The sequence below is a fragment of the Rhodococcus zopfii NBRC 100606 = JCM 9919 genome, assembly GCF_001895025.1.
GTDB classification, from domain to species: Bacteria; Actinomycetota; Actinomycetes; order Mycobacteriales; family Mycobacteriaceae; genus Rhodococcus; species Rhodococcus zopfii.
Map to the genome: position 1 here is coordinate 1 of NZ_BCXI01000043.1, position 57,671 is coordinate 57,671.

General features: G+C 69.5%; 19 protein-coding genes (1 of these 19 running past the window's edge). 4 read left to right on the plus strand and 15 right to left on the minus strand.

Annotated features, from left to right (window positions below; all coding sequences use genetic code 11):
* The 4 genes from RZ1_RS23820 to RZ1_RS23835 all read right to left on the minus strand — a co-directional run.
* The coding region (locus RZ1_RS23820) for a non-ribosomal peptide synthetase (protein ID WP_072814990.1) at positions 1–17,769 on the minus strand (17,769 nt) is incomplete at its 3' end.
* A 445-nt stretch (positions 17,770–18,214) separates the two neighbouring features.
* On the minus strand, positions 18,215–19,279 hold the full coding sequence (locus RZ1_RS23825; RefSeq protein ID WP_371305917.1) for an alpha/beta hydrolase: 1,065 nt from the start codon (positions 19,277–19,279) through the stop codon (positions 18,215–18,217).
* Positions 19,280–19,338: 59 nt separating this feature from the next.
* Positions 19,339–20,484, minus strand: coding sequence for an alkane 1-monooxygenase (locus tag RZ1_RS23830; RefSeq protein WP_072815019.1), 1,146 nt, complete (start codon positions 20,482–20,484; stop codon positions 19,339–19,341).
* A 253-nt stretch (positions 20,485–20,737) separates the two neighbouring features.
* The gene (locus RZ1_RS23835; protein ID WP_072814991.1) at positions 20,738–20,941 is read right to left on the minus strand and encodes a cold-shock protein; all 204 of its coding nucleotides are present in this window, start codon (positions 20,939–20,941) and stop codon (positions 20,738–20,740) included.
* 149 nt (positions 20,942–21,090) lie between these two features.
* On the opposite strand from RZ1_RS23835, the gene RZ1_RS23840 reads away from it, so the two are divergent.
* A complete protein-coding gene (locus RZ1_RS23840; protein ID WP_072814992.1) occupies positions 21,091–22,356 on the plus strand; it encodes a pyridoxal phosphate-dependent aminotransferase in 1,266 nt (421 codons plus the stop codon).
* A 548-nt stretch (positions 22,357–22,904) separates the two neighbouring features.
* Positions 22,905–24,185 (plus strand): YibE/F family protein, encoded by a 1,281-nt coding sequence (locus tag RZ1_RS23845; protein ID WP_072814993.1) that lies wholly within the window; start codon positions 22,905–22,907, stop codon positions 24,183–24,185.
* Between the two features lie 13 nt (positions 24,186–24,198).
* Here RZ1_RS23845 and RZ1_RS23850 read toward each other — a convergent pair whose 3' ends face one another.
* Entirely contained in the window at positions 24,199–25,641 is a 1,443-nt protein-coding gene (locus tag RZ1_RS23850; RefSeq protein WP_072814994.1) for a DUF7159 family protein, read from the minus strand.
* A gap of 160 nt (positions 25,642–25,801) precedes the next feature.
* On the opposite strand from RZ1_RS23850, the gene RZ1_RS23855 reads away from it, so the two are divergent.
* A complete protein-coding gene (locus RZ1_RS23855) occupies positions 25,802–26,317 on the plus strand; it encodes an arsenate reductase/protein-tyrosine-phosphatase family protein (protein WP_072814995.1) in 516 nt (171 codons plus the stop codon).
* Here the strand turns inward: RZ1_RS23855 and RZ1_RS23860 are convergent.
* Positions 26,300–27,865: a tyrosine-protein kinase domain-containing protein gene (locus RZ1_RS23860; protein ID WP_083583882.1), complete on the minus strand. Its 1,566-nt coding sequence runs from the start codon at positions 27,863–27,865 to the stop codon at positions 26,300–26,302. The genes RZ1_RS23855 and RZ1_RS23860 overlap by 18 nt on opposite strands.
* Positions 27,865–46,800, minus strand: a complete 18,936-nt coding sequence (locus tag RZ1_RS23865) for a non-ribosomal peptide synthetase (protein WP_244899382.1) — start codon at positions 46,798–46,800, stop codon at positions 27,865–27,867. Before RZ1_RS23865 ends, RZ1_RS23860 begins: the two co-directional genes overlap by 1 nt.
* 178 nt (positions 46,801–46,978) lie before the next feature.
* On the opposite strand from RZ1_RS23865, the gene RZ1_RS23870 reads away from it, so the two are divergent.
* A complete protein-coding gene (locus RZ1_RS23870; protein WP_083583883.1) occupies positions 46,979–48,850 on the plus strand; it encodes a DUF4012 domain-containing protein in 1,872 nt (623 codons plus the stop codon).
* Positions 48,851–48,968: 118 nt separating this feature from the next.
* Here the strand turns inward: RZ1_RS23870 and RZ1_RS23875 are convergent, their stop codons facing one another.
* The 8 genes in view from RZ1_RS23875 to RZ1_RS23910 are tightly spaced (at most 57 nt apart) and all read right to left on the minus strand, a layout consistent with a single transcriptional unit that may run on beyond the window.
* Positions 48,969–50,117 carry a polysaccharide pyruvyl transferase family protein gene (locus RZ1_RS23875; protein WP_072814997.1) on the minus strand — a complete coding sequence of 383 codons (1,149 nt, stop codon included), beginning with the start codon at positions 50,115–50,117 and terminating at the stop codon, positions 48,969–48,971.
* A complete protein-coding gene (locus RZ1_RS23880; RefSeq protein ID WP_218020485.1) occupies positions 50,114–51,154 on the minus strand; it encodes a nitroreductase family protein in 1,041 nt (346 codons plus the stop codon). Before RZ1_RS23880 ends, RZ1_RS23875 begins: the two co-directional genes overlap by 4 nt.
* A 16-nt stretch (positions 51,155–51,170) precedes the next feature.
* The gene (locus RZ1_RS23885; protein WP_139281959.1) at positions 51,171–52,553 is read right to left on the minus strand and encodes an oligosaccharide flippase family protein; all 1,383 of its coding nucleotides are present in this window, start codon (positions 52,551–52,553) and stop codon (positions 51,171–51,173) included.
* A 15-nt stretch (positions 52,554–52,568) separates the two neighbouring features.
* Positions 52,569–53,429 carry a glycosyltransferase family 2 protein gene (locus RZ1_RS23890; RefSeq protein ID WP_072815000.1) on the minus strand — a complete coding sequence of 287 codons (861 nt, stop codon included), beginning with the start codon at positions 53,427–53,429 and terminating at the stop codon, positions 52,569–52,571.
* 2 nt (positions 53,430–53,431) lie between these two features.
* A complete protein-coding gene (locus RZ1_RS23895) occupies positions 53,432–54,235 on the minus strand; it encodes a WecB/TagA/CpsF family glycosyltransferase (protein ID WP_072815001.1) in 804 nt (267 codons plus the stop codon).
* Entirely contained in the window at positions 54,232–55,809 is a 1,578-nt protein-coding gene (locus tag RZ1_RS23900; RefSeq protein WP_072815002.1) for a hypothetical protein, read from the minus strand. Before RZ1_RS23900 ends, RZ1_RS23895 begins: the two co-directional genes overlap by 4 nt.
* A gap of 57 nt (positions 55,810–55,866) precedes the next feature.
* The gene (locus RZ1_RS23905) at positions 55,867–57,369 is read right to left on the minus strand and encodes a right-handed parallel beta-helix repeat-containing protein (RefSeq protein ID WP_072815003.1); all 1,503 of its coding nucleotides are present in this window, start codon (positions 57,367–57,369) and stop codon (positions 55,867–55,869) included.
* Positions 57,370–57,406: 37 nt separating this feature from the next.
* Positions 57,407–57,671, minus strand: the 3' end of a protein-coding gene (locus tag RZ1_RS23910; protein WP_072815004.1) for a UDP-glucose dehydrogenase family protein. The gene runs 1,085 nt beyond the window's last position; only the last 265 of its 1,350 coding nucleotides appear in the window; the start codon falls outside the window, past its right edge; its stop codon occupies positions 57,407–57,409.

The window sequence follows — 57,671 nt, forward strand, 5'->3', positions numbered from 1 at the left end:
GAGCCGGGCGAGCAGCACCGCCAGCGCCGCATGAACGGTCATGAACAGTGAGGCATTGTGGGCGCGGGCCAGGCGGTCCAGTGCGGCGCGCAGGGACGGCTCGATCGGAAAGTCGTAGACCCCTCCGCGCTGCGACGCGATCGCAGGTCGCGGACGGTCCGCCGGCAGGTCGAGCTGATCGGGAATTCCGGCGAGCGTCTCCGACCAGTAGGCGATCTGCTGCGAGATCAGGCTCGACGGATCGTCCTCGGTTCCGAGCATCTGGCGCTGCCACAGCGTGTAGTCCACATACTGCACAGGCAGCGGCGACCACTGCGGCACCTCACCGTGCGCACGCGCCGCGTAGGCCGTCGTCACGTCTCGCGCCAGCGGTCCGGTGGAGACACCGTCACCTGCGATGTGATGCACGACGAAGACGGCCACGTACTCCGACGGATCCACCTTCAGCAACCGCACCCGAATCGGAACTTCCGTCGTGACGTCGAACCCGGTGGTGACAACGTCCGTTACCGCACCGACGATGTCGTCGGCGGCGACCGTGACGGGCGACAGACCGATGCGCACCTCGGACACGGGCTGCACCTGTTGTGTGCCGGCACCGTCCACCTCGGGATAGATGGTGCGCAGAATTTCGTGCCGGGCGATCACGTCCCCGACGGCCGCCTCCAGCGCCCCGACGTCCAGGTCACCGGACAGCCGGATCGCCATCGGAATGTTGTACGCCGCGGACTCGGGATCGAATCGATTGAGGAACCACATCCGCTGCTGCGCCAGCGACAACGGAACCGGATCCGGACGTCGCTGAGGAATCAGCGGCAACACTCCGCCGGCACCGGCCACGTCACCGACCGCCGCGGCGAATCCCTCCACCGTCGACGCCTCGAACAGCATCCGCACCGGAATCCGCGCGTCCACCGCGGCGCCGACCCGCGAGACCACCCTCGTCGCGATCAGGGAATTGCCGCCGAGCGCGAAGAAGTCGTCGCCCGCTCCGGCCCGTTCGACACCGAGCAGATCGGAATACACGGCGGCGACGATCTCCTCGACAGGTGTCGAGGGGGCCCGGAAATCGGTGGTGCCGACGGTCGGCGTCGGCAGCGCACGGCGGTCGAGTTTGCCGTTGACGTTGAGGGGAAGCGCATCGAGCGCGATGTACGTGACGGGCACCACGTAGCTGGGAAGCCGCTGCGCGAGTGCATCTCGCACCGAAGCCTCATCGAAATCGGATGCTCCGCCGTCGGGTACGACGTAGGCGACCAGTCGATCGCCGGTCAGCTCGTCGTAGTGTGCCACCACGGCGGCATTCGTGACGGGATCGAGTGCCCTCAAGGCTGATTCGATCTCGCCGAGCTCGATGCGGAACCCGCGGATCTTGACCTGGAAGTCGGTTCGTCCCCGGTAGCCGAGTGTCCCGTCGGAATTCCACACGACGAGGTCCCCGGTGCGGTACAGCCTCCCCGCGGTGCCGTCGGCGGCGTACGGGTCGGCGACGAACCGCTCCGCCGTGAGATCGGGCCGTCCGAAGTATCCGCGCGCGAGCTGCACTCCCGCGAGGTACAGCTCGCCGGGCACGCCCACCGGTACCGGACGCAGGCGCGCGTCGAGAACCAGGACCCGGGTGTTCCAGACCGGGCGCCCGATCGGCACGTCGACCGAATCGTCCTCGCTCGCTCGATGCCAGGTCGCCGAAACCGCAGCTTCGGTGGGCCCGTAGAGGTTGTAGAGCTCGGTGTCGGGATTCGCGGTGCGGAATCGGCGTGCCACATCGGGGGCGAGGGCCTCGCCGATCGCGAGGACTCGCCGCAGCGACGGGCTCAGCGGACCGTCCGCGGCGGTGGTCAGCGCATCGAGCATCGACGGCACGACATGCAGTGTCGTGACCGCGAACCGGCGGATGGTGTCCACCAGATAGGTGGGGTCGCGGTGACCGTCGGGTTCGGCAACGACGAGTCGTCCACCGGAGACGAGCGCGGACCAGAACTCCCACACCGACAGGTCGAAGGTCGATGCGGTCTTGAGCAGTGCCGCGTCGTCGCGCGTGAGGCCGAAACGATCTGTCTTCCAGATCATCTGATTGGCGACGGCACCGTGGGTGACGGCGACACCCTTCGGTTGCCCGGTGGAACCCGATGTGAAGATCACATACGCGGTGTGGGCGGCGGTCAGCGGGGCGAGTCGCTCGTCGTCGCCGACGGGACCCGTGGGCAGTGCGTCGGATTCCCCGTCGTCGATCACGATCGTGGTCCGGTCCGTGACCATCGCGTCGCTGCGGCTGGTGAGCACGCAGAGCGGATCCGACACGCTCAGGATGTAGTCGGTCCGCTCGGCAGGCTGGGCCGGGTCGACCGGAACGTAGGCGCCGCCGGCCTTGGCCACGGCATACATGCCGACGAGCAGCTCGACGGACCGCCGCATGCCGAGCGCGACACGCGTCTCCGGGCGGACCCCGGCCGCGATCAGGCGCCGGGCGAGGCGGTTGATCCGGGAATCGAACTCACGGTATGTGAGTTCGATGTCGCCGGAGTGCAGCGCGATCGCGTCCGGCGCGGCGGCCACCTGCGCATCGAACAACGACACGAGGGTGGTCGCCGGCAGAGCGCGCCCGGTGTCGTTCCACTCGGTGACGATCCGGTGTCGCTCCACGTCGTCGAGGATGTCGATGTCGCCGACGGGCGCCTCGGGAGAGGCGACCGCGGCGCGCAGGACGCGCACGAACCTGTCCACCAGGCCGAGCGCCGTGGACTCGTCGAACAGCGCCGTGGCATAGGTGAGGTGACCCGCGATGCCGTCGGGAGCGCCCGCGGCGTCGTACCGGTCCTGGACGATCCAGTGCAGGTCGAACTGGGACGTGCGGTGGGCGAGTTCGACGAGCGAGACGTCGAGGCCGGGGAGTTCGAGTGTGCCCTGCGCGAAGTTCTGGAACGAGAAACCAACCTGGAACAGCGGGTGCCGGGCGGTCGACCGCTGCGGGTTCAGCACCTCCACGAGCCGCTCGAACGGCACGTCGGCGTTTCCGAAGGCCCGAAGGTCGGCGTCGCGCACGGTCTGCAGAAGTTCGTCGAACGTCGCGCCGTCGGCGACCGGGACCCGCATCACCAGGGTGTTGACGAACATGCCGATCAGGTCGTCGAGCTGCTGTTCCCCGCGGCCCGCGATCGGTGTGCCGACCGCGATGTCGTTGCTGTTCGACAATCGTGCCAGCAGCACGGCGAGGGCCGCGTGCACGGTCATGAACAGGGTGGCGTGCCGTCGGCGGGTGAGATCGACCAGTTGTCCGTGCAACTCGGCGTCGATGTCGAAGTCGATGCGTGCGCCCGCGTACGACTGCACGGCCGGGCGCGGGCGGTCGGTCGGCAGATCGAGCTGGTCCGGCAGCCCCGCGAGCGCACCGCGCCAGTACCTGAGCTGGCGTGAGACCAGCGAATCGGGATCGTCCTCGGATCCGAGCAGATTCCGTTGCCACAACGCATAGTCCGCGTACTGCACGGGCAGCGGTGTCCACGACGGCACCTCGCCGCCGCGGTACGCCGCGTAGGCGACGAGCAGATCCCGCACCATGGGGGCGACGGAGAAACCGTCCGCCGAGATGTGATGCACGACCACGACGAGCACGAAGTTGCCGGGTGAGAGCCGGAAGAGCCGCATCCGCAACGGAACCGCGGTGGTGACGTCGAACGGGCGGGTCGTGAACGCTGCGACGAGCCCGGTGATTTCCTCGCTGTCGGCATCGACGACGTCGATTTCCGGTGTTCCGGTCGCGGTGGGCAGCACGACCTGAACCGGGCCGCCTGCCGTGTCGGGGTACACCGTGCGCAGCGTCTCGTGCCGATCGATCACGTCCACGATCGCGGCGCGCAGCACGTCGACGTCGACCGCCCCGGACAGCCGGATCACCATCGGCAGGTTGTACGCGGTCGATTCGGGGTCGAAGCGGTTGAGGAACCACATGCGTTGCTGCGCGGGCGAGAGCGGCACGCGGTCCGGCCGGGTACCGGCGGTCAGCGCCGGTCGCGCCCCGGTGCCCGCGGTGTGGGAGACCGCAGCGGCGAGTGCCCCGACGGCCGGTGTCTCGAACACCGCGCGGACCGGAACGGTGGTGTCGAGCGCGGCCCCGAGCCGGGCCACGAGCTGGGTGGCACTGAGCGAGTTCCCGCCCAGCGCGAAGAAGTCGTCGTCGAGGCCGACGCGGTCGACGCCGAGCAGGTCGGCGTAGACGTCGGCGACGGTCTGCTCGACGGGACCTTCCGGGGCGCGGAACGGCCGGGATTCGAACGCGGGGACCGGCAGTGCCCCGCGGTCGAGTTTGCCGTTCGCGGTGATCGGCAGGGCGTCGAGCACGAGGATCTGCGCGGGCACCATGTAGCCGGGCAGTTCGCTGCCGAGCCGGTCGCGCAGCGCCTGCGGGTCGGCGCCGCGGCCGTCCGCGGGGACGACGTAACCGATGAGCCGGTCTCCGGTGCGGGTGCCGGAATGGAGCACGACGACGGCCTGGGCGACGTCGCCGCCGCGGGTGAGGGCGGATTCGATCTCGCCGAGCTCGATCCGCAGCCCGCGGACCTGAACCTGCGCGTCGCCGCGTCCGACGAAGTCGAGGTCGCCGGAAGCGGTCCGCCGCACGAGATCTCCCGTGCGGTACATGATCCCGCCGGTGAACGGATTCGCGACGAACCGGGATGCGGTGAGCGCCGGCCGCCGGTGGTAGCCCCGGGCGATTCCGGCCCCCGACAGGTACAGCTCACCGATCACCCCGTCGGCGACGAGGTGCAGTCGGCGGTCGAGGACGACCGCACCGGCGCCGTCGATCGGTGCGCCGATGGTGATGGCGTCGCCCGGGGCCAGGGGTGCGGTCTCGGTGACGATGATGGTGGTTTCGGTCGGGCCGTAGCTGTTGACGAACCGGCAGGGGGCGCCGAACCGTTGGACCAGTTCGGGCGGGCACACGTCGCCGCCCACCACGACCGCCTCGAGGTCCGGGAAGTCGCCGCTCGTGACGGTGCCGAGCGCGGCGGGAGCGGTGATGATGTGCGTGATGCGTTCGCGGCGGATCAGCTCGCCCAGTTCGGCGCCGCCGACGATCTCCGCGGGCGCGACCACCATGGTGGCGCCGACCGAGAACGCGGCGATCTGCTCGAACACCGAGGCGTCGAAACTCGACGAGGAGAACCGCAGCATTCGCGATGCCGTCGTCAGCCCGAGTTCGGGTCGGTGCGCGGCGGTGAATGCGGCAAGGCCGCGATGCGTGACGACGACGCCCTTCGGGGTGCCGGTGGAGCCGGACGTGTAGATCATGTACGCGGCGGAGCCGGCCGTGATCGCCGGGGCGAGCGGCGCGTCGGAGTGATCGTCGGCGTCGACGGTCAGCCACGGCACGTCGGCCGGGCCGTCGCCGATGCCGAGGCGTGCCCCGGAATCGGCCAGCAGGTAGGCGATGCGGGCCGCGGGCAGCGCGGGGTCGATGGGCACGAACGCCGCCCCGGTCTTCACGACCGCCCACAGCGCGACGATCGCGTCGACCGATCGGGGGAACGACAGTGCCACCGTCGTCTCCGGGACAACCCCGTGCGCGATCAGCTTGTGGGCGAGACGATTCGACGCGAGATCGAGCTCGGCGTAGGTCAGGGTGCGGTCCCCGTCCGTGGCGGCCGGGCCGTCCGGGTTCGCGGCCACGCCCGCGGCGAGGATGTCGGGGAGCAGCCGCACGGGCACCTCGTCGGGCAGCGCGTGCGCGCGGGCACGTGCGGTATCGGAATCGTCGAGGACGGGCAGGTCGCCCACCGCGACCGCCGGTTCGGCGACGATCGCGTGCAGCAGCCGCACCCACCGCTCGGTGAGGGCCACGGCGGTCGCAGCGTCGTACAGGTCCGTCGCGTAGGTCAGCGAGGCCGCGAGCCCGCCGTCGTGTTCGCGCAGCGTGAATTCGAGATCGACCTTGGCGACATCGACACCGGGATCGACGGGTTCGACTGCGAGACCGGGTAGTTCGAGAACACCGGTGCCCTGGTTCTGCAGCGACAGGGTCACCTGGAACAACGGCGAGTGCGCCTGCGAGCGGACCGGGTCGACGGCGTCGACGACGTCCTCGAACGGCACGTCGGCGTGCTCGAACGCGGCGAGGTCGGTGTCCCGGACCCGGTCGAGCACGCGGCCGAACGGGGCGGCGGAGTCGATGTCGGTGCGCAGCACGAGGGTGCCGACGAACATCCCGACCAGGTCGTCGAGTGCCGCGTCGCCTCGACCCGCGATGGGTGTGCCGACGCTGACGTCGCCGGTGGGTGCGAGCCGGGTGAGCAGCACCGCGAGGGCGGCGTGCAGCACCATGAACCGGGTCGCGCCGTGGGCGCGGGCGAGTTCGTCGAGGGCGCGCACCGTGCCGGGATCGATGCGGAAGTCCGTGCGGGCGCCGCGTTGCGAGGCGACGGGCGGGCGCGGCCGGTCCGCCGGCAGCTCGAGGACGGCGGGTGCATCGGCGAGGGTCCGCGACCAGTACGCGAGCTGGCGGGCCGCGAGCGACGCCGCGTCGGCCGGATCGCCCAGGACGGCACGCTGCCACAGAGCGAAGTCCGCGTACTGCACGGCGAGCGGCTCCCACGCGGGCGCGGCGCCGGCCAGGCGCGCGGTGTAGGCGAGCAGGATGTCCCGGGCCAGCGGGACCGTCGAGGCACCGTCGGCGGCGATGTGGTGCACGACCACGACGAGAACGTGCTCGTCGTCGGAGATCCGGAGCAGCGCACCGCGTATCGGGGGTTCGACGGTGACGTCGAACCCCCTCGAGAGCACCGTGAGCATCTCGTCGCGCACGGCTCCGGCGACGACGGGGCGGGGGCCGAGGTCGAGCGGCGCGTCGTCCAGCACGACCTGATGCGGACCGGTGTCGGCCGCCGGGAACACCGTGCGCAGGCTCTCGTGCCGGGCCACGACGTCGGCGACCGCGGCGGCGAGGGCCGCGGAGTCGAGCCGGCCGGTCAGCCGCACGGCGACGGGAATGTTGTAGACCGGCGACTCCGGATCGAACCGGTTGATGAGCCACATCCGCTGCTGGGCGGGCGAGAGCGGAACCCGGGCGGGCCGGACCGTCGCGGTCAGGGGCGGACGTTGCGGCAGCGCCGACACACCGACCGCGGCGGCGAGCGCCGCCACCGTCGGGTGCTCGAAGACCGTCCGGACCCCGAGCGCCGGATCGAGCCGCGCGATGACCCTGGTGGCCGACAGCGAATTGCCGCCGAGCGCGAAGAAGTCGTCGTGTGCGCCGACGCGGTCGAGGTCGAGGACCTCCGCGAACGCGGCCGCCACCCGTTGTTCGGCGGCATCGCGCGGTGCCACGAATTCGCTTGCCGTGAAAACGGGTTCGGGCAGAGCACGGGTGTCGATCTTGCCCGCGCCGGTCAGCGGGAACTCGTCGACGACGGTGATCGCGGACGGCACCATGTACGCGGGCAACGACTGCGCGACGTGCCCCGACACCTCGGCGGGCTCGAGCGCGGCGCCGGCGACCGGGACGACGTAGGACACCACGGTCCCGGTCGCCGCGTGCGGGACGGTGACCGCCGCGGCGACGCCCCGGTGCCCGGTGAGGGCCGCGTCGACCTCCGAGAGTTCGATGCGATGGCCGCGCACCTTGACCTGGAAGTCGGTGCGGCCGAGGTAGTCCAGTTGATGATCGCCGGTCCAGCGCACGAGGTCGCCGGTCCGGTACAGCCGGCCGGGACCGAACGGATTCGCGACGAAGCGCGCCGCCGTCAGCGCCGGTCCCGCGTGGTAGCCGCGGGCGAGTCCCGCACCGTGGACATACAGCTCGCCCGGCACACCGATCGGGACCGGATGCAGCCGTGCATCGAGCACCACCACACCGGTGCCACGTATCTGCCGGCCGATTCGCACCGGGTTGCCCGCCACCATGGGACCGAATTGGGTTGCCATGATTGTCGATTCGGTGGGACCGTAGGCGTTGAACATTTCGCGGCCCGGCGCCCAGCGCTGCACGAGCGCGGGCTCGCACGCCTCCCCGCCGACCACGACGACCCGGATGCGGTCGAGCCGCGCCGGGTCCACGGTGGCCAGCGCCGCCGGTGTGAGGAACAGGTGGGTGACCGACGCGAGCCGCTCGGCGAGTTCAGCGCCCCCGTACACGTCGGTGGGGACGAGCACGAGCGTCGCTCCCCCGCCGAACGCCATGAACAGCTCGAGCAGCGACGCGTCGAAGCTCGGTGAGGCGAACGCCGCGACGCGGTCCCCCGGCCGCACCCGGTACCGCAGTTGCTGTTCGGCGACGAACGCACCGAGCCCGCGGTGGGTGACGACGACCCCCTTGGGAACACCCGTCGAACCCGACGTGTAGATCAGGTACGCGGCCTCGTCGAGGTGCGGAGCCGCCCGTCCGATCGCACCCGGCGCGCCGGTGCCGTGCGGCGGCACCCACGTCACGATGTCCGGCAGGGTGTGATCGGCTGCCGCGACACCGATCCGGACACCCGAATCGGTGAGCATGTGCTCGATCCGCGCGCGGGGGTAGCCGGGGTCGACGGGCAGGAACGCCGCCCCGGTCTTCGCGATCGCCCACAGCGCGACGATCGAGTCCACGGACCGCGCGACGGCTGCGGCCACCACCGAGCCGGGCCGCGCGCCCGCGTCGATCAGGTTGTGCGCGAGCATGTTCGAACGACGGTCCAGTTCGCCGTAGGTGACGGACCCCTCGCCCGAGATGAGCGCGACCGCGTCGGGGTCGCGGGCGGCGTCGGCGAGCAGCTCCGGCAGTGTCCGGTACGGCGCCGGTTCCGGGGACCGCAGCAGCAGCGCGCGTTCGGCGGCGGACAGCAGCTCCAGGTCGCCCACGGCCGCGGACGGATCGGTCGCCGCCGCGGCCAGCACCCGCAGATAGCGGTCGAGCAGGGCGGCGGCGGTGGTGTCGTCGAACAGGTCCCGCGCGTAGGTCAACGCGACGGTCGCATGCTGCTCGTGCTCGGTCACGGCGAATTCGAGATCGAACTTGGCGATCTCGAAGTCGACCGGCAGCACCTCGATCCCGAGACCGGGCAGCGACACGGCGGCCGGACGCGGGACCTCGAGGGCGAGGACCGTCTGGAACAGCGGATGGTGCGAGGTGGCCCGCGACGGCGCGAGCGCCTCGGCGAGCCGTTCGAACGGCAGGTCCGCGTGCGCGTACGCGGCGAGATCGGTGTCGCGGACCCGTCCGAGCACCTCGGCGAACGAGTCACCCGCGGCCACCCGCGTGCGCAGCGGCAACGTGTTGACGAACATGCCGACGACGTCGTCGAGGTTCGCCTCCCCGCGCCCGGCGACCGGGGTACCGACCGTGATGTCGTCGGCGCCGCTCACGCGGGCGAGCAACACCGCGAGCGCGGCGTGCAACACCATGAACCGGGACGCGTCCCGGGTGCGGGCGAGGTCGGCGAGCCGGCCGTACAGGGCGGCGTCGACGGTCGCCGTGACGGTCCCGCCGCGGAACGTCGGTACCGCGGGCCGGCGCCGATCGGCCGGCAGGTCCGCGACCGCGGGGGCGTCCGCCAGGGTTCCGCGCCAGAACGCGAGCTGACGACCGGCCACCGACTCCGGATCGGAGGGGTCGCCCAGCAGATCCTGTTGCCACAGCGCGAAGTCGGCGTACTGCACGGGCAGCGGCGTCCAGGCCGGGGCGTTGCGCTCCGTCCGCGCGGCGTACGCGGTGACGAGGTCGCGGGCCAGCGCCTGCATCGACCATCCGTCGATCGCGATGTGGTGCACGACCAGCACCAGCACGTGTGCGGTGTCCTGCTCGCGCAGCACCGTCAGCGCGACGGGGGGTGCGGCGGTGACATCGAATCCGCGGCCGATCACTTCCCGCAGCCGCTGCTCGAGCGGACCGTCGAGCGGGTCGACGGTGAGCACGCGCCCGATCTCCGACGTGGGCAGAACGTCCTGGTACGGACCGTCGCCGGAGTCCGGGTAGCGGGTGCGCAGCGTCTCGTGCCGCTCGACGATGTCGGTGGCGGCTGCCTCGAGCGCCGCGTGGTCCAGCGTGCCGGTCAGCCGCAGCGCGACCGCGACGTTGTAGGCCCCGGACGCGGGGTCGAAACGGTTGACGAACCACATGCGGGCCTGGGCCGGCGACAACGGCACCCGCGCCGGTCGCTGCCGCGCCGTCAACCGCGGGCGCCCGGCACCACCGCGCTGCCGGTCGACGACGAGCGCCAGCCCGGCCACGGTCGGGTTGTCGAACAGGTCACGGATCTGGAGTCGGGTGCCGAACTCGTCGTCGATCCGGGCGAGCAGCCGGGTGGCGGTGAGCGAGTTGCCGCCGAGGTCGAAGAAGTTCGCGGTCGCTCCGACACGGTCGCGGTCCAGGATATCGGCGACGACTCCGGCCACGACGTGCTCGGTGCCGGTGGCCGGTTCGATGTGCTCGGCTGATGCGAATTCCGGTGCCGGCAAAGACTTCCGGTCGATCTTGCCGTTCGCGGTGACCGGCAGGGCGTCGAGTCCGACGGCGAGGGTGGGCACCATGTGCCGGGGCAGACGTGTCCCGGCGTACGCGAGGGCGGCATCGGCGTCGCCGACGAGGTACGCGACGAGGTGCTCCCCGGTCGTGGGGTCGCGGTGCAACACGACCACGGCCTGAGTCACCGACGGATGTTCCAGGAACACCGTTTCGATCTCGCCGGGCTCGATGCGCTGGCCGCGCAGCTTGACCTGGAAGTCGCTCCGGCCGACGTATTCGAGCGCACCGTCGCCGCGCCACCGCACCAGATCGCCGGTGCGGTAGAGACGACCGGCACCGTCCGGGTCGGCCACGAACCGCCCGGCGGTCTGCGCGGGCGCCCGATGGTAGCCGCGCGCGAGCTGCACGCCCCCGAGATACAGCTCGCCTTCGATACCGACGGGGACGGGCCGCAACCGGTCGTCGAGCACGCGGACCGAGGTGTTCCACACGGGTGTGCCGATCGGGACCGGTGTCTCGCCGGGGATCGTCCGGCAGGCGGTGACGTCGACCGCCGCCTCGGTGGGTCCGTACAGGTTGTGCAGCGGGGCGTCGAGCACCGCGGCGAACCGGGCCACGGTCGACGCGGTGAGCGCCTCCCCGCTGGTGAAGACCTGCCGCACGCTCGCGCAGCGCGACGGGTCCCCGTCGGTGAGGAACACGTCGAGCATGGACGGAACGAAATGCAATGTGCTGACCCGGTGTTCGTCGATCACCCGGGACAGGTACCGCGGATCACGGTGCCCGTCGGGGGTGGCGAGCACGACGGTCGCTCCGGTGAGCAACGGCCAGAACAGTTCCCACACCGACACGTCGAACGTCGCGGGTGTCTTCTGCAGGACCACATCGTCGCCGTCGAGCGGGTACTCTCCCTGCATCCACAGCAGCCGGTTCACGATCGCGCGGTGGGAGATCGCCACACCCTTCGGCCGCCCGGTGGAACCGGACGTGAACAGCACGTACGCGAGGTCGTCGGGCCGCAGCGGGGCACAGCGATCCGCGTCGCGGACCTGCGCGCCCGAGTACCCGTCGGCGGCGGGCAACGCGTCGAGCACCCGCGCGGGGCGGGCGGTGTCGAGAATGTGCGCGGTGCGGCCGTCCGGCTGATCGGGATCGATCGGCACGTACGCGGCCCCCGCGGTGACGACGGCGTGGATCGCGACGAGTTGCGGCAGCGACCGCGGCATCGCGACGGCCACGAGATCCCCGGGGCCGATCCCGTCGGCGATCAGCGACCGCGCCACCCGGTTCACGCGCTCGGTGAACTGTCCGTAGGTCAGGGTGCCGCCGCCGTCGACGACGACGGCCGTCGCGGCGGCGGTCCTCCCGCTCTGCTCCGCGAGAAGATCGACGAGGGTGACCTCCGGGAGCGATACCACCCGGCCGCGCTCGAATTCCGCGATCCGCTCCCGTTCCCCGTCGACGAACACGTCGAGGTCGCCGACGTGCATGTCGGGATGCGCCACGAACGTCTCGAGCAAGCCGACCAGGCGCGCCGCGATCCGTTCGACGGCGGAGCGGGTGAACAGGTCGGTGCGGTAGCGCACGCTCAGCCGCAGCCGCGGTTCGAGGATCGCCATCACGGTGAGCGGATAGTGCGTCGCGTCGCGGGCGTCGATCCCGGTCACCCGCATGCCGGCGAGGTCGGTGGTCTCGTCGAATCCGGCGCGGTCGACCGGGTACGACTCGAACACCGTCAGCGTGTCGAAGAGGGTGCCGACGCCGACGCGGTCCTGGATCTCGCCGAGCGCGACGTGGTGGTGGTCGAGCAGTCGCACCTGCTCGTCCTGGACGCGCCGCAGCAGGTCGGCCACGGTGTCGGCGGCGTCCCACCGGACGCGCACCGGCACCGTGTTGATGAACAGGCCCAGCATGTTCTCGACGCCGGGCAGGTCGGCGGGGCGGCCCGACACGGTCGCGCCGAACACCACGTCGTGGCGGTCGAGCAGCCGCGAGAGCAGCACCGCCCAGGCCGTCTGGACGAGGGTGTTGACGGTGACGTCGGCGTCGCGGCGGTCGGTGAGCGCGCCGAGCAGCGCGGCCGGCAGCGCGACGTCCACCGGCTCCGGGTTCTCGTCGAGCGCGGTGGCGGCGTGCGGCGCGATGAGCGTGGGTTCGGTGATCCCGGACAGCACCTCGTGCCATGCCGCGAGCGAGCGGTCCCGGTCCTGCTCGCACCACCACCGCAGGTAGTCCCGGTACCGCGCGGGTTCGGGCAGGGCGTCGCGGGAGACGTAGTGTGTCAGCACCTCCCGCACGAGCAGCGGCATCGACCAGCCGTCGAGGACGAGATGGTGGTTGGTCAGCACCAGCACCGCACGGTCGGGTGCGGTCCACGCCAGGACCGCCCGCAGCAGGGGCGGGTGCGCCGGGTCGAACGGGAGGACGCGTTCGGAATCCAGCAGGGCCGCGAGCCCGTCTGCGTCCGTGTGGACCTCGCGCCACGGCACATCCGCGTGCTCGAGGACGAGCTGGGCGGGGGTTCCGTCGTCGTCGTGGACGAAGGCGGTGCGCAGGCCCGCGTGCCGGGCGACGACCGCCTCGATCGCGGCGCGCAACCGCGCCGCGTCGACGGTACCTTCGAGGTCGAGGGTCAGCTGCGCGACATAGACGTCGAGCGAACCGGCCGCCAGCCGGGAGTGGAACAGCAGTCCGGTCTGCAGCGGCGGCAGCGGCCAGATGTCGCGCACCCCGGCATATTCGGATTCCCAGCGTTCGATCTGCTGCTGGTCGACGCGCACGAGCGGTACGTCGGACGGTGTGAGGCCCCCGGCATCGGGACGCTCGGCGTGCACCGCGAGGGCGCCGAGCGCACGGATCCACCGCTCGGCCAGGTCGGTGACGAGTTCGGCGGGGACGGCTCGCGGCGGGTACGCGAACGTCGCCGTCAGGTGCGGTCCGTCCGGTCCGTCGACGACCATCGCGTTGATGTCGACGGCCGCGGCGACGGCGAGCGCCGACCCGCGACCGGGATCGAGATCGACGGTGTCGGGGACCCAGCCGATCTCGCGGACCTCCGCGGGGATGTGCCCGGACGTCAACCGGCCGAGATAGTTGAACGAGATCTGCGGGGCGGCCGCTGTCGCCAGGACCGGTCCCGCCTTCGCATCCAGGTATCGCAGAATGCCGTATCCGGCACCATGATTCGGGACGGCAGCGAGGTGCTCCTTGACCGCCTTGACGGCACTGCCGGCATTCGCACCTCCGGCCAGTGCGTCGTCGACGTCGAGGTGGCCGGGCAGCGTCGGCCGCACCGGGTACACGCTGGTGAACCAGCCGACGGTACGCGCGAGGTCGGCGCCGGCAAGTTCCCGGCCGTGTCCTTCGAGCATGATCGGCACCGACCGGCCGTAGGGCGACACCGCCAGCGCGAGGGCGGTGAGCAGGCCGTCGGCGGTGCCGGCACCGTACCGGTCGGGCAGGCGCGTGAGGACCGCCTCGGTGGTGGCGGGGTCGAGATCGACCCGGACGCGTTCGACGGTGGCGAGGGTGTCGACCGCTGGATCGAGCGGGGCGATGCCCGGCAGCGACGCCCCGTCCGCGAGGGTGCGCCGCCAGAAATCCGTCTCGTCGGCGTAGGTGCCCTCGCGCGCGGCATCGTGCAGCGCGTGCGCCCACCGCCGGTAGGACGTCCCGGCCTCGGCGAGCTCCGGCTCGGCCACGGCGACACCGCTGTTCGCGGCCGCGACGATCTGCATCCACGCCTGCGCCAGGTCCGGAAGCAGGACCCGCCAGGACACCCCGTCGACGACCAGGTGGTGCGCGACGATCAGCAGGCGACCGTGGCCGTCGGCGACGTCGAACCAGACGCACCGCAGCATCGCGCCGGTGGCCGGGTCCAGACGCTGCGCGGCGTCACCGCACGCCGCCCCGACCCGGGCCCGGATCGAATCGGCATCGCCGGTGACGCTGCGGGAGAAGGGGATTCGGGTGATTGATACGGCATCGTCCGGCGCCTCGGCGAAGACCTCCCACGTTTCGCCGTCGAACCTCGAGCGGAGGATGTCGTGCCGCGCGACGACCGCGTCGAGCGCGGCGGTCAGGTGCCCGAGGGTCAGGTCGACCGGGGTGGTCACGAGGACAGCCTGCGCGAATCCGGAATAGTCCCCGCGGCGCATCATCTCGTGGGCGATCGGGGGCAGCGGAACGGTACCGACGCCGCCACCGTCGAGCTCGGCGAGAGCGGTCTCGCGGGGCACCGCGGTCGCGACCCGCGCGAGCGCCGCGATCGTCTTGTGCTCGAAGATCTGCCGTGCGGTCAGGTGCAGGCCCCCCTCCTTTGCGCGGGCCGCGAACTGCATCGCGATGATGCTGTCGGCGCCGAGGGCGAAGAGCGAATCGTCCGCGCCGATGCGGTCGACGTCGAGCAGGCCGGACGCGATCTCGACGAGAATCCGTTCGGATGTGCTGGCAGGGGAACGGAATTCCGCTGCGGCGAATCGCGGTGCCGGGAGCGCCGCGCGATCGAGTTTGCCGGCCGGGGTGACCGGAACCCGGTCCAGTTCGACGATGGCGCCCGGCACCATGTGCGACGGGAGCATCGTCGCGACACCGGCAAGCAGTGTTTCGGCGTCGAATGTGCCGCCGGGCTTCATCAGCACATAGGACACGGGGACGACCGAGTGGCCGGTGTCGTGGACGATCGTCGCGGCATAGTCGACACCGTCCAGTTCGCTCAGGGCGGCATCGATCTCGCCGAGTTCGATGCGGAAGCCGCGGATCTTGACCTGGAAGTCGGACCGGCCGACGAAATCCAGTTGGTGGTCGTCCGTCCAGCGCACCTCGTCGCCCGTGCGGTACAGCCGGGTTCCGGGATCGAAGGGGTTGGCGACGAACCGGTCCGCGGTCTGACCGGGACGGCGCCAGTAGCCGCGCGCGAGACCCGGCCCGCCGAGGTAGAGCTCGCCGACGAATCCCACGGGTACGGGGTTCAGTCGCCGGTCGAGCACGACCGCGGTCACCCCGTCGAGCGGCCGGCCGATCGTGATCGGATCACCCGGAAGTAGGGGAGCCCCGGCGGTCACCACGATGGTGGTCTCGGTGGGGCCGTAGCTGTTGACGAAACGTGCTGCACTGCTGAACTTCTCGACGAGATCCGGAGTGCACACGTCGCCGCCGACGACGACCGCCTCGAGGTCCCCGAGCCCGGCCGGATCGACCGTCGTGAGCACGGTCGGTGCGGACACGATGTGCGTGACCCGCTGCCGGCGCAGCAACCGGACGAGGTCGTCGCCGCCGAGGGTGTCGGGGGGTGCCACCACCATCGCCGCGCCCGCGCTGAACGCCTGCAGCATCTCGAAGATCGACGCGTCGAAGCTTGCCGACGAGAAGCGCAGCATCCGCGACTGCGACGTCAGACCGAGCTCGGGCCGCGCCGCGGCACCGAACGTGGCCAACCCGGAATGGGTGACCACCACGCCCTTCGGTGTGCCGGTCGAGCCGGAGGTGTAGATCATGTAGGCCGGATTCTCCGGTCTCAGCGCCGCCGCCTCGGTGTGCAGCGGAGTCGACCACGATCCCTCCCGGATGTCGGGTCCGTCCACCGCGATCCAGCGGGTGCCGGTCGGCAGCGCACCGACGCGGTCGCACACGGTCACCCCGAGCCGGGCGCCGCAGTCGCGCACCATGTACTCGATGCGCTGCGGCGGCAGCGCCGGGTCGACCGGCACGAACGCGGCCCCGGTCTTCGCGACCGCCCACATCGCGATCAACGCTTCCGTGCTGCGGTCCATGCAGAGGACGACGAATTCCTCCGGTGCGGCGCCTTCCCCCCGCAGCACCTGTGCGAGCTGCCGGGAACGCGCGTCCAGCTCGCGATACGACAGAACCCGGTTCCCGTCGATGATCGCGGGTCCGTCCGGGTTGCACGCGACACCGTCGGCGAGCAGATCCCGCAGCAGACGCACGGGACGTGCGACCGGACCGCGGCACGGAACCAGCGCGTCGCGTTCGTCGTCGTGCAGCACGTCGAGATCGCCGAGGGCGCCGGCGGTGGAGACGAACGCGGCGAGGAACTCGACGAACCGGGCGTGGTGCGATCGCAGCTCCGCGCGCGTGTAGAGGTTGGGGTTGGCCTCGAGATCGATGCGGGCCGGGTCGTCGGGGCCACTCGGATAGACGTTGAGCGAAAGGTCTTCGGCCGGACCGGTGCTGAGCACATGCAGCTGCCCCGTGGCGTCGCCGAGCCGCACTCGCCCGTGGAACATCATGATGTTCACGGCCGGCCCGAAGAATCCGCGGGTGGCGCTGCCGTATCCGGCGTCGCGGCGCATGTCCTCGGCCCGATACCGCTGGTGACGCAGCGCACCGGTCAGCTCGAGCTGCACCCGCCCGATGAGGTCCACGGCGATGTCGTCGGGATCCACCGCTACGCGGATCGGCACGACATTGGACACCATGCCGCCCGACCGCCGCAGCTTCGCGGTGGTCCGTGCGGACACGGGCAGGCTCAGGACGACGTCGCGCTCGCCCGTGACCCGGGACAGGAACGCGGCGAACGCGGACACGACGACGGTCGCGAATGTGGTGCCGGGCGACGCGGCGAGCCGCCGGTCGACGGCGCCGGACACGTGGTCGGGCAGCGGCTCGCTCCACCGGACCGGGTGTGGTCCGACCGGGGCGGCCCGCCCGGCGAGACTGATCGGGTGCGGCAGATTCGCCGTCCGCTCGGACCAGTAGGCGCGGTCGGAGTCGAACCGGCCGGACGATCGGTAGCGTGCCTCGTCCTCGATGATCTCGGGCAGGGCATTGACAGCGAACGGCGCGGGGCCGCGACCTTCGATGGCCGCGGTGTACCGCTCCGCGGTCCGGTTCGCGAACGTCATCGCCCCGAAGCCGTCGAGGGCGATGTGGTGGATCCGGGTGTAGACCAGGTGGTGCTCGGCGTCGATGCGCAGCACCGCGCACACGATGAGCCGGTCGCGGAGCATGTCGAGGGGGGCGTCCCACTCCGCCCGCATCCACGCGATCGCTGCCGCGCCGGGATCGGGTTCGCCGCGCAGGTCGACGATCGTGATCCGGTCCTCGAGCGTGTCGTCGACGACCTGGTAGGGGGTGCCGTCCTCCTCGTAGAGCCGCAGCATCCCGGTGCCCAGTTCCCGCGCGGTGTCCGCGGCCGCGTCGGCGAACACGTCGGCGTCGAAAGGGCCTCGAACATCGAGGTATTGCGCGATGGTCAGGGGCACGTCGTCCAGCAGATGCTGGGCGAACCAGATGCCCCGCTGCGCGGCGGACAGGGGAAATCCAGCGGTGAGGGCGTGGTCTCGAGTCGTCGCATCGGGTCGCAACTTCGGTGACACGCTCCTCCTTCCATGCGTCCCGTAACGGCGACAGGCGCATGGTTGCCGAAAACACGCGAGAACCGTGCGCTCGCTACAGACTAGTCGTGCCGATGATCCCGCACCGGGCTGGCGCGCGTCCCGCGGGCCGGGATCTTCGTCCGGTTCGGGTCCGGAGTGCGGACGATGTTTCCTCGGCGGTGCGGGACGTGAACGCCGTCAACCGCATCCCGCACGGAGCGGTCGAAATGGGGAAATCCCCCCGGGGGCCGGCGATGGGCCCATGCCCGCCCGCGCCCCGCGCGGGTCGCCCGTCCGATGTCACCTACAGCCCTCCCCAGCCCGACGACACGCAGCTCAGCGTAGCCCGGCACGAGCGCCCGGCGAGCCAGGAGCCGCCTTTTACCGACGAATACCCACGATCCGAGTGGCCGTCGAGTAGACATCACATCCGAAAGTCGCGGCGCTACCGCTCGACACCCATCGCCGCGGCCAGTTGCGGCCACGACGCATGCAGCTCGTCCTGCCAGTAGCCCCACGAGTGTGTCCCGTCGGCGCGGAACCGGAACGTCGCGGGAATCCCCAGTTCCCGGAGGCGGTCGGCGAGCCGGTGCGTGCACACATTGGTGGCCGCTTCGATGAGACCTCCCCACACGACCTGTTCGATCAGCATCGGCGCCTGCGGGGACCGCGGCAGCCACGGACTGTCGTAGGGACCGGGTAGCCCGCTGCCGTTGGAAATGTACAGCGACAACCCCCGCAGCTTCTCGGCGTTGAGGTACGGGTCGTGCGCCTCCCACCCCGGGCCGTCGTAGGGACCCCACATGTTCGTCGCGTCCTTCGCGCCGGCCACCTCGACGACGGTGCGGACGAATGCCTGGCCGAGGGGGTCGCTGGTCTGCGCGCACCCGCTGTACGACGCGACCGCGCGGTACAGCCCCGGCGCCTGGATGGCCAGGTCCAGCACGGAGGTCGCGGCCATGGACAGGCCCGCGATCGCGTTGACACCGGACGCTCCGAGTGCCCGGTCCAGGGCGGGAGGCAATTCCCGGGTGAGGAACGTGCCCCACTTGTTGCTGCCGGACACCGGGTCCTCGTGCAACCAGTCGGTGTAGTAGCTGATCATGCCCTCGGCCGGGATCACGACGTTGACGTCCTTGTCCGCGGTGAAATCGAGGAGGTCGGTCTGGTTGAGCCAGGTCATCGAGTCCTCGCCGCCACCGGCCCCGTTGAACAGGTACAGCGTCGGCCGCGGTGTCGTCGGGTCGGCGGGACGGATCACGTTGAGGGTGATCGTGCGACCCATCGCCGGGGAGTACACGTGCACGTCCCAGCGCCGGTCCCCCACCTCGTCGATCCGCTGGACGACTGCCGTGCCGGCACCCGATCCGGAGATCTGTCCCGGCACCGCCCGGGCCACCGCGTGCGCGGCCGCCGCGAGCACGGTACCGGCGAGCACGGCTCCGGCGAGCCGCACCCACGACCGCTCCGCTCCACCGGCACCGGAACCGGCACTTCGAAGAGTTTTCACCCTCGACAACCCCCCGCCGTTCACCCCGACACGGACGCTCCGCATCCGTGTGACCAGGATTACGTAACGGCAGAGTAACGCGCAAGAATTTCGGTCTCTTTTCGCGGATCGATGTTGATGCGCGACAGGTCGTTGTCGTAGTGCTCGAGCACGCGACGATCCATGACACGGCGCCACAGCGGCGGCACGAGCGAGGTGAGGACGAGCACCGCATAGCCGGCGGGCAACTGCGGGGCGTCCGGCATGCTGCGCAGCGTCTGATAGCGGCGCATCGGATTGGCATGGTGGTCGCTGTGCCGCTGCAGGTTGTAGAGGAACAGGTTGCTGCACACGTGATCGCTGTTCCAGCTGTGGGGCGCCGCGACCCGCACGTAACGACCGTCGGGTCTCTTCTCCCGCAGCAGACCGTAGTGCTCGAGATAGTTCACGGCCTCGAGGAACATCACGGCCATCACCGCCTGCACGACGAGCCACGGCGCGATCTGCCAGCCGAACGCCGCGACAAGGGCGACGAACAGCCCCACGCTCATCGCCCACGCGTTGAGGATGTCGTTGCGAACCGGGTTCCACGGCGAGCGTCCGCGGCGACGCAGCCGCGCACTCTCGTAGCTCCAGGCCGACCGCAGGCTGCCGACGACCGCCCGCGGCAGGAAGCGCCAGTAGCTTTCCCCGAAACGGGCGGTCGCAGGGTCGTCCGGGGTCGCCACACGCAGGTGGTGACCGTGATTGTGTTCGACGTAGAAGTGCCCGTAGAAGGACTGGGCGAGCGCGACCTTCGCGAGCCACCGTTCGTGGTTCGTCCGCTTGTGTCCGAGTTCGTGGGCTGCGTTGATGCCGACGCCGCCGACGACGCCGAGCGTGGCGGCCATCGCGAACTTCTCGAACGGACCCATCGGACTGTTCACCCAGGTCCAGCAGCCGAAGACCAATCCCGCGTACTGCAACGGCAGATACAGATAGGTGCACCGGCGGTAGTACTTGTCGCGCTCGAGGGACTTCATCACCTCTTCGGGCGGATTGGTCCGGTCCTGGTCGACGAACCGATCCACGAGCGGGGCTATCACGGCGATGACGATCGCCCCGGCGGCCCAGAACACGCCGAGATGCAGATAGTGCACGAGGACCCATGCGGCGAAGGGGCTCAGCGGCACCGCCAGCCCGTAGAGCCAGAGATGCCGTCTCGGGTCCTTCCAGCGTGACCCCATCTTGTCGTCCGTCGGCACCGCCGACCCCGCGGACACACCCAATTCCACCACGCACTTTCAGCCGTACCCGCAATGCCAACCTGCTCGACCGCAGGAAGCACGCTGCCCTCGCCCCCGAACGCAGCCCCATCGACCTCGGAGAATAGTGCACGGGGGCGGACCGTCATGTGGTCAGTGACAGACCCCACAGACGAGACAACGGTGGTGCCGGCAACAACGTTGCGGCACCACCGTTGTGAACGGGGAACGCGGATCAGATCGCGCGGACGCCCTGCGCCTGCGGGCCCTTCTGGCCCTGGCCGATCTCGAACTCGACGCGGGCACCCTCATCGAGGGACTTGAACCCGCTGCCCTGAATCTCGGAGTAGTGGACGAAAACGTCCGGTCCCCCGCCGTCCTGTTCGATGAATCCGAACCCCTTCTCCGCGTTGAACCACTTCACAGTTCCCTGCGCCATTCCGCTGACTCCCTCAATCCACATCCGGACGTCACCCCGACGCCGCGGTCACAAGTGGCCATCATCGCACTGTTTCCGTCGATCGTCGCGGCGGACGCGGCGGGGTTTCGGAAAATCCGGTTGAAATCGAGTTGCGCGCCGGTGGCACGATGGACGCCGTGACTATCGGAGAGCAAGGCCACCTTCATCACCGCATCACCCGCCCGCTCGAGCAGTCCGCGAAGCTGCAGAACGTGCTGTACGAGATCCGCGGGCCGGTGCATGCCCATGCCGCGCGGCTGGAGGCGGAAGGTCACCGCATCCTCAAGCTGAACATCGGCAACCCCGCGCCGTTCGGGTTCGAGGCGCCCGAGACGATCGTGCAGGACATGATCGCCGCACTCCCGCACGCCCAGGGTTACTCCGAGTCCAAGGGCATCGCGTCGGCGCGTCGCGCGATCGTCACCCGCTACGAACTCGTGCCGGGATTCCCCAAGGTCGACATCAACGACGTCTACCTGGGCAACGGCGTCTCCGAACTCATCACGATGACGATGCAGGCGCTGCTCGACGACGGCGACGAGGTCCTGATCCCCGCGCCCGACTACCCGCTGTGGACCGCGATGACGTCCCTCGCCGGCGGTACTCCCGTGCACTACCTGTGCGACGAGTCCAACGACTGGAATCCGGACATCGCCGACATCGAGTCGAAGATCACCGACCGCACCAAGGCGCTGCTGGTCATCAATCCGAACAATCCGACGGGCGCGGTGTACTCCCTCGAGGTGCTGTCGCAGCTCGTCGACCTGGCCCGCAAGCACCAGCTGCTGCTGCTCTCCGACGAGATCTACGACAAGATCCTCTACGACGACGCGAAGCACATCTCGCTCGCGACGTTGGCACCCGACCTGCTGTGCCTGACCTACAACGGCCTGTCGAAGGCCTACCGGGTCGCCGGCTACCGCTCGGGCTGGATGACCATCACCGGCCCGAAGGAACACGCTGCCGGCTTCCTCGAGGGCGTCGACCTGCTCGCCTCGACGCGCCTGTGCCCGAACGTCCCGGCCCAGCACGCGATCCAGGTCGCGCTCGGCGGCCATCAGAGCATCGAGGACCTGATCCTGCCCGGCGGCAGGCTGCTCGAGCAGCGCGATGTCGCGTGGGAGCGCCTCAACGCGATCCCGGGCGTGAGCTGCGTCAAGCCGCGCGGCGCCCTGTACGCCTTCCCCCGGCTGGACCCGAACGTGTACGAGATCCACGACGACGAGAAGCTCGTGCAGGACCTGCTGCTGCAGGAGAAGATCCTCATGGTCCAGGGCACCGGTTTCAACTGGCCGGACCACGACCACCTGCGGATCGTCACCCTGCCGTGGGCCCGCGACCTCGCAGTGGCGATCGAGCGGTTCGGCAATTTCCTGTCCAGCTACAAGCAGTAGCGGCCCCGACGGCGGGCTTCGGATCGGACATTCCGGACTCCGGAGCCTGCCGTGACACGCCCGAGTGTCGCGACACGCCGATTGTTGCGGAATGTATACCTGCACTTATTGGACAGCATTTGTGCAGGTCGAAGGTCCCCAAATAGTCCCAAATCGGGCAATCCGGCCAACTGGTGAGGGTCGACACACCGCAGAAGGCTTCCCCGAATGCCGACAGAGCAAGTAGGTTTGTCCATGGCACGACTCGGTCGTGCCGGGCTCCCTGACCGTCGCCATCCCCCCTGTGCGAGGTCAGGTGAAGGTGGCGGGGACACCCCCCCTGCTCCCCGCCACCACCAGCCCAAATTCTCGGCGGGAGATTCACTCGCGGTCACGATTGAACCACAGAGTTTCAGCGTAATCCACACGATTGGGCCGACTCGCGTCGAAGTTTTCGTGCCGGTTGCACGACTCAGGCACCCTGGCTTGTTCTCCACGCACATATGGAGCCAGGCGCGGACGCGCCCCCATCCGGTGGCACCGCCGCCACGGGTGGCTAGCCTGTTCCGGTGAGTCACGGACACGGACACGGCCACGGCCACGACGGCCCGGTTCCGCTCGGCCCGACCGCGGCGCGGGTGGTTATCGGACTGCTGACGGCCATCGGCATCGCCGTCCTGCTCGGCACGATCGCGCTGTGGCCCAGCAGCAGGTCCATCGACATCCCCGCGCCCTTCCAGACATCGGGCGGTGGTGCCGTCGTCACCGAGGCCGGCACCGTCGTCGCCCAGGACATCGGACCGTGCGGCAGCACCTCCTCCGGCCGCGTGTTCACCGGTGAACCGGTACCGCCCGCCATGAACGCCTACGAATGTTCGCGCAGCGTGATCACCATCGACTCGGGTCCCAACGAGGGCACCCGAACCCTGCTCGAGATCGCGCCCGGACCCGGGCAACCGGACCTGCGCACCGGGGAGAGGATCCGGCTGGTCCGGCAAACGGACCTGTCGGGCGCGACCCAGTACTCCTTCTACGACTACGCGCGCGGTCTGCCCATCGCCCTGATCCTGGTGGCGTTCGCCGTCGTGATCGTCGCGGTCGCCCGGTGGCGGGGGCTGAGGGCGCTGATCGGTCTGCTCGTCGCGTTCGGCATACTCGTGGGCTTCATGCTGCCGGCCCTCCTGGACGGGAAACCGGCGGTGCCGGTCGCGCTGGTCGGCGGCTCGCTCATCCTGTACGCGGTGTTGTATCTCGCGCACGGGGTGAACCTGCGCACCAGCTCGGCCCTGCTGGGCACCCTGGCATCGATGGGCCTCGCGGCGCTGCTCTCGTATCTGGCGATCCGCCTGACCAGCCTGACGGGCCTGTCGGAGGAGCAGAACACAGACGTGCAGTTGTACCTCGAGCACGTGAGTATCACGGGCCTGCTGCTCGCCGGATTCATCATCGGCTCGCTCGGTGTCCTCAACGACGTCACGATCACGCAGGCGTCGTCGGCGTTCGAACTCGCGGCCATCGACCCGTCCGCGAGCCGACGCGACGTGTTCACCTCCGCGATGCGGGTGGGCCGCGACCACATCGCCAGCACCGTGTACACGCTGGTGCTGGCGTACGCCGGGGGCGCGCTACCGCTCCTGCTGTTCTTCAGCGTCGCGGGACGATCGATCTCCGACGTCATCACCGGCGACGCCGTCGCGATCGAGATCGTGCGCGCCTGCGTCGGTGGCATCGCCCTCGCCCTGTCGGTGCCACTGACCACCGCCATCGCGGCACTGCTCGCCCGGCCCGTCGGATCGGGCGCCGGATCCACACCTGCCGCCGAGCGGCCCCGCGGGCGTCACGCCCGCTGATCACCGCCGGGAATCACCCGGCGGGAAGCTCGAGTCTGGGCAGCTCGAAACGCGGCAGCTCCACCTGTGGAAGGACGGGGACCGGGATGTTCAGACCCGGGATCATCGCCGGGGGCGGCGGCGACTCGGGGGCCGGCGGCACCTGCCGCTGCGAGGTCGCTGCCGTTTCCGGTGCGACGGTAGTGGTGGTGGTGACCGGGGCGGGCGCGACCGCGGGCTTCGGTTGCGGCTTCGACGACGGCGGCGGCGTCACCACGGTTTCCGCGGGCGCGGACTCGTCGGCCGGCGTCGAACCGAAGACGGTGTTGCCCGCGCCGAGCGCGACACCGATCAGGGCGACCACCATCAGAGCGGTCCCCGCGAGGCCCGCGCCACTGATCTGCTTGCCGCTCACCTTCGGTCCGCGGGCGGTGAAAATCCCCCGCCAGGACCGCGTCCCCTCCGAATCCGCGGAAGCCGCGGGCTGTTCCTTCGGCCGGGCGATCCGATCGGTGCGCTGGTCCGCGGAAGCGAACCCGCTGGCACCGGCCGGTGTCCCGGTCGGTCGCGCGATGCGCTCGGTCGCCGACGGCGGGACGATGTGCATCGACACGGACTGCACCGAGTCCTTCGGCCGACCGGCCAGGAGCGCTCCGCCCTTCGCCAGCACCAGCTCCGGCTCGTGCGGCACCACCAGCGGCAGCTTCAGCCAGGACCGCAGAACCTCCTGGACGAGCGGAATGTGCGCGCCACCGCCGAGCAGCACGAGCGCCTCCGGATCCCGGCCGGCGCGCTCGACGATGTCACGGACGAACCGGGCGGACGATTCCACGCACTGCGCGATCAGCGGATCGAAGGTGTCCCGGGACATGAGAATCAGCCCGGCCGCTCCCGGTACCGCGACCGCGTCGCTCGCGGAGAGCTGCTCCTTCGCCTCGCGGCACTGCGCGTCGAACTCCGTCGAGGTCGCGGGATCGTCGGGCAACCACACGCCGTTGGTACCGAGCTGGTGCGCGCGGATCGCGGCGTCGAACACCCGCCCGCCGACGGTGTCGGTGCGTCCCGCCAGAACCTCCCCGGACGGAAGGTCGACGACGGTCACGGTGAGCCCGGAATCACCCAGGTCGTAGAACACCGCGGTGTCGGTGCACAGCTCACCGCTGGCACGCAGATACGCCAGCGCCGCCTCGGACTCGGAGACCAGGCCGAACCTGTCGAGCCCCTGCTCTGCCATGGCTGTGCGGATCCGGTCTGCCTGCGCCGCGTCGCGGTACACCATGCCGACCGTGTCGATCGGTTCGCCCGCCACCCCGGTCTGGCACAGCACTCCCAAAGTCTGTGCGGCGAGGCGGGCGGGGTCGTCACGACCTGTGTCCACCACCTGGAACTGATATCCCGCCGACGGCGCGGTCCGATCGATCGGACGCACGATCCGGACGGCGCTCTCCCCTACGGTCACCCCGAGTACCGAACTCATCAGCCGCCTTCTGCAGTTTCCGGCGCCGCATCAGTGCTCACCCCCGGCGCTTCGAGACGGACCCGATGTTACCCAACGGTCCGCATTGGACAACCAGCCGATTCCGTACCGTCGAATCTGCACGGGTCGCGTCCCAGGCCGTGGCGCATAGGATCGGCAGATGCGGGTCCTCTTCGTATGCACGGGAAACATCTGTCGATCACCGACTGCCGAACTGCTGACAACGGCGTTCGCGGCCGAGTCCGGTCGAGCGAATCTCACGGCCCACAGCGCCGGCACACGAGCACTGGTCGGCCACGGGATGGAACCTACGGCGGCGGCGGTCCTGCAGCAGCTCGGCGGCGACCCGGCCGGGTTCGCCGCCCGCCGGCTGACGCCGAGCATCGCGGAGGACGCCGATCTGGTCCTGACCATGTCCCGCCGTCATCGTTCGGCGGTGGTCACCGCGGCGCCTCGAATGATGCGGGTGACATTCACTCTCCGTGAGGCCGCCCGGGTACAGCAGGCCAGCGGCGCCTCGACCGTCGCCGAACTGACCGCGGCCCGGGTGCAGAGCACTGCACCCGGGCCGGACGACATCACCGATCCGATGGGCCGGGACGAAGAGACCTTCGCGACGGTCGGAACCGAGATCGCGGACCTTCTGTTACCGCTCTTGTCACGACTCCACGTCTGAGCTCCCGCCCGGCGGCCGCAATCGTGCCTGCACGCGCGGCCGCTCCCCCGGGCGGGGAAGCACCACCTCCGGGTAACTCGGCACCACCGAATAGGCGGGCACCGCCCGGCTGTGGGCCCCGTTGCGGGCAGCAACCGGCGCAGACTCCGGGTGCGGGGTTTCCGCGTCGGCCGGCGCAGGCTTCTTCGCGGAATCGTCGGACTCGTAGTAGTACCGGTACTCGTAGGCGCCGGGTCTGTTCGACGGCGCCATCGTGATGATGGTGCCGAGCACCCGCACACCGGCGTTGGCGAGGTTGCCGACGGCACGGACCATTTGCTCGCGGGTGGTCTTGCCGTGCCGGACGATCATCAGTGCGCCGTCGGCGGCGGCACTGAGCACGACCGCGTCGGTCACCGGCAGCAGCGGTGATGCGTCGATGATCACGTAGTCGAATCGCGTCCGGAGGTCCTCGACGATCTGCTTCGCGGTGGCGGATCCGAGGAGTTCGCTCGGGTTGGGGGGCAGTGCACCGGCCGCGAGCACGGTCAGGTTCTCGAAGCGGGTCGGCTGCAGCACGTCGTCGAGCCCGGCCCGGCCGGCCAGCACGGTGCTGAAGCCCGCGTCGCCGATGACACCGAGGTACTTCGAGACCCGCGGGCGACGCAGGTCGCCCTCGACCAGCACCACCGAGTGTCCGGCCTCGGCCAGCACCAAGGCGGTGTTTATTGCCGTGGTGGACTTGCCTTCGGACGGAAGCGCGCTGGTGACGACGAGGACCCGCGGCGGGTTGTCCACGTCGAGGAACTGCAGGTTGGTCCGCATCTCACGATATGCCTCGGCGCTCCCGGAGTTCGCGTCGCGGAACACGATCGCCGCCGTCTCCTGGCGTTCCTTGTCGAGTGGGATCGTCCCGACCAGGCCGGCACCCGCGATGTCCTCGGCGGTCTTGCGGTCCTTGACCGTGTTGTCGAGACGGTCACGTAGAACCGCCGCGCCGATCCCGAGCAGCACACCGACCAGAAGCCCCAGGGCCACATTGCGTTTCGTGTTCGGCGACACCGCCGACGACGGGGTGGTGGCATGCTGCTCGACCACGACGCGCGCGGCGGGGGAACCGCCGTTCTCGGGGGTTTCCAGTTCGCGCGCCATGTCCACGAACTCGTCGGACAGCGCATTCGCCAGATCGCGGGCACGTTCCGGGGACGGGTCGGTGACCGTGACGTCTATGAGCACCGTGTCCGGCGCCGACGACGCCTTCACCTTCCCCGCGAGCTCGGCCGGGGTCGGATCGGTGATCCCGAGGCTGTCGAGGGTACGTTGCGCGAGCGTGGTGCCGGTGAGCAATTTGGTGTAGGAGGCAACGCGTTCCTGTGAGAAGCGGTTCCCCTGGTAGATCTCGCTGACCGATGCGCCGGAGGATGTCGACACGAACAGCCTTGTCGATGCCTGGTACTGCGGGGTGGCCAGCAGCGAAGCGACGAGCGCTCCGAACAGTACCACCGCGGACGTCACAGCCACGATCTTCCATCGCGCCTGCAGAATTCGCAGATAGTCGTGTACTTCCATCAGGGCGTCTCCCTCGTTCCGATGACACTGCTGTTACGCCCGGCGGGCGCGATGTGCTGGTAGTTGCTGCGAAACTCCCCGTGCCGCACCAGCACGGGCCCGATCCGGCGAAACGCTTCCGGCACCGTCAGATCCGAATGTGCGAACGGCAGTGGATGGTCGACCACATCGCCGGCCACGTATCGGCTCCACGCAGCGACGAGCGCGGACGACTCTCTCCGCGCGGACTCGGCCACGAAGAGATGGACGTCGCCGTCGTGGACGCGGGGCGTGTGATGACGCAGCCCGGTTTCGACGGTTCCCGCTGCGGTGTCGGCGCGCCGACGGACACGGGCGACCAGACCGTCGGGCAGGCCGGTGGTATCGATCTCGGCTTCGACGTATCCGGGGTCGGCCGCGTTCGGCATCGTCTCCGGCGTGAACGTATCCAGCAGCGCAAGCAGCGCGACACGCTGTCCGGCTTCACGCAGCTGCACTGCCATCTCGTGCGCGATCGTGCCACCGGCGGACCAACCGAGCAGGTGGTACGGGCCGTCCGGCTGGACGGTGCGGATCCGATCGATGTACCGCGCGGCGAGTTCGGTAATCGAGCCGGGGATCGGGTCGAGCCCGACCGCCTGCAGCCCGTACACGGGAGCACCGTCGAGATGCGCGGACAAACCGGTGTAACACCAAGCCAATCCGCTGATCGGGTGCACGCAGAACAGGGGGCGTGCATCAGTCTCGCCGGCGCCGAGCGGGACCAGCACCGCGAGGGGATCGATGGTCGCCGCCACGACGTCGGCCGGGTCGACATCTGTATCGATCCGCTGAGCAAGGTCGTCGACGGTCCGGGCGTCGACCAGCCACCCGACCGGCACCCGGCGGCCGAGCGCCACGGACAACTCCCCCGCGACCGTGACGGCGCCCAGCGAACTGCCCCCGAGATCGAAGAATCCGCGATCCGCCGACACCGCGGCGACCGGGATGCCGAGGTGCCGGGCGTAAGCGGCCGCGACAAGCTGCGCGGTCGGTCCGCTCGGCGGCACGTGCGCCGCGGTGGACCACGCCGCGTCCGGGGCGGGCAGCGCCGCACGATCGACCTTGCCGGAGGGCAGCATCGGCAGCGCATCGACGACGGTGACAGTGGCCGGGCGCAGATGGCGCGGAAGCTGTGAGACTAGCAGGCGGCGCAGTCCCTCCAGGTCGGGGTCCCCCTGGACATACGAAGCGAGGCAGAGATTTCCGTCCGTACCGGGGACCGCGACAGTGACCGCCGCATCGATGCCGCCGGCGGTGAGCAGCACCGCGTCGACCTCGGCGGGCTCGGTCCGGATGCCGCGGATCTGCACCTGGTCGTCGCCCCGGCCGATGTGGTCGAGCTCTCCGGTTGCCGTGATGCGCACCAGATCTCCGGTGCGATACAGCCGGCTTCCGGGTTTTCCGAACGGATCGGCCACGAATCGCGTTGCGGTGAGACCGGTCCGGCGGGGGTAGCCGCGCGCGAGCCCGGCCCCGGCGACGTACAGTTCACCCACCGTGCCGGGCGACACCGGGTGCAGTCTCGCGTCGAGGACGTAGCCGGTCGCGCCCGCGACGGGCACGCCGACGGCCGGTTTCGCCGTGCTATCGGTCAGTGGTCCGGCACACGAGACCATGACGGTGAATTCGGTCGGTCCGTACCCGTTGAAGATTCGGTGCCGCGACCAGCGCCGGGCGAGCGCCGGATGCAAGGTCTCACCACCGACGACGACGGTGACGGGCGGCAGCGCATCGGGGTCGAGGGTGGCGAGCACCGTCGGGGTGAGGTCGAGGTGGTCGACGCGCGACTCGACCAGAAGGTTCTGCAACGCGGGACCTGCGAAGGTTTCGTCGTCGGCGATCACCAGTGTGCCACCGTGTGCGTGGGCACCGAGCAGTGTGAGGATCGCGGCGTCGAAGGTGATGGAGACGGCCTGCAGTACCCGGGATCCGGGGCGGAGGCCGAGCCGCCGGGCCTGGACGTCGACGAGCGCGGTGAGCCCGCGATGCGGCACCGCAACGCCTTTCGGAGTTCCGGTCGTCCCGGAGGTGTAGATCACGTATGCCAGTTCGTCGACCGACTGCTCCGGCTCCGGCTGCACGGAACGGGTGTGCGGGCCGGTCAGATCGATCCACCGGACCACCCCGCGACCGTATTCGCCGTCTCCGGCGGCGGGCGGCACGGTGAGACCGAAGGTGGCGCCGCAATCCGCCAGGATCGCCTCGATCCGCGCGCGCGGCTGGTGTACGTCCAAGGACACCCAGGCGGCACCGGCCTTCGTGATCGCCCAGAGGGCGAGCGGCCAGTACTCGCTGCGTGGCACCGCGACCGCGACGAGATCGCCCCGGCCGACCCCGTGGCCGGCGAGTTCCGATGCGATCCGGCCGGCACGCGTATCGAGTTCGGCATAGGTCCAGGCGACCGGTCCGGCCTGCACTGCGATCTCGTGGGGATACGTGGCCACCGTGTCGGCCAGCATGTCCCGGAGCGTCCTCGGCGTCACCTCGGCCGCGCCGAGCGGTGCGACGTCGGGAACTGCGAGGTCGCCGACGGCTCGTCCGGGGGCGGCCAGTGCCGCATCCAGCAGCCTCACATACTCCGCGAGCAGGCTCTCGACGCCGGCGGCGTCGAAGAGGTCGGTGGCGTACACGACCCGCACGTCGAGTCCGGAACCACTGTCGCCGTCGGCGTGCTCCACGACTTCCCAGGCGAGGTCGAACAGTGCCGGGACGGTGCCGATCTCGGCGTCACGGACGTGCACGCCGGGCAGTTGGGGCAGCGGATGACCGGACCCGCCGGGCCGGTGTGTCAACACCACCTGGAACAGCGGATGGTGGGCACCGTCGCGGTTCGGGGCGAGTCGCTCGACGACCTGCTCGAACGGGACGTCGGCGTGGGCGAGCGCCCCGAGGTCCACGGCACGCACTTCGCGCAGCAGATCCGCGACGGTGGTGGACGGGTCGACGGGAGTGCGCAGCGCGACGGTGCCGACGAACATGCCGACGACCGCGGACAACCGCGGATCGTCGCGTCCCGCGACCGCCGTGCCGACGACGATGTCCGATCGTCCGCTGCGGCGGGCGAGCAGCGCCGCGAGGATCGCGTGGAGCAGCATGAAAGTGGTGACGTCGTGGGCGCGGGCGACGGCGCGCAGCCGGGTGGTGAACTCAGCGTCGAGGTACACGGTGGTCGTCTCGCCGCGGTAGCTGGGCCGGGATGGCCGGGGGCGGTCGGTGGGCAGGGGCAGCGGGGTGTCCGGCGCTCCGGCCAGCGCGGCCGCCCAGTAGTCGAGCTGGCGGTGTGCCGGCGAGTCCGGGTCCGTGTGGTCTCCGAGAAACTCGTGCTGCCAGCGGGCGTAGTCGCGATAGGTCACCGGCAGCGGCTCCCACGCGGGTGCCGTGCCGCGGACGCGGGCCACGTAGGCGGCCTGCAGGTCGGACATCAGCGGTGCGACCGAGCCTCCGTCGAACGCGATGTGGTGGACGGCGGCGACGAGGATGTTCTCGCCCGGAGCGATGTCGAGCAGCCGGACACGCAGCGGAGGTTCGGAGCCGAGGTCGAACGGACCCGTGATCGTCTCCGTGACGGCCTGCTCGGGATCGGTGCACGAGAGTAGTTCGAGCGCAGGAGGATCGACGAGAGCGAGCTCACCGTCCGGGTACGCGGTGCGCAGGATCTCGTGACGATCGCAGAGGTCGCAGACGGCCGCACGCAGGGCGTCGACGTCGAGACCACCGGTCAGGCGCAGGACCACCGGAACGATGTAGCGCGCGTCGGGTTCGGTGCGCGACAACAGCCACAGTCGGCGCTGCGCCGGCGCGATCGGCACCGCTCCGGTCGTGTCGGATCGGCGCAGGGGTGGCCGCGGCGCCGAACCGTCGGTGACGTACGCCGCGAGTGCGGTGAGGCTCGGCGCCGCGAGAACGGCGCGGGTCGGCACGTCCGTCGCGAACACGTCGGACAGCCGGGCCGCGAGCACGACCGCTCCCAGCGAGTCGCCGCCCGCGGCGATGAATCCGCGGTGCGCCGCGGGCCGTGCACCGAGCACGTCCTCGGCGATCGTGACAACCAGCCTCTCCCCTGGGGTGAGTGCGGTTTCGTCGAACGTGACTGCGGCAGTGTCCAGTTCGGTCAGCGCAACGAGATCGAGTTTGCCGTTGGTGGTGACGGGCAGCTCCTCGACCACCCGAAACCGTGTCGGCATGCGGTACGACGGGACGCTGGTCGCGACGATGCCGGTGAGGTCGTCGACGGTGGTGCCGGTGGCCGCGGCGAACGCGACGAGCGCACCGTCGATCGCGACGACCGCGGCTTGCCGGACCCCGGGTGCGGCGAGCAGCGCGGTTTCGAGCTCGCCGGGTTCGATACGGACCCCGCGGATCTTCAGCTGCCGGTCGGTGCGGCCGAGGTAGGCGAGGGTGCCGTCGGTGCGCCGGTGCACCCGGTCGCCCGTTCGATACATCCGTTGCCCGCCGGCCGCCGCGACGAATCGCTCCGCGGTGAGAGCCATGGCGTCGAGATATCCGAGCGCGAGCCCGGCGCCCGACAAGTACAGTTCGCCGACCGCGCCCACCGGCACCGGACGAAGGCGTGTATCCAGGACGTGCGCGGTCGTGCCGGGGACGGGCCGGCCGATGCCGCCCTCGGCCGGGCCCGCGGTGCGACCGCCGGCGATCTCGGTGAGGGTCGCGACGATCGTCGACTCGGTCGGCCCGTACGCGTCGAGCAGCAGCCGGCCCGCTGCCCAGCGTTCGGCGATCCCGGTGGGCAGGGTTTCGCCGCCGGACGCGACGACGCGCAGGTCGCCGAGTCCGGCCGGTTCGAGGGTGCCGAGCACCGTCGGCGTCGACAGGTAGTGGGTGATGCGTTCCTCGCGCAGCAACCGGTGCAGTTCGGTCCCGGCGTACACGCCCGGCGGCGCCACGACGAGGGTCGCGCCGGTCGTGTGTGCGAGCAGTACCTCGAGCAGCGCCGCGTCGAACGCCGGGTGGTATCCCTGCAGCACCCGGTCGCCGGGGCCGACACGGTAGCGGGTCGCGGCCTCGTCCGCCAGCGGCGCGAGTCCGGCGTGGGTGACGGCGACCTGCTTGGGCGTACCGGTCGAACCCGAGGTCGCCACGACGTATGCGACGTTCGGCGGGCACGTCGCGGCGATGCCGGTCGATCCCGTGAACGCGGCACCGGTCTTGGTCGCGGCCCACAGGTCGCGGATGCGGTCGGCGCTGCGGGTGTCGGCGAGACGGACGACGCTGCCCGGGCCGATGCCCGCCGCGCGCCACTCGGCGGCGCGGGCGTCGGACGCGGTGTCGAGTTCCCGGTAGGTGAGCGAGATTCCGTCTCCGCGCAGTGCCTCGCGTTCGGGGTGGGCTGCTGCCGCCGCGCACAGAAGGTCGGAGAGAGTGCGGGCTGCCGCCGGCACGTTACCGGTCAGCGGTGCCGCGGCAGCGTCGAAACGTACGTCGCCGACCGGTGCCGCCGGGGCGGCGACGAGGCCCGTGAGCGCGGCGGTGAACCGCCGGACCAGGGTCTGCGCCGTGTCGTCCGCGAACCGGGACCGATCGAACCGGAGGCTCGCGCGGTAGCCGTCGACGGCCGGGGCGAAGGTGAACTGGAGGTCGAATTTCGTGGTGTCGTCCAATATTTCGCGTGCTTCGACGCTGATGTCACCGAACTGCACGTGGCCCGGGTCGAAGTCCTGCATCGCCAGGGCAACATGAGGTCGCGGTCCCGTGAGCATCCCGGCGATCTGTTCGTAGGGCACCGTGGCGTGATCGAGCGCCGCCACGTCGAAATCGCGGACGGCCGCGAGCAGTTCGGTGAACGACCGGTCGAGAGCCACCGCGGTGCGCAGCACCAGGGTCTCGACGAACGGCCCGACGAGGCCGTCGAGTTGCGCCCAGCGCCGAGTGGACACGACGGCAGCGATCGCGACGTCGTGCTGGTCGCCGACCCGGGCCAGCAGCACCGACAGTGCGGCGTGCACGACCATGAACTCGGTGGCACCGTGCACGCGGGCGAGCGACGCGACCGCCTCGCGGACGGTGCCCGGAACGGTGAATTCGACCGTGCCGGCCACCGGGTCACCACCGGTGCGGTCGGCGGGGAGTTCTGTGACGGTGAGACCGTCGAGTGCCTGCCGCCAGTGGTCGATGTCGCCCTCGGGGATTCCCCGTGCGTGCTCCCAGATCGCGTAGTCGGCGTACTGCAGCGGCAGAGGCAGCCACCGGGGCGCATGCCCGGCCGCACGGGCAAGGTAGGCGTCGGCGAGATCACCGAGCAGCGGTCGCAGTGACGCGCCGTCCGCAAGGGAATGGTCGACGTCGAGGTGCAGTACGTGCAGGTCCTGACCCAGCCGTTCGAGTTCCACCCGGATCGGCACATCGGCTCCGGCGGCGGCCGTCGATACACGACCGGAATCGGACAGCCGGACCGTGTCCGGTCGACGGCCGGATGCCTCCTGATGGATGTCCGTGCCGGTCGCGACGTAGCGGGTGCGGAGGATCTCGTGCCGGTCCACGACGTCGCCGATCGCGGCGTCGAGCGTCGCGGGATCGAGTCGGCCGCCGAGCCGAACCTCGGCTCGCAGCCGGTATCCCTCGGGGTTCAGCAGTTCGAGTCCCCGGAAGCGACGCTGCGCGCGGCTCAGCGGAATGCGCGGCGGCCGGGGTTCCACCGCGACCGGGCCGGCGTCGACGTCGAACCCACCGGCGTCGAGGGCAGCGGCGAGATCGTGGACGGTGGGGTGGTCGAAGACGGTGCGCAGCGGGACTGCGATGCCGGTCTCCTCCCGCAGACGTCCCACCAGAACTGTTGCCAGCAGGGAGTTTCCGCCGATCGCGAAGAAGTCGTCGGAGCGTCCGACCGGCCCCGCCCCACCGAGCACGTCGGCGCAGACCCGGGCCACGAGCACTTCGGTCTCGGTCTCCGGGGCGTCACCGCGGCGGGCGGGCGCCGGCAGCGCTGCCGCGTCGAGCTTGCCGTGTGAGGTGAGTGGCAACGCGGCGAGCGCGACGACGACGGCCGGTATCAGATGGCCGGGCAACGTGCCGGACAACTGCGACCGGACCCGTCCGGTGTCGAGTTCGGCCGGAACGACATACGAGACGAGCGAGCCGTCACGGACCACGGTCGTGGCCTGCTCGACCCCCGTGACGCGGCGGAGCGCCGCATCCACCTCGCCAGGCTCGATGCGGACGCCCCGCAACTTGACCTGGCCGTCGGCGCGGCCTCGGTATTCGAGGGTGCCGTCGCGTCGCCACCGGGCACGGTCGCCAGTGCGGTACATCCGGCCGTGGTCGGTCGCGACGAACCGCTGCGCGGTGCGTGCCGGGGCTCCGCGATAGCCGCCGGCGAGCCGTTCCCCCGACAGGTACAGCTCGCCCACGATTCCTACGGGTACCGGCTGCAGCCGATCGTCGAGCACGGCGGCCGCGACGCCGCGCACCGGGTTGCCGATCGCGGGCACGTCCCCGGGCGCCAGTGGCGCCGAGCAGGTCGCGAAGACCGTGGCCTCCGCGGGACCGTATCCGTTGTAGAGGTCGCGGCCGGTGCCCCACCGGTCGACCAGTTCGTCGGCGACGGTCTCGCCGCCGAGCATGAGAACCCGGAGATCGGGCAGCGCACTCGCGGGCACGCTCGCCAGCGCGGACGGGGTCAGGCACGCGTGGGTGATGCGCTCACGGGCGAGCAACTCCCCGAGGTCCGCACCGCCGTAGCTGTCCGGCCCGGCGACCACCAGCGTCGCACCGGACGTACCCGCGACGAGCAGTTCGAGCACGGCGGCGTCGAAACTCGGTGCGGCGACGTGCAGCATCCGATCACCCGGCCCGGCCGCGAAACGGTCGGCGAGGTCCGCGGCCAGTGCCGTTACAGCTCGGTGACCGACCGTGACCCCCTTGGGGTTCCCGGTGGTACCCGAGGTGAACACGAGATAGGCGGCGGCGTCCGGGTGCGGATCGCGGAGTCCGGTGAGTTCGGTGGTGTCGACACCGGTCGCGGTCACGCCGACCCACCACACCGTCGTGGGCAGCGACTCCTGCTGTCCCGCAACACCGTGCGTAACATCCGCGAGCAGGGCGACAAGTCTCGCCGTCGGCTGCGCCGGATCGACGAACATCGGCGCGGCACCGAGTCGCGCGATGCCCCAGGTCGCGACGACCGCATCGACCGATCGGGGCAACGCGCACGCGACGACATCACCGGTCCGCGCTCCGGCGGTCCACAGCCGCGCAGCGATGTCTTCGGCTCGATCGATCAGCCGGGGATACGTCAGTTCCCGTTCCCCGTCGCGCACGGCGACCGCGTCGCCCGCGCGGGCGGCACCGGCCGCGAGCAACCGCCACAGCGACTGCGGCGGCGGCGCGACCGGTCCTGCTGCACGGCCCGGCACGGCGCCCTCCCCGGCGGAGGACAGGTCGATATCGTCGATCCGTACATCCGGATCCGCCACGGCCGCACGCAGGATCGCGTCGAGGCGGTCCGCGAACGCGGCGACCGTCTCGTCGTCGTACTGGTCTGCGGCACAGGCGAATTCCAGGTCGAGATCGGCCGCGGTCTCCGTGACCGTGACCTGCACGTCGAACTTCGCGTGCTCGTCCGGCGCCGGTGCGACCGTCGCGGTCAGATCCGGCAGGGTGACGTCGCCGATGGTGGTCCGGCGATGCGACAGCGCCACCTGGAAGAGCGGGTGACGCCCCGGGACCCGTGACGGATCGAGCTGTTCGACGATCGTCTCGAACGGTGCGTCGGGATGGCTGTAGGCATCGATGTCGACAGCCCGGACGTGCGCGAGCAGATCCGCGAACCGCATCCCGGGCCCCACTCGGGTGCGCAGCACGAGGGTCCCCGCGTACATCCCGACGGCCTCGTCGAGTCGCGGGTCTCCGCGACCTGCGACGACGGTGCCGATCGGAATGTCCCTGCCGGCGCCGTGACGGGTGATCAGGGACGCGAGTGCGGCGTGCACGACCATGAACACCGTGGCGTGGCGGTCGCGTCCCAGCCGGACGAGCCGATCGCTCAGATCCCGGTCCAGGCGCAGTCGATGGACCACGGCGCGTCCACTCGGACGGACCGGACGTGGACGGTCGCCGGGCAGCGTCACCTCGTCGGGCAGGTCCGCCAGCACGCGCAGCCAGTGCCCGATCTGGTCGTCGGCGATCGCGTGCTGCCACCGGGCGAAATCGGTGTACTGCACCGGCAACGGCACGAACAGGGGGCGGTGTCCGCCGACGCGCGCAGTGTAGGCGGCGGCGAGGTCGCGTAGCAGCGGGGTGAGCGACCACTCGTCCGCTGCGATGTGGTGGACGACGACGACGAGCAGATGGCGTTCGGACGCGAGTCGCAGCAGGCGGATCCGCACCGGCCGTTCGATGGTGAGGTCGAAGCCAGCAGAACAGAATTCGTGCACCCTGGGTGCCGATTCCGGCTCCGGGACGGAGATCGTGTCGAAGACGGGATGCGGAACCGGCGAGATCATCTGGCGGGTGACGTCCGGATAGATCGTGCGCAGGGTGCGGTGCCGTTCGAGGACGTCGGTGACTGCCGCGGCCAACGCATCGACGTCGAGCCGCCCGTCGAGGCACAGCACGAACGGAAGGTTGTAGGCCGCCGAATCCGGATCGAACCGGTTGACGAACCACAGCCTCCGCTGCGCGGGCGAGAGCGGAGCGGGATCCTCACCGCCTGCGGTCAGCGGCACCCGTCCGAGCGGCCGCCCGGCGCGGTCGGCGATCCGCTCGGCGAGGGCGGCGACGGTGGGGGCCTCGAAGATGTCGCGCACCGTGACGTCGGCATCGACGATGCCGACGAGCCGGCCGGCGAGGCGATTTGCCAACAGCGAGTTGCCGCCGAGGTGGAAGAAGTTGTCGTCGGCGCCCGGGATGATATCGGAGCCGTTGTCGCGCAGCAATTCCCCGAACGCCGCCGCGATCAGCTCCTCGATGGGCCCGTGTGGTGCCCGCCCGCCGGCGGAGACAACCAACGGCTCCGGCAGCGCCGCACGATCAAGTTTGCCGTTTCCGGTGAGCGGCAGCGCATCGAGCACGACGGCGGCGGACGGGACCAGGTAGTCCGGCAGGGTGCGACGAACCTCGTGCAGCGCATCGGCCGCAGATCCGCCGACGAGATAGGCGACGAGCCGGTCGTCGCGCAGGATCACCGCGGCGTCGGTGACGCCTGGGCAGCGCAACAACGATGCTTCGATCTCTCCGGGTTCGATGCGGTAGCCGCGCAACACGATCTGCTGATCTGCGCGCCCGAGGTGATGCACGATGCCGTCCGTCCGGCGGCCCAGATCTCCGCTTCGGTAACGGCGTGCACCGCCCGGTGCGGCGACGAACCGCGTGGCCGTCAGGCCCGGACGATCCCGGTAGCCACGCGCGAGCTGCGCGCCGGAGATGTAGATCTCCCCCGTGCTTCCGGGAAGCACCGGGCGCAGGTACCGATCGAGCAGGTGCATCCCGATGCCGGGGAGCGGCCCGCCGACACCCGGGACTGCGGCCGGACCGCACGTGACATGCACGGCGGTCTCGGTGATGCCGTACATGTTCACCGTTTCGATCTGCGGCCGGTCCTGCTGCCACGATCGGACACGCTCGGCATCGAGCGGCTCCCCACCGAGGATCACCAGACGCACCGACTCCGGGAGCGACGCGGCGACACTCAGCTGGTAGAACGCGGTCGGCGTCTGGTTGAGCACGGTCACCCCGTGCTCGCCGAGCAGCGCAGCGAATCCGGCCGGATCGCGGACAGTGGAATGGTCGACGATGATGAGCCGTCCCCCGGTCGTCAGAGCACCCCACATCTCCCACACGGAGAAGTCGAAGGCCGGGGAGTGGAACAGCGTCCACACGTCCGATTCGTCGAAGCCGAAGCGGGATGTGGTCGCGGCGAAGACACTCAGCACGCTGCGGTGGGTGACGAGCACTCCCTTCGGAGCTCCGGTGGACCCGGAGGTGTAGATCAGGTAGGCGCCCCGATCCGGATCGGCCGGCGCGTCGTGGCCGTCGCCCGCCACGGCCCGGTCCTGTGCCGGGACGGCTCCGGGATCGAGAGCGGGAACGTCTCCGGCGGCGCGGAAATCTCTGCCGCACAGGATCAGTGCGGGTTCGGCGTCGTCCAGCAACGACCGCAGCCGAGCCTCGGGATGGGTGACGTCGACCGGCAGGTACACCGCACCGCATCGGGCGACCGCGACGATCGCGACGACCAGATCGACGGTGCGGGGCAGTGCGACCGCGACCACGTCCTCCGGTCCGATCCCCCGCCCCGCGAGCAGCGACGCCAGCGCACCGGATCGCGACCGCAGCTGTGCGTAGGTCAGGGCGGTGTCCCGGTCGGCGACAGCGACCGCATCCGGCGTCGCGACAGCGCGGCGGTCGAAGAGTTCGGACAGGGAGCGGACGTCCGTGTGCGGGGCCGGTTCTGCCTCCGATTCCGATTCCGTGACGGGACCGACCGGATCGACTGCGCCGACCGCCGTCCCCGGGTCCGAGGTCACCGTCTCGAGGATGCGCAGCAGCCACGACACCCACATCGTCACCGTTCCGCTGTCGAACAGGCCGCTCGCGTAGGTCAGCGTCCCGTCCAGTCCCGCCGCTGCCCCGGTGTCGGAGAACGTCTCGCGCAGGGTGATCTCCACGTCCACGCGCGCGGTGCCGGTGCCGATCTCTCGCACCGTCGCCAGGCCGGGAACCGCTCGGGCGCCGGTGTCGAACGACTCGTACGCGAGGATGACCTGGAACAGCGGATGATGATCGGCCGCGGACATTCCGACCGCGTCGACGATGCGGTCGAACGGGACGTCGGCATGGGCGAACGCATCGAGATCGACGCGGCGCGTCTCGGCCAGCAATTCGTCGAACGTGACGCGCGGATCGACCCCCAGCCGCAACGGGACGGTACCGACGAACATGCCGACGACGTCGTCCAGCGCCGCGTCCGTGCGTCCGGAGACGGGGGTGCCGACGATGACGTCGTCGCTCGCGGCAAGCGCGGCGAGCAGAACCGCCAGGGCCGCGTGCACCACCATGAACGGGGTGACATCGTGCGCGCGGGCGAGTTCGTCGACAGCGGAGTGCACGTCGGCAGGGACGGCGAAGGCGATCCGGTCCGCGCGGACGTCCCCGCCGGTCCTGGGACGGTCGGTGGGCAGCGGTAGCAGCGACGGCGCACCGTCGAGAGTTTGCTTCCAGTACTCGAGCTGCCGTGTGCCGAGACCGTCCGGGTCGGTCGGTGCACCGAGCATCCGGTGCTGCCAGCGCGCGTAGTCCGCGTAGGTGACCGGTAGCGCCGGCCAGGCGGGGGCGGTCCCCTCGCGGCGGGCGGTGTAGGCGGTCAGTGCGTCGCGCCCCAGAGGCAGCAGGGACAGCCCGTCGGCGGCAATGTGATGCAGCACCACGGCCAGGGTGTACCGGCTGCCGTTGCGGTACACGCGGGCACGGACCGGCGGCGCGACAGTGAGGTCGAACGGGCACCGGGCGAAGTCGGCGATTTCGTCGTCGAGGTCGGTGAGCGCATCGACCGGGGTGAGATCGAGCGTGATCGCCGGGAGCTCGAGCCGGTACGGACCGTCCGGTCCGTCCGGATGAACCGTCCGCAGCGTGGCATGCCGGTCGACGACGTCGGCGATGGCCGCCGTCAGCACGTCCAGGCCGACGCTCTCGTCGAGTTCGGCGGCGAACGCGATATGGTCGCCGCCGACACCGGTGGCGATGTCGAAGCGGTTGACCAGCCACATGCGCTGCTGCGCGGGAGCCAGCGGCTGCGGGCCGTCGTCGGACTCATGGACAAGTGGGATGCGCCGGTCCGCTTCGGTGTGCGTGATCGCCTCGGCGAGGTCCGCGACGACGGGGTTCTCGAGGATTTCCCGTACGCCGACGCGGCGATCGACGATTCCGGCCAGCCGCGCGGCCAGCTGGGTGGCGAGCAGTGAATTGCCGCCGAGAGCGAAGAAGTCGTCGGCCGGCGCGACCGCAGTCAGATCGAGCACGTCGGCGACAACCGTCGCGACGAGATGCTCGGTGACCGTGCGGTATCCGTCGCCGGAGGCTGTTGTCGTGGTGTCCGCTACCGGGAGGGCGGCCCGGTCGATCTTGCCCGTCGCGGTCAGCGGCACCGCGTCGAGCACGGTGATGGTCGTCGGGACCATGTGCCGCGGTAGCCGCGTCGCGGCGTACTGCCGGATCGCCGTCGCGTCGAGACGATCGGCGGTGCCGTGCACGAAAGCTGCGAGCCTTCCGTCGCGCGCGACGGTGACAGCCGTGGTGACCGCAGGATGCGTGGAGAGGACAGCATCGATCTCTCCCGGCTCGATGCGGAATCCCCGGATCTTCACCTGATGGTCCGCACGGCCGACGAACTCCAATACGAGATCCCGGCTTTCGTGAGCGGACCGCGGCAGAACCCAGCGGACGAGGTCACCGGTGCGGTACATGCGCCCGCCGAAGGGAGCGGCCGGAAAGCGCTCCGCGGTCTGGGCCGGCGCGTCCAGATAGCCGCGGGCGAGACCGGCTCCGATCAGATACAGCTCGCCGGTGACACCGACGGGAACGGGACGCAGGCGCCGGTCCAGCACGATCGGGGTGACCCCTTCGAGCCCGGTTCCGAGGTTCAGCGGCTCGCCCGGTGTGAGCGGCGAACTGGCGGTTGCCAGCACGGTCGTCTCGGTGGGCCCGTACACGTTGAGCACGGTGCGTCCCGGCGCCCAGCGCGCCGCGGTCTCGGGCTGCCATGCCTCGCCGCCGATCGCCAGGACGCGAAGATCGCCGAGACCGTCCGGATCGAGCAGAGCCGGCACCGAGGGAGTCGAGAACCAATGCGTGATCCGTTCGGCGCGAAGCAGTTCCAGGAGCCCGTCGCCGCCGAACACATCGTCCGGCGCGACCACGAGCGTTCCGCCGGACGCGAGTGCGAGCAGGTACTCGAGGACCGACGCGTCGAACGCGGGGGCCGCGAAATGGAGCACCCGCGCGTCCGGGGCCAGGCGGAAACGCCCGACCAGCGACCGCGCCAGAGGCGCGAGCCCGCGGTGGGTGACCACGACGCCCTTGGGTCGTCCCGTCGAACCCGAGGTGTACACCAGATAGGCGGCCTGATCCGGCCGCAGCGGGCGCAAGCGGTCCGTGTCGGTGATCTCTCGCATGCAACCGTCCGCAACGAAGGGAATCACCTCGATTCCTGCGGGGACCGGAACGCCCGGTTCGGCGATCACGTGCCGGACGCCGGCGGTGATGAGAATCTGTGTGATCCGGGCGGCGGGCTGAGCGGCATCGACGGGCACGAACGCGGCTCCGGTCAGCGCGATCGCCGCGCTCGCGAGCACCGAGGGCACCGACCGCGGCAGCAGCACCGCGACCCGGTCCTCCGGCCCGATCCCGCGGCCCAGCAGCACCCATGCCAACGGGCGTGCCGCGGAGCATATTTCGACGGGGTCGTGTCCGGGCGCCGCCACCCGCGCCGGACTGCCACCGAGCAGGTCCGCCAGCGTCGCAACCGGCCCGGAGCACGCGAGCACGACAGGTACGGCACCGAGGTCGACGTTGCCGACGGCCGCCGTGTGGTCGGCAACCACGGAGGCGATCACGGTACCCAGCCGTTCCACCCACAGCGTGACGGTGTCCGGCTCGAACAGGGCACTGTCGTAGACGAGCCGTCCGGCGAGAGCCCCGTCCCCGGTCTCCCGGATCTGGAGTTCGAGGTCGAAACGCGCATGTGCCGAGTCGAATTCCTGCACTCGCACATCGAGTCCGGAGAGCACCGGAGCGGTCTGCGGGATGTTGTCGTAGCTCAGCATCAGCTCGAACGGACCGAACCCGAGCTTCTCGACCACCTGATCGAAAGGCACACTCGCGTGCACGAATCCCTCGATGTCGGTGGCTCGGACGTGTGCGAGGAGCGTGGTGAACGCCGCGTCGGGATCGACGGTCACACGCAGGGCCACGGTTCCGACGAACATGCCGACCAAGCCGGCGAGATCGGGATGGCCGCGGCCCGCGACGCCGGTTCCGATCACGACGTCGCGTTCACCCGTCCACGCGGACAGCCACACCGCGACAGCGGCGTGCACCGCCATGAAGGTCGTCGCGTCGTGGCGGGCCGCAAGGGCACGGAGTGCGGCGACGTGCGGTGCAGGAACGGTGAACCGGACGGCTGCGGCAGGCCCGGGTTCTCCCGTGCGCGGACGGTCGGTGGGCACCGCGGGAGCGGATTCGAGTCCGGCCAGGGCACCGTCCCAGTACTCGAGTTCCCGGTACGCGAGGCCGGCCGGATCGGCGGGGTCGCCGAGCCGCTCCCGGTGCGCGTGGGCGTAGTCGATGTAGTGCAGGGGCAGCGGATCCCAGCGCGGAGCATCGCCGTGGCACCGGGCAGCGTAGGCGGCGGCGAGGTCTGCGGTCAACGGGACGAACGACGCCCCGTCGAGGGCGATGTGATGTGCGACGACGACGAGCACGTGACGGTCGGGACCCGTCTGCAGCAGCCGGATCCGCAACGGCACCTCGGTGGCGAGGTCGAACGGCAGGGCGGTCCACTGCCCGATCATCGCGTCCACGTCGCCGGGCGCGACCGGGACCGGGACGATGTCGAATGCGGTCAGCGCCTCGATCACCGGGAGAACGCGTTGCACGGGGCCGCACGGAGACCCCGGAAAGACGGTGCGCAGCAACCGGTGTCGAATCACCACGTCCCCCACCGCGATCCGGAGCGCCGGCACGTCCAGCTCGCCGTCGAGCTGCAGCGCGAACGGCAGGTGGTACGCACTGGTGTCACGGTTGGCGCTGGCCTGCAACCACAGCCGGTACTGCGCTGGAGCGAGCGGGCCGGGATCGGGATCTGCCTGCGAACCGTCCGCTTCGGCGGCGAACCACGGCTCGGCCGAGACCGCGAGCGGTCGTTCCGTTGCGGCCGCGGCCAGCCGGGACACGGTCGGATGTTCGAACACGTCTCGCAACCGGATATCACGTCCGAGAGCGGTAGTCAGATCCGCCGCGAGTTGCGTTGCGGTGAGCGAATGTCCGCCGGCGGCGAAGAAGTCGGTGTCCGCGCCGACGTCCACGGCGTCGGTGTGCTCGGCGAACAATCGGGCCACCAGCACTTCCCGTGGTCCGGTCGGCGGCCGGTTTCCGGCACCGGGTTCGACGGCGGGAACAGGCAACGCCCGCCGATCGACCTTGCCGCCGGGCGTCAGGGGCAAGGTGGGGAGAACCGTCGTCGTCGCCGGCCTGAGATGCACGGGCAGCCGCTGGGCGAGGCGCGCCGTCACGTCGGCCACGTCGATCGCCGTCGCCCCCTCGCCGACCACGTAGGCGGCGAGCCGGTCGCCACGTACGACGACCACCGCCGCGGCGATGTCCGGAAACGACGTGAGGACCGTTTCGATTTCGCCCGGTTCGATCCGCCGGCCACGGATCTGCACCTGACGGTCGGCGCGGCCGAGGAATTCGAGCCGGTGCTCGGCAGTGGCGGGGTCGCTCGTCCAGCGCACCCGGTCACCCGTCCGATACATCCGCTCCCCGGCCGGTCCCGCGACGAACCGCTCGGCCGTGAGCGCGGGGGCGTCCAGGTAGCCTCGGGCGACCGACGGTCCCGCGAGATACAGCTCGCCCACGACACCGACGGGCACCGGGTGCAGCCTGGAATCGAGCACGCAGGCCGTCCTTCCGTGGATCGGACGGCCGATCGGCACCCCGGAACCCGGCCGCAGCGGCGCGCTCAGCGTAGCGAGCACCGTCGTCTCCGTGGGCCCGTACGCATTGAGCAGAACCCTGCCGACGGACCACCGATCGGCGACGGCCTGAGGCAGCGCCTCACCACCCGAATCGACGACCCGAAGGTCGGGCAGGTCCGTCGCCGGGGTGACGGCCAGGATCGCCGGCGCCGTGATCACATGGGTGATTGCCTCGCGGCGGAGCAGATCTCCGAGCGCGGGGCCGGCGACCGCATCAGCCGGACAGATCACCACGGTCGCGCCGGCGTCGAAGGCGAGCAGCAACTCCTGCAGGGACGCATCGAAGGTGGGCGCGGCGAGATGCAGCACGCGGGACTGGCGATCGGCGCGGTACTTGTCCCGCAAGGTCGCGACGAGGGACGCCACGCCACGGTGAGTGACGGCGACGGCCTTCGGGACGCCCGTCGACCCGGAGGTGTGGATGACCCAGGCGGGATGATCGAAGTGCGGGATCCGCAGGCATTCCACGTGTGTCCCGGCACCGGCAGCCGCGGACCCCGTCGACGGCGTGACGACAGCGACATGCCCGGGCAGGTCGACGTCCTCACTCGCGATCGCGATCCTGACCGCACGCAGCACTTCGCTCAGGCGCGCGGCCGGCAGACCCGGATCGATCGGTGTGTAAGCCGCCCCGGTCTTCGCGACCGCCCACAGCGCGACCACCGAATCCACCGAGCGGCGCAGGACGACCGCGACCAGGTCCTCGGGCCCGGCGCCGGCCGTGACGAGCCGACGTGCCAGCTCGTCGGAGCGGGCGTCGAGCTCCCGATAGGTGAGGGACGACCTCTCGTCGCGCACCGCCACCGCATCGCTGTCGGCGTGCGCGGACAGCAGCTCCGGCAGCAGCTGCGGCTCCGCCGCGTCGGAACCGCGGGCGGGAACCGAACGCGCCGGATCCACCGAGGCCGCGAACGGCAGATCCCCCACCGCACAGTTCGGGTTCGCGACGAAGCGGGCCAGGTGATCGAGGAACCTACGGTGGTTCCGGGTGAGCGAGTCCTCGCTGTACACCGTGGGATTGGCTTCGAAATCGACGCGAACGGTGCGGCCGGCGATTCCCGGATAGACGTTGACCGACAGATCGTCGATCGGGCCCGTGGATTGCACGTGGAAGTCACCGACGATGTCACCGAAGGTGATCTGCGGATGGAACATCATGAGATTGACGACCGGCCCGAACGCGCTGCGGATCTCGCGGTGCTCTCTACCGAGTTCGCGCAGATCCGCGAGCATGTCCTCGTACCGGTAGCGCTGGTGCCGCAGGGCTCCCGTCAGTTCCACCTGGACCTGCCGGATCAGCTCGGCAGGAGTGCGCGCGGGATCCACGTGCAGCCGAAGCGGAACGATATTGGACAGTGCCCCACCGGATCGGCGGAGCGCCGCGGTGGTCCTGGCGGAGACGGGAAGGCTCAGTACGACATCGGAGGTCCCGGCTGTTCTCGCCAGGAACGCCGCGAAGGCAGCGACGACGACCGGCACATCCGTCGAATTCGCCGCGCGCGCGAGTGCGGCGACCGCCTCGGCCACATCCGGTTCGAGCGATGCGCCGGCGTGCCGGCACGGCACCCGGGGCGGCGCCGATCCGTCCGCGAGGGACACCGGGGTGGGCAGGTCGGCGAGTCGCGGGGCCCAATGAGCCCGGTCGCGTAGCCGACGCTCCGAAGACTTGTATGCGGCATCGAGTTCGGCCAGCCGGTCCACCGGCAGACTGCGCACAGGGGGTGGTTCGGCGCCACCGGACCAGGCCGTGTACAGCTCGGCGCTGCGCTCGAGCATGACCATCGCGCCGTGCCCGTCGAGTGCGATGTGGTGGACGAAGCTCGACAGGAAGAACCTGTCGTCGGCCAGTTGCAGCACCGTCGTGCCGATGAGCCTGTCACACATCGGATCAAGCCGACGAGAGTACCTGTCCCGCATCCACCGATGCGCGTCGCCCTCCGGGTCTCCGGATTCGCGAAGGTCGACGAAACCGACGGAATCCGGGGCGTCCACCCGGACCGTCTGATGTGGCTTCCCTCCGACATCCTCGAGGAACAGGAAACCCGATTCCACATCGCGGGCGGCCTGCTCACAGGCCTTGCGGATCAACTGTGTATCGAGATCGCCTTTCAATTCGACATATTGGGCGATGGTGAACGGGATCTCCGGAAGCAGTACCTGGGCGAACCAGAGACCGCGCTGAACCGAAGACAGCGGAATACGGCGCACTGCCCTCCCTCACATTGCCCGACAACGACACACCGCGGACGAGAAGAACCACGAAGAGACCTCCCCGACCGAGATCGCGACGAAGCCTCCCAACAACGTCGACGACCGATAGTTCGCAAGTGTACTTACGGTTGGCCTTCGACACCACTTGAACGAACGGCCAATTCGAAATTCGGTTATGGTCTCGAACGGAAATCCTGAAAGGGGTTGTGCACGCGTGAGCGATATTACCGACGAGTCACATTCACCCGAGCCAAGGCGACGCAAGGTCAGGCGCAGACGCACGGACGCGGAGATCGCGCATGACCGCCGGCGACGGAACGCGACCCGGCTTTCCTGCGCGGCAGCAGTTCTCGTTGCCGCAGGCGTGGCCGGCTGGCTGGGATACGAGGGAATGCAGGCGAAATCGAGCCTCGAGAAGGCGCGCGATTTCGCCACTCAATCGAAAGATGCACTCCTGTCCGGCGACTCGGAAACAGCGGCGCGGGCAGCGGCGGATGCGGACCGCTATGCACGGCGCGCGCACACCGCAGCACATTCGGTGCCGTGGCGAATCGCCGGCAGCGTGCCGTGGGTCGGAACCCCCTTCGAGTCGACCGCCCAGATGACGGACATTGTGGCGGGCCTCACATCCGACGTGCTGCAGCCCGTCGTCGATGCGGGAGCCGCTCTCTCCCCCGCCCGGTTGCTTCTCGACGGAGCCCGAATCGATTTCGGCGCACTCGGCGATGCCGCGCCGGTGCTCGAGTCGACATCCGCCGCAATGACCGAACTCGACGCGCAGGCGCAGATGGTCGATCACACCTATGTCGGAGCTATCGATCGTGCCCGTATCCAGCTGCGAGAGCAGACTTCGGAGCTGAGCGGCCTCTTGGAGAACACCGCCCTCGCGGCGCGGATCGCGCCTGCGATGCTCGGCGGTGACGGTCCGCGCAGCTACTTCATGGGATTTCAGACCAATGCCGAGGCACGCGGGACCGGCGGACTGATGGGCGGATTCGCAATCCTCCGGGCAGAAGACGGCGCCGTACGCGTCGACGACGTCGCCAGCAACCGCGAACTGCGCCTGGACTACGCACCGATCGACCTCGGTCCGGATTTCACTCGCCTCTACGGGCCGAGCCGGCCGACGCAGGACTTCCGAAACAGCAACGTGAGCTCGCATTTCCCCTACGCAGCTCGGATCTGGCAGTCCATCTGGAAACAGGAATCGGGCGAATCCGTCGACGGGGTCATCGCGACCGATCCGGTCGCATTGAGCTACGTCCTCGACGTCGTGGGCGCGGTGACCATGCCCGACGGCGAGAAGATCACCGCCGAAAACGTCGTTGAGCTCACCGGATCGACGGCCTACGCCCGGTTCGGCGACGACCAGAAGGCCCGCAAGGAGTACCTGGAGACGATCGCCCGGAAGGTCGTCGTGAAGCTCACCGGAGACATCGACCGTCCGCGGGCCCTGCTCGAGGCGCTCGGCCGCGCAGCGAGCGAAGGCAGACTCGCGGTATGGAGTTCGCATGGCGACGAGCAGGAAGTACTCGCGACCACCGCGCTCGGACACTCCGTTCCGGAAGACCCGGCGCCGTACGCCGGTGTCGTAGTGAACAATCTCGGCGGCAACAAGCTCGACTACTTCCTCGAACGCGGAATCGACTACACCGCCGGTTCCTGCGTCGGGCAAACCCGCACGTCCACGGTCACCATCCGGCTCTCGAACACCCTCCCGTCGGGCGAGCACACCGCTTACGTGGCAGGGATGTTCGACAACCCGATGGGAGCACCGGTCGGCACGAACCTCACCGATGTGTCGCTGCTCGCGACGCAGGGTGCGCGACTGGAAAGGGTCACCGTCGGCGGCCGACCGGCGTTCGCACTCACCGGAAAGGAGCTGGGGCATCCCGTTTTCGGCGTTCAACTGCCGGTTCCGCAGGGTGCGACGGTCGAAGTCGTGTACGAGCTCACCGAACCGGTCGTCGGGGGCGGGGCACGGGTCCCGGTGCAGCCGCTCATCGACGATCCGACGGTGACCGTTTCCGTACCGGACTGCGCGTAGAGCATTCCAGCAGACCGAGCGTGCCCGACCTCCGACAGGAGGCCGGACACGCTCGGCGCTCCGGCCGGTACGCAACGGCCGGTCGCAGAGCGCGGACAGGAGCTGCCCTCCGCCGCACTCAGAGTTCGATGCGCTTTTCGATGTCTGACCACATCTGCTCGGTCTCCGCCTTCTTCACGGTGGCGAGTTCGATCACGGACTTCCTCACGGCCTCGATTTCCCGGAGCCGCGCGCCCACCGTCGCCTCGACGGTTCCGGGATCCTCGTAAGGGTCCAGCACGAGATTCGAAACGCCGTATTCCTCGGAGAGCCAACGATACTTGTGGCTCCATCCGTGTACCAAACCCGGCACGCCCTGGCTCAGCGCACTCACGAGCGCATGGAAGCGGCCGGACACGACGAACGGCGCCTGCCCCAGAAGCCACTTCGACTGACGTCCATCGAGTCCCTCGACCACTTGCAGGCCGCCGCACCTGCCGGCGAGTGCGCGGAGCAACTCGGCGTCGCCACCACCTTCGTGACACAGCCCGTACACCTCGTGGCCGTGTGATCGTACGACTCGCACGACCTCCTCCAGATTCCGCACGTACGCGTCCTCCGAACCACCGTGCCCTGCAGCACGTTTTGCGATGTTCCAGTTCGCGACGATCGGCACCATCCCACGCAGGTGGGCCGATCCGCGCGGTTCCTCCGATCTCAGCACCGTCGTGAAGTCCGTTGCTACCGCGATTTTCTCGAATGCGGTTGCGGACCGGGCAATGCCTTTCAGGAAGTTCGCGGAATCCGGGTCCCGGGCATAGACGAGTTCACAGGCATCGAGCAGGTCCGAGACCGGCTCGGTCACATGCTGGAACGGTCCGAACGCCTGTGGAAGCAGCACAACCGGAACACCCCGGCCGGACCACCGGATCAGGTCGTCGGCACGTCGCCGCAGGTCGAGGTGGGCCCATTCGTCGCTGAAGACGAATCCGGACACGTCGAACACCGCATCGATCTCCGCCCCTACGACGAAGGGCATCCGGTGCCGCAAACCGCGCAGGCGATCGGGGTTTCCGCCCCAGACGCTGATCCGCAATTTGGGAAACTCCAGCAGCGAATCGAGTCCCACCCATCGTTTGGCGCGTTCGGAGCCGGTCTGCATCGCGATGACGGGTTGTGCGTCCCACCTCGACCGAATCTGTTCGGCGGCGGCGCAGAGCATCAGGTACGCACCCTGATTGGTGAAGTTGCCACCGGTGATCAGGATGTTCTTGCGTCGTGTACTCATCGCGGATCTCCTTCGGTGCTGCCCACGAATTGTCTGATCGAATCCAGGTCCCGCTTCCCCGAGCCGGGTGCCAGGGCATCCGGAAGCGCACGCCCGTAGGCGATCAGCATTACGGTCCGCTCATATCGCTTCAGCCCGAGGATCTGCGCGATGCGCGAGTCCGCTGCTGCCGAATCCGGCCAGTTGATACAGCATGTGGAGAGTCCTTGCGCCTGCATCGCCATGAGGAAGCCCATGGCGGCCAGCGAGGAGTCTACGTAGATCAGGTGCCGGTCCCGGGTGTGCGCGTATGCCGACAGGTCGCCGACCACGACCACGAGGCCCACGAGGTTCTGCGCGTAACCGGCGGTGCCGCCGGGAATGTCCGCGATGCTGCGAATCGTGTCCCGGTGGTCCACGACCACGAATCGGTAGGGCAGACGGTTGCACGCGGAGGGCGCCTGCATGCCCAGTGCGATGGCCCGGTCGACGAGATCCCGGTCCACGGTTTCCGGGCTGAACCACCGTACCGACTGGCGGGCGTGGGCGAGCGAGAGCAATTCGTCGTAGCTGGGCAGGCGCGCACCCCTGATCCGCTCGGCGTCCAGCACCCGAACCGGACCGAGGAAGTCCCTCGACCGCGGACCGATATCGAGTTGCTTGTACGTTTCCCGCGCGCGACGGATCTCGGGCGACGAAGTCGCCTCCGTCGCAGTGAAATACGCGTCGAGTGTGTCCGCAACCCACGCGCAGGTCACCGCGTCGAGCAGACCGGCCGCGGTACAGGCCTCCACGGCGGCGACGAGATCTTCGATGTATCCCGCGGCGAAGGTGTCCCTCCGGGGAATCATCGAGATACCCTTCTCCAGCATGTGAACGTGGCGGCGCACGTAGAAGATCTCGCATCCGGAGCGACGAGCGTTGTGGTGCTTGCGCATCCCGGCGTATACCGCGACGATTTCGCGCAGGAAGGCACGTCTTCCGAAGAAGTCGGCGAGGGCCACGGCGAGGAAGAAGCGCTGGGCCACGGTGCGCCGGAGCGAGCGGAATGCGGTCACCGATCGATCGAACATTTCAGGGCTCCACTCTCTGAGATCCGGCACGGGTGAGGACGTGGCGGACCGGCGCCAGCCAGGCACGGGACATCTGGACCGCCACCGGCCAGGTGGATCGGGACAGGAACGTGAACAGGTAGACCGACATCACGTAGGACGCCGTGCTCGCCCAGGCGGCCCCGACGGCACCCCACGCGGGAACGAGCAGGAGACACAGCGCGACGGTGGCCACCGCTCCGAGCCAGTGCCGGCCCACCGAGATCCACAGATTTCCCTCGGCGATGATCCATTTGCTCAGCACCGACGACATGAACATGAACGGGACGGCGATCGACTGGATCCTCAGCAGCTCGGCCGCATCCGCGTACTCGGCGCCGAATGCCGTCACCACGACGATGTCCGACAGCATGAACAGGGCCACGGCGATCGCGATGCCCGCCCACAGCGCACTGTCGAACGACCGCTGCAGCCTGTGCCGGTATTCGGAGGTTCCACCGCGTTCCCGATCCCTGCGGCGTGCTTCGAGCAACGCCGGGAAGGTCGCGGTCATGTAGGCCATGGGGAGCGCCAGGCAGACGTCCATCACGCGCTGGGACACCGCGAACATCGCGACTCCGGTCGCTCCCACAAGGATCTGGACGACGATCAGGGACGCCCTCAGGTTCACCTGCTGGGCGACACCGGAGATCAACAGCGGAAAGGACCGCTTCCACAGTTCCACCACGTCGCGGGCAGCGGGCACGGCGAATGCCCGCCCGGTCGTCACATCCCTGCGATAGCAGAGCAGGACGGCGATGCTGGCGGTGAAAAGTTCGGCCACGTAGAGCAACACGATCTCGGTGACACCCGATCCGAGCCGGAGTGCCGCACACTTCATCACGAAGAACGCGGCGGCCACGGCGATCTTCGCGATGGCCGGCTTCCGCGCGTTCAACTCGGCCTGGTACCAGAGCTCGGGGGCGTCGAGGACACGACCGAACACCGCCACACCCGCCAGGGCAACCAGGAGAAATTGTTCGGCACTCGTCGCGGTGCTGCCCATGAAGCCGAGCAGCACAACGAAATAGAACGCTACCGTGATCTCGCGCACGATGATGATCGAGCAGGTCACGGCTCCGGGATCGCGGCTCTCGCTGTACCTCTTGATGGCTAGCCCGTACAGGCCTGCGAGCCCGATCGCGATGCCCAGACCGGCCAGCGACATCGCGTAGCTGTAGACACCGAAGTCCTCGATGGACAGCGTCCGAGCGAGGATCACGCTCAGCAGCCCGACGAACAACAGGTTGCACACCTGCTGGAGGGATGCCCAGATGCCGTTGGAGGCAGCACCGTCCCGCAGTCGATCGCGAAGCCTGCGCATTTTCGTGACCGGTTGCGCGGTCTCCGGATTGATGGTGTTCATCTCGCCGTACACCGCTCAGCACACACCGGACAGTCCCACGATCACTGCCGCGCCGTGCGGTGCACCGGATCGGGCGATCACGGACAAACTCCGGCCCACACCGCGGAGGGATCGTTCGGCCAGCGCAGCGCGGAGCACGTGTGTGCAGGCGAAGTCTGCTCGTGCCCGGCCCGACATGGCCGCACCGTGCACGTCGAGCCAGCGCAGGGACGCGCGGTGATCGGCCTTCTTCGAGATCGACCCGTTGCTGTCCTGCTGAACGTGTACGAGTGCTTCGGGTACCCAGACGAATTCGGATCCAGGTTTCTGCAGCGCGCGCACGATGTAGTCCCAATCCTGATGCTTCGGCAGGGACTCGTCCCATCGGACACACTCGTGCAGTTCGCGGCCGATCAGCAGTCCACTCGTCTGGAGCGCGTGGGTTCCGAACCGAAGACGGGGACGGGCCACCAGATACGACGCGACATCACCTCGACCGTCGTACGGATGTGACGGAATCTCCGTGACGGAATCCGCTCGGTGGAAGTACATTCCGCTTGCGACGAGCACTCGCTTTCCGGCCGTCCGGTCCCGCGCCGCAGCCAGCTGCTTCTCGATCTTGTCGGGTTCCCACCAGTCGTCGTCATCCAGATAGGCGATGTACTCGCCGCCGGAGACGTCGGCGCCGAGATTGCGTGCGGCCGATCCGCCGATGCGTCCAGGCGTTCCGATCACCGTCACGTTCCGCGCGGCAACGGAGTCGGTGACGATGTCGAGTGCGGCAGGGTCGTCGACGACCACCGTGACGGAGACGGGCACGGTCTGGGCAAGGGCGCTCTCGACGGCACGCACGACCGACTCCCGTCCGATCGTCGGTATCACCACCGAGACAGGCATGTTCACGACCTCTTCTCCTCTGCTCCCGCCACGCGACGCCCCTCGCCCGTCGCGATCCACTTCGCGGCGACGACCATCAGCAGCGCCGGCTCGACGAGATAGCGAAATGCGAGGCGCCGCGGTGATCGCATGAGCCGGTAGAGCCACTCCACACCGAATCGACCCGTCCATCGGGGCGCGAGATCCTGCGCTCCGGACAGGTAGTCGATGCACCCGCCGACGTTCGCAACGACCTTTCCTGCGAATTCGTCGCCCCCGATGTTCTCGGCGATCCAATACTCCTGGGTGGGCATTCCGCGGCCGACGAGCACGACGTCGGCCTTGCGGACCGCTTCCCGCCAGGTCAGTCCGGCGGCCATCGCGCTCTGTGGCTCGAGCCGGAATCCGTCGAACCCCATCCAGACCACGTCCGGCCAGTCCTCCCCGACCCGTTCGGCGGCGAGCCGTGCGGACTCTGGTGACGCACCGATCGAGACGACGGTGCGACGTTCACCCGACCGCAGCAGGACGTCCAGCCAATCGGAACTTCCGACGCGCCGATCTCCGTCGAGCCTGCGGCCGGAGGCGATCCGTGCCAGCTGCAGGATCGGCCAACCGTCCACCAGGAAGATGCCGGCCTTCCGGTATGCCTCACGGAACCTCGGTTCGGTGAGATACAGGTACAGCGCATGCAGGTTGTAGTTGGCGATCCACAGTGGCTCGCTCGCCCCGTTCGCCGATTCGATCAGATTCACAACCTCGGCGGCGTTCATCGGATGCAGCGTGATCCCGAGCGGATCGATACGAACTTGCGGTGAATCGATCATTGTTCGTCCCCCTTTTCGGTCGTGTAACAGGTGCCGTTCCCGGAGGCCGACTCGTCGGCGTTGTCTGTGTCCACCGTCATGAACAGCGCCGCCGCGACGACGATCAGCCCCGCCGCCTGGGGGCCGAAGAGCGCTTCGGCGAACATCGCCGCGCTCGTCCACGCCGACAGCAGTACCGCCGAGCGCCTCCCCAGGTGCTTGCACAGGCTCGCCACAGTCGCGGCAAAGAGCACGATGCCGAGGATTCCGGCCTGATAGGCGAGGACACCCCAGCTGCTCTCACCGCCCGTGAGAATCCACCTGGAGATCGGTGCGCCCGCGATCCGTGCGAAGTTCCCGCCGTTGCCGATTCCCGCCCCGACGAACTCGGTGACCGCGTGCTTCATCCCGGCGACCAGTCCCGCGAGGTGGTAGGTGGTGCTGTCGCCTCCGACGATCCCGAGGGGGTCGGCGAAGACCGACACCACCTTTCCGGGACCCGTCGCCACGGCGACGTAGACCAGGACGACGAGCAGGGAGATCGACCAGCCGCCGAGGAGCCCACCCCACACGCGCTTGGACCGCGCGTACGTCACGCCGCTGATCGACGCGACCAGCAGCATCAGCAACCCGCTCTTGGCACCACTCGAGATCAGCACCCACCCGCACAGCGCGATACACACATACATGCCTGCACGCACAGACCTCGGCCCCTGGATCGACACCAGGGTGGCGATGATGATGACCGCGGCGGCGATGTACCCGGCGTTCGTCGGTTCCACGATGAACCCGCCGGTCCGATCGATCTGCATGCCGAGGAAGGACGTCACGGACGACAGCGAGTTCAAGGCCCCGTTCTTGTCCACGTTGACCATGGACCGCCACGCGGACGAACCCACGAGAGCTTCGGCAAATGTTCCGATTGTCAGAACAGCGGTGCTGTACCGGACTACTACGCGGAGAAGGTCGGACCTGCGTTCCTCGCTCCACTGCGCGGTGATCGCGACGATCAGCAACACCGTTGCGAGCGGAATGAGGAAGTTCCTGAGATAGGGCAGGGTGGCGCCGCCGAGGGAGGACACGTGCCCGACGACCACCAGCGCGAACAGGCCGTACCAGATCACCGGGGGCCGATACCGCTTCAGGTTCGTCATAGCTGTCGGGAACATCAGGGCGAGGGCGATGACGATCGCTACCGTCTTGCTCTCGCTGATGTAGACCGGCACGAGGTCGACGTGTCCAGGCACGAACGTGCCGACCGCGAAGTTCTGGAAGAAGGCGAGTGCGAGCCAGAAGACGACGAACAGTTCCGCCCCGATCGCCATGGTCAGGACGGTGGCCACCACGACAGCTGCAACGGAGAGCACCATCAGTGCGGTCGGCCGGAACTGGCCGACGAAGGACAGCGGGATCGCGTACACCGCGAAGGCAGCCAACGTCACGAACAGCAGGTGCACGGGATTCACCGCCACAGCAGCGCTGCCGACGTCCCCGACTCGTGCCCGGTGGAGCGACGCGAGCGAACGCGTGCGCACCCGAGAGCGGTGGGCCTCACCCTTCTCGAGGTCGTCCCGACGCCGGATCGTCGTGGTCATCGCGGAGGCCTTTCGTCGGTCGCTGTCATTTCCGGCTCCGATTCCGTCCGCCGGCCGTCACGAGCCGACACCGACGTGCACTTGCACCTCGTCCGATCGGGAGTTGGTGAGCACCACGGTGAGCTCGCCCCCACGGGCGTCGACCCGGAACCCGACGCCGACCAGGCCGGGCCCGGCCCCGAAGCAGGTCCCCACCGTGTTCGAGACCCCCTCCGTGGTGACGACCGCATCACCGTTCTCCCGTGCGACAAGTACGACAGCCGTCGCTGCCCCGCGCGTCCCGTCCGGGGGATTTCGTGCGAGCAGGGAAATCGAATGCACGCGGCCGATGTCGAACGGGTCCAGAGGCAGGAACGAGAACGTCTCCGAAGCTTCCTCTCCCGCACCGAGAGTCACCTTGCGCGACGTGGTACCGCCGTCGCCCACGAACCCTGCCCGAGTCGACTTCCCGAGGTTCGCCGCAAGCTGCACACCGGAACCGGCCGCGTGTGTTCCGGCTCCACCGGAACCGGTGTGGCCGGTGAGGTCGTTGCCCACGACGATCCCGGTGGAGTCCGGATCCGCGACGATGCAGGCGCTCGGAGAGTCGTAACCGTCGCCGTCGTCGTCCGGACCCGAGTGCGTCAGATTTCCCAGAACCAGCGTCCCGGCGCCGCCGGTCGACAGGATATGGGTGTCGTCATCCGCGACCCCTTCCGAGCGTGCCCCGTTTCGACGCAGAACGTTCGCGGTCACGACGGTGCGCTCACAGCCCGAGAGCCGGACACCGGATCGACCGTTTCGATCGATATTGTTGCCAGACATCACATTGTGTTTGGCGTCCTCCGCATTGATGCCATATCCGTGATTCCACTCGACTTTGTTCTGGGTGATGATGTTGTCGTTTGCTCCTGCAGGCAGGTGGATCCCGCCGGCACCGTTCACGTTGAGGTAGTTGAGCGAGACGATCGAGTCGACACACCTGGCGATCCCGTATCCGGAATTGTCGTGGATGTTGCAGCACTCGATCCGGTTGACCCCCGAATAGCCGCAGTCGATCCCGGTGCGGCAGTGCAAGATGTTCACCTCACGAAGCAGGTTGCGGCCGTCCAGGACGACACCGTCGTGCGCCGGATCGTGGCCGGTGCCCCGCACGGCCAGGGACGTCAGGCAGGCGCCTTCTCCGAGTCTCACCACAGGATCGGCCCGCCCGTCGCCGGTTGCGATCAGTCGCGTTCCCTCCTGCGGCACGCCGGTGTAGGCAAACGACGATCGTCCGGCCAGCTGACGGCCCGGGGGTACGACGATCGTCCCCGCCACCCGGAACCGCCCCGACGGAAGCAGGAGCGAATCCCGTTCGACGAGTGCCGCATTGATCGCATCGGTGTCGTCGGTCTCCCCGTCTCCGGCGATACCGAGCGCGACGATGTCGTCCGGAGCCACGGGTTCCGGGTTGATCCGGGCCGGCGGCACCATCCCCTCGGCATCGTCCTCTGCCTTGCGAGCGCATGTCGGGACCGTCGCGATCGCGGCGACAGCCGCGGTCAGTGCAGTGCCGGAGATGGCCTGCCGTCGGCTCATACGCACGGGGGTTCCTTCCTGCGAATCACGGTGATGCTCAGCCGACCACTGCTTCCGAGGCCGCACGCCCCAGGCCGCGGTACTGCCAGCCGGCGGTGCGCCATCTGTCGACGTCGAGACAATTGCGCCCGTCCAGAACAACCTTCCCGCGGACCACTGTCCCGAGCACGTCGGGATTCAGCTCACGGAACTCCTTCCACTCCGTGAGAACCAGCACGACGTCTGCGCCCGCGCAGGCCTCCAGCGTGCTCGTCGCGTAGTTCAGCGTCGGAAACAGACGCCGCGAGTTGTCCATCGCCTGC

Excerpts from the sequence above, each read along its gene's own strand:
- RZ1_RS23830 (WP_072815019.1), bottom strand. The coding sequence starts at position 20,484 with ATGGGGTCACGCTGGAAGGACCCGAGACGGCATCTCTGGCTCTACGGG.
- RZ1_RS23835 (WP_072814991.1), bottom strand. The coding sequence starts at position 20,941 with ATGGCGCAGGGAACTGTGAAGTGGTTCAACGCGGAGAAGGGGTTCGGA.
- RZ1_RS23840 (WP_072814992.1), top strand. The coding sequence starts at position 21,091 with ATGGACGCCGTGACTATCGGAGAGCAAGGCCACCTTCATCACCGCATC.
- RZ1_RS23850 (WP_072814994.1), bottom strand. The coding sequence starts at position 25,641 with ATGAGTTCGGTACTCGGGGTGACCGTAGGGGAGAGCGCCGTCCGGATC.
- RZ1_RS23855 (WP_072814995.1), top strand. The coding sequence starts at position 25,802 with ATGCGGGTCCTCTTCGTATGCACGGGAAACATCTGTCGATCACCGACT.
- RZ1_RS23860 (WP_083583882.1), bottom strand. The coding sequence starts at position 27,865 with ATGGAAGTACACGACTATCTGCGAATTCTGCAGGCGCGATGGAAGATC.
- RZ1_RS23870 (WP_083583883.1), top strand. The coding sequence starts at position 46,979 with ATGGTCTCGAACGGAAATCCTGAAAGGGGTTGTGCACGCGTGAGCGAT.
- RZ1_RS23875 (WP_072814997.1), bottom strand. The coding sequence starts at position 50,117 with ATGAGTACACGACGCAAGAACATCCTGATCACCGGTGGCAACTTCACC.
- RZ1_RS23885 (WP_139281959.1), bottom strand. The coding sequence starts at position 52,553 with ATGAACACCATCAATCCGGAGACCGCGCAACCGGTCACGAAAATGCGC.
- RZ1_RS23890 (WP_072815000.1), bottom strand. The coding sequence starts at position 53,429 with ATGCCTGTCTCGGTGGTGATACCGACGATCGGACGGGAGTCGGTCGTG.
- RZ1_RS23895 (WP_072815001.1), bottom strand. The coding sequence starts at position 54,235 with ATGATCGATTCACCGCAAGTTCGTATCGATCCGCTCGGGATCACGCTG.
- RZ1_RS23900 (WP_072815002.1), bottom strand. The coding sequence starts at position 55,809 with ATGACCACGACGATCCGGCGTCGGGACGACCTCGAGAAGGGTGAGGCC.
- RZ1_RS23905 (WP_072815003.1), bottom strand. The coding sequence starts at position 57,369 with ATGAGCCGACGGCAGGCCATCTCCGGCACTGCACTGACCGCGGCTGTC.